Here is a 57,671-nt window from a genome sequence, read left to right as displayed (position 1 = left end):
GTATCTCCTTCTGTGGTCGGTATCATTGGCCGTTCAGCCACGGGAGAGACCGTAGCGGGAGGAGATCGCTACAATCTGGCTCACGGCACGGGTGTCATCATTCGTACAGATGGATGGATTGTGACGAATGCGCATGTTATCGAAGGATTAGGTGATGCCGTGGTTGTAACCTCGGACGGAAAATCTTACGGAATCACCGACAGCTACAGCGATCCGATCAGTGATTTGGCATTAGTCAAAATCAAGGCAAGCGGCCTCAAACCCGCTACCTTGGCAGCTTCAACGAACAGTCTACAGGTAGGTGAGCAGGTAGTGGCTATTGGTACGCCTATATCCTTTTCACTTCGCAATTCGGCAACCTCGGGTGTCGTTAGCGGGCTGAATCGTGGTGTCAACGCTGCTTATCGTTTGATCCAAAGCGATACCGCGATCAATCCTGGTAACAGCGGCGGTCCGCTGGTCAATCTCAAGGGTGAGGTCATCGGGATCAATACGATGAAATTCTCGGCGGTTGGTATTGAAAATATGGGCTTTTCGATTCCGTCGGATACGGTGAAATATGTGATCGGCCAATTTTTCAAATACGGAGAGGTTCGGCGCGCCAGTCTTGGTCTAGGGCTGGAAGAGAGCTGGTCAGCTATCGTCGGATTACCTACCGAGGATCCTTTGAAAGTTACGAAAATTACTTCAGCCAATGCCGTTCAGGCCAAAATCAAGGAAGGCGATGAGCTGTATAGTATTAACGGTAAGCGTGTAGCTTCGGCCATTGACGTCAATGAGCTACTTAAAAACTATCAACCGGGTCAAACGGTGAATGTGCTTATGCAGTCGGACGGTGATATTGTGAAGCGCAAGCTGGTACTGACACAGGATAATGGTGAAATCTATGAGTCCATTCAGTCTGGAGACGATGGTGAAGATTCGAACGGTTCGGAAGCCGCTGAAGATGGTGGCATAGCGCTTTCTAAGGAAACATCGGAGCCAGCTCAAGGGGCAACTACTGGAAAGTGAACAATAAGGGCTCTTGAATCTATAAAATAAAGCTAAAGGGAGATTTACTGTGAAGCATATTCAAAGAAAAATGATGCGTAAGCTGGGGGTCGGCGCTGTCGCATTGTCCCTTCTGCTTTCCGCTTTGCCAGCAGTTGCAGCAGATCAAGATAAAAACATCCTGGAATTGCGTCTGCAAAGCGGCAGCAATACAGCCGTCGTAAACGGTCAAAATGCAAATATCACGAAGCCCTATTCCAAAAGTGGTGCACTGATGGTTCCGGCTGGTGTGTTTAAAAAGGCATTTAACAGCAAAATTCGATTGGCTGAAGATAATGTGGTTAAAATCACCAGCGGAACTCATGTTGTATCGCTGACCATTGGTAGCCGTACAGCATGGGTGAGAGGTCACAAGGTAACACTTCCAGCTCCACCGGAAATGTCAGCAGGTATTCTCATGGTGCCTCTGCGTCAAGTAGCAGAAGGGCTTGGCGGTAAGTTGGAGAAGAATGGTGCCGGAATCATTATTCGGATGGAAGCACAAGAAGAGGCGGGCACGGTAGCTGAAGAGACACCGAACATTGATAATGATGAGGGCAAGACGCAGATCGGGAACAGTTACTATGACTGGTCTATGAACTATCCAACAGGGCTCGTCATCGGTCAGGGAGGTGGAGATGAGAGTATCTCCACTTTTATGGATGAGAACAGTGCATACTATATGGAAGTGCACACAGCGTCACAGCCGGTTCCACTGAATGCGGACGATCTGTTGCAACAATTAGTGCAGGCAGCCAAGGAAACGGGAGAAACTGTGATCGATCGAAAATCCTTCCCGAAAGCGAAGGTACCTTATGCTCGTGTCATTACGAAGGATGGGGACGGCGTATTGTGGGAAAATCGTCAGTACTATGACAACGGACGATTGTATGTAGTTTATTTTTCCGATGCTAAAGCAACGAATTATAAAGATCTGGCCCAGTATGCAGGACTTTTAAATTCCTTCAAGACCTCCTTTAATGCGCAGGATAAAAGTATTAAAGACTTGTCTACTGTTGTAGGAGGCACACGCGAGGCCGGGAATCCAGACTACGGTGTGTCACTCAGCATACCCGCAGGCTGGAAAATGGACGATCAACGGATGCAATATGAAAGTAATGATGGATCGAGCTTCCGCGTGAAAATAACCTCAGCTCCAGCGGATGGAAAGTTGGAGAACTGGGGCCAGCAGCTGCAAAAATGGCTGAGCGATTCCTTTGTGTCCACGGCTTATGAGGCACAGAAGACGTATCCGCTGGAGGTTGCAGGCGTTCAAGGGTTAGTACAGGAGTACCGTTATAATTTTGGCGATGGATGGGTCAAGGAGTACAACGTGCTGATTCAGCAAAATGGATACCGCTATTTGGCTGAATACGCAGTGCCTGAAAAAGTAAGCAAAGGAAATGATCAGTTCAACGCGCTCATTTCCTCGCTTCAAATCGATTTTCAAACCGTAGCGAGTAACTTTGGACAGTTGGAAGAAGACGACTATTTGACGGATAAAACGAAAACGGTCAAAAAGACGTCAAAAGCCTATGAATATACGGTGAATATCCCACGATATTGGACCGCGATTAGCGATCAATTTGAATTGGGCGATGTAGAGTACCAGTTTACTGGAGGACGTTTTTCCGTCAAAATCGACAACGACCAATCATTTGAACTAACGGTATCCCAGCTCAAGGACTTCTACGATAAGCAAGCAAAGAACTACAAAAACCTCAAAGTCGAGGAGGTTAAGGACGTAACGTTTGCTGGTGTTCCGGCAGTTTCCTTTACATTCCATCGTATAGAGGAAGGCATTGGCTACACAGGCCACCAATTGGTTTTGGAACGTGACGGAAAAACGTATACTGTGACAACGACATTGAATGATGCGAACAACACGGCTGTACAGTCTAATGCACTGGATTCGACGTTAAATTCGTTTAATTTTGTGAAGTAGAAGGTGTAAGTAAAAGATTGGCGAGGTATGGTGGGAAGAGGCTACGCGTGCCATTTGATCCTACGATCGCTGTTGACCCGGGATTCTTGGATTGTATAAGTGATTTAATATGTAAGAATCCCAGGTCAAAGGCGAACGCTGACGCTTCTTCGGATTCAAATGGCCCGCTTCGCTGGCGCCCGCCATAAGATTTCCAATCCTTTTAAAGAGTGAGGTAAGCAGGGAAGAGCGAAGGCAGCTATTTACGGTACTTAGACCTGCGAACGCCTTTTCTCGGATTCATGGCTAGTACGCTGGTATCACCACAAGGATGCCTTTTTCTAAAAGGCTTAGGCCTACTAGCGCGTCTAAGTTGCCTAGTCTCCATCTCCATTTGGCTTCCTGCTGAATAGCACTGTTTACTTCGTTGTTCCTCTTGTTTTATATGATTCTTCACCTCCAAAGTACCGTTTGACGGGAATGGGGGTGTTTTTTATGTTTTAGTAAGAGATTTTTACGAGGAATCGCTTGGAAAGTGTAGAAGCTTGGGGCGCAGTCTGGTACACTAGATTAGTTACAAGATAAGAATGATTATGCCGCAAATGTTCGTGATGCGGATTTTTTGAGTTGGATGCCATTTATCCCTCGAGCCAGTGGTTCAGAGTGGGGATGATCGGATAGGATGATAATTCATAGGGCTATAAAATAAGCAGCATCGCTGCTCTGGAAAATAACGTTTAACTCTGGGTTAATTAGTTATTTCTCCATATAGGGAGGACAAAGATGAAATCAGTAGTACGAAGAGAAGATGTTGAGCTTCTGGCACCAGCCGGTGACTGGGATTGTATGCGTGCGGCGGTGGCAAACGGGGCTGATGCGATCTTTTTCGGGGTGGAAAAGTTCAACGCACGGGCACGGGCGAATAATTTCCGCATGGAGGAACTGCCTGAAATTATGGCGTTTTTGCATAGCTATGGGGTTAAAGGTTTTTTAACATTCAATATATTGGTATTTGAAAACGAGTTGAAGGACGCTAAGGAGCTGGTCGATGCCTGTATTGATGCTGGAGTCGATGCCTTAATTGTCCAGGATATGGGCTTGGTGAAAATGATCCGCGACATTTCACCAGATTTCCCGATCCATGGTTCTACCCAAATGACGATTACCTCGCCGGAAGCGGTAGAGTTTACAAAGCCGTACAATATGGAACGGGTCGTGCTTGGACGCGAAAACAACCTGAAACAGATCCAAAAAATAGGCGATCAGGCGAGACTTCCAATGGAGGTATTCGTACATGGAGCGTTATGCGTATCTTATTCTGGCCAATGCCTGACTTCAGAAATGTGGGGCGGCCGCTCTGCTAACCGCGGTGAATGTGCACAGGCATGTCGTTTGCCTTACGATCTGATGGTGGATGGAGAGCAGAAACCAATGGCAGATGTGACGTATCTGCTTTCACCTAAGGATCTAGCAGCGATCGATTTGATGCCTGAACTGATCGACGCGGGTGTTGTTTCTTTTAAAATTGAAGGGCGACTGAAAACACCTGAATATGTGGCGAATGTGGTCAGCAAGTACCGCAAGGCCATTGATAAGTATTTTGATGGCGATACGTCCAAGACCAGCAAAGAAGATATTCGCGAGCTGCAGCAGAGCTTTTCACGCGGCTTTACGCACGGTTTTCTCGAAGGAACCAATAACAAGAAGCTGGTTGACGGTACGTTCCCGAAAAGCCGGGGGGTGTATCTGGGCCGAGTGGAACAAATCCTTCGTGATGGCGTAGTGTGCCGTATTGATGCACCGCTCAAGCGTGGAGATGGTATTGTATTCGATGCGGGAGATCCCACGCAAAAAGAAGAAGGCGGACGCGTATACGATATCCGTCGCAAGGGCGTGAAGATTGAGGGCGAAGCCGGAGAAGGCTGGATCATTGATATCGTAGCGGGACGCAACGATGTGGACCTGCGCCGTGTACACGTGGGCGATCGCATTTGGAAGACCAACGACCCGGCGCTGGACAAGCGTCTGCGCCAATCGTACGACACGGACAAGCCGTACCGGGTCTTCCCAGTACATGTGCGGGTCAGCGGCTCCCCAGGACAACCGCTGTCGACATGGTGGACCGACGTGCAGAAAGGCACAACGGTCCGCGTGGACTCCGAGCTGGAACTCGAAATTGCCCAGAAGCGTCCGATGACGCACGAACTGCTCGAAGAGCAGTTCGGCCGACTGGGCGGAACGGTGTTCCAGCTGGAAGAGCTGGACGTCCATCTGCATGGGGACGTCATCGTGCCGATGCGCGAGCTGAACGGTATCCGCCGTCAGGCGGTGGAACTGCTCGCGGGCGAGCGCCCCAAACCGCCCGTGTACACGAAGCGGGCGGTCGAGGTGTATGACGATGCATCGACTCCGGCATCGTCTGTGGCACGCGGTCAGGCAGAGCTGACCGCGTTGTGCCGCAGCCTCCCTCAGGTGGAGGCTGCGCTCGAGGCCGGCGTGGAGTTCATCTACGCCGACTTCGAGTTCATCAAGCAATTCCCGGCAGCTGTAGAGGCTGTGCATGCTGTAGGCCGCCGAATTGCGCTAGCGACCCCGCGTATTCACATGCCGGGTGAAAATGGCTACCACAACAACATCCTGCGCCTGAAGCCGGATGCTGTGTTAGTACGCAATCCAGGGGCACTGTATTTCTACTTGCGACACCGGTTGGAGAACCCGGACGCACATCACCCGCAATTGATTGGTGACTTCTCGCTGAATATAGCCAATCATAAAGCGGCTGATCTGTTCCTGGATTCCGGCTGCGACTTGGTTACGCCTTCGTACGATCTGAACATTCAGCAAATGGTCGATATGCTCAGACGTACGCGTACCGATAAGCTGGAGATTGTGATCCAGCAGCATATGCCAATGTTCCATACTGAACATTGCGTATACTGTACCTTTATGAGTGAAGGCACCGACTACACCAACTGTGGACGTCCGTGTGAGGACCATCGCGCATCCCTGCGTGATCGAATTGGTATGTCTCATCCGGTCCGTGTGGACGAAGGCTGCCGCAACACGGTATACAACGCGATTGAGCAATCCGGCGCGGAATACCTGTCCAATTTCCTGGAGCTAGGCGTGTCCCGTTACCGCGTGGAATTTTTGGAGGAGACACCGGAGCAAGTGCATGAGGTTATTGATCTCTATAACCGTGCCCTGCGCGGAGAAATCAGCGGAACACAAGTATGGAAGACACTTAAAGCAACGAATCAGTTGGGTGTTACACGTGGGCAGCTGGTGAAGTAAATAACTGTATATTTGTTCGGGAGCCAGAAAGATTCCGGCAGCATAATATATTCATATAGAAACCAAGTGATTAGAAGACATGTTCTCTTTGTGAGAAGATGTCTTCTTCTTTAATCTATCAAATTCACCTATCTTCCTGTTATAATCATAGACAGTATATCTATCCGTTATATTGAAGACAAAGGAGTTTTAACCTATGAAAATCCGTAAAGCGATTATCCCTGCTGCGGGATTAGGAACCCGGTTCCTTCCTGCTACGAAAGCGATGCCTAAAGAGATGCTTCCCATTGTAGACAAACCAACAATTCAATATATTATTGAAGAAGCTGTTGCATCTGGTATTGAGGATATCATTATCGTTACTGGTAAAGGCAAAAGGGCGATTGAGGATCATTTTGACTACTCTTTTGAGCTGGAGCATAATTTGACTGCGAAGGAAAAATGGAACCTGCTAAATGAAGTGCGTAAACCATCGGAAATGGCAGATATCCACTATATTCGTCAAAAGGAACCTAAAGGGTTGGGACATGCGATTTGGTGTGCACGTAAGTTTATCGGTGACGAACCTTTTGCCGTCCTTTTAGGGGATGACATCGTTGAGTCTGAGAATCCATGCCTCAAACAGATGATTGACGTGTTCGATGAGTATCAGCGTTCTGTTGTAGGTGTAAAACAAGTGGATTGGAACGAGGTACATCGTTACGGCATAGTTGAAGGTCATGCACTGACTTCCAAAATCTCTGAGGCGGAACGATTGGTAGAAAAGCCAAAGAAGGAAGAAGCAACCTCCAACTTGGCGATTATGGGACGTTATATCTTGACGCCTGATATTTTTGATATCCTGGGTCAGCAATCTGCGGGAGTAGGCGGGGAGATTCAGTTGACGGACGCATTGTCCAAGCTGGGAGAAAAGAATCCGATCCTGGCTTACGAGTTTGACGGGAATCGCCATGATGTTGGCGAGAAATTGGGATTCATTGAAACTACTATTCATTATGCTCTGCAGCATAACGAAATCAAGGATGAAGTATTGGCTTATATGAGACAGGTTATTGAAAAGATTGATCAACAAAAATAGACATCTCACCCAACCTCACTTTATTAAAATAAGAAAGAGACTACCGGATGATATAACATCATCTGATAGTCTCTTTTTTTCTACTATTTCTCCGATTTTAACTGAGCAATTTGCTCTTTTTCCGTCGGATCAGCTTTTATTAGCTTATCGTACAATGCTTTGTCATCCTGTCCCTGTTGCTGCAGAGCGATAATATAATAGCGAGCAACCTCACGATTTGTAGCGTCGCTCAGGTCGTCTTTCAAGCCGTTTTTGAGGATGCTTGCAGCCTCAGCAGGCTTACCTAACATGAACTCAATTTTTCCAGTACTGAGCGCAATACCTGGAGTTACTTCAAAAGTACGTGTCAACTCAATTTCAGGTGGAACCGTCTTAATATGAGCTACCCCATCCAGAACCTTCTGATAAGCAGCGAGACCTGCTTGGAAATATTTCTGTTCCTTGGCTGTGTCCTTCTGCTTATGTGCCTTATTACCAATAGTGTAAGCTTGGGTAATCAACATATTGTACCAGTCATTGTCCCAGACAAAGTTGGAAATGTTATTTTCCAAAATGCTGAAGGCTTGCTCATGTTCACCTTTTGCTTTTAAAAGGTTAACTTTGGAGTTATACATGATTTTATTATACGGTTCTGCCCTCAGGCCCGTATTAAGTACCTCTATTGCAGCGTTATAAAATTCCTCTTTTTTCGTTTGATCATACACATTCTTGTACAGTGCAGCCAATCTTATAACCGAATCTGGGTGCGTAGGACGAAGTTCAAGATCCTTATTAATGGCACTTTGGATTTCCTCAAAAGATGAGCTGACCGCCATGATCTGTTTGGCAGATGTGGCAGCATTGGCCGATTGCACAAAGCGGAGACCTGCAAAAAGCACCACAATGCTTAGAATGCCGATGACTGCACTATACATGATTCGGAATCCGGAAGCACTCATGGACAGGCGTTTAAGCGGCTTGCTGTCCATAGCAGCGGCCATACCACCGAGACTCACAAATACCAGTATGCCCATGAACACGTAACTCAGATTAAAGTCTAGCAAGCTATGAAGTAAGATTGAGAGTGCCAAAATGAGATACAGGAAGTGAGAATCCCGTTCTTCATCATCTTGTCTCATATAGCTACGGATATATTTATAGAAAATATATAAGATAAATGACATGAAAATTACGAAGCCGAGAATACCAACTTCAACTAGATACTGCATGAAGAAATTATGGGCCTGACGGCTTGTGTAAGGATAATCTTGGTATTTCTCGTATAAAGTAGCCCAGCCGCCGCCGCCGGTGCCAATAACAGGATGATCTTTAATCAATTTGGCAGCATCCTGATAGAATACAAGTCGTTCCAGTACACTATGCTGCCGGAAATTGATATTTTCAAACCGGACCTGGACGTTTTCTGGTAGTACGCTGCGCAGGCCAGTTCCAATAAACAGAAAAGCCATCAAGCCAATCACCACAACAGATCCGACAGGTAGCCACAGGTTGGATAACTTGCGGGAGGCCCATCCTTTGAGGGCATTTTCCAGCTTTGGTGCCAGATAACGTTCAACAAGCCACAGTACGACAGCTACAGCCAGGGAGACCCCAATAAGTAACCCCCAAGCCTTCGCAGCCTCTCCGCCGTTGTAGGTCTTGTTGAGTTGTAAACCCATATTTGTAATTGGCGCCAAGATAGATATTGACGCTACACCAGCAATGGCACAATGCAAAATCCATATAATCTGACGTGCTGGTTTAAAGAAGAGCAAGAGCAGTACGAAAACGACTGGTAACATAACCAGACCGCCCCGTGACAAGGTCAGGAATAACGAGACCAGAATAGGTACCAACATGAAGCCGTGAATAGCCTTGCCATACCATAGTTTTGATTTCATCAGACAGAAAACGGCAGCGAATAGAAAAGCCATTAGAAAGGCCGCATATGTATTCGCATATTGAAACACTGATGTCAGCCGGAGACCATTTGTATCTGTCATAACTGCATTGGTATATCGATACTGGTACACATATTGGGTAAACCAGCCTACCATCTTGCCAGCAAGTACCCACTGTCCAAACCAGTTAATAAAGCCAAAGCCTACAATGACATAAGCAACAGTCATAATCAGGTTGTGAATAATCTTATTGCCTAAGCGATCTTGTAGTAGATAGATTGAGATGATAAACAGGGCGGCATATATGCACTGTACCACCACCATATTCATGGCCAGGTAATGTGAAGCTGCTGAAGTCAGTGAAAGCACATAAGTCAGGGGAAGCAGCAGCACTAATACAGCCAGCCAATCCCTTTGCTCTTCCAGCTTGAATTTTTTATAATAGGTTAGGATTCCTAAAATCAGTAAAATCGTGCTGATGATCAAAGCCCAATAAAGGGGTTTCTCAAAATCAAGCATTTGCCCATTAAAGAGTGCAGCCTGGAAGGGGGCCCAAGCTAAGAACAGAATAATGCCAACAATTAACACCCAAAATATAGCCGGCCTTTTATCGTCACGGGTCGACGTTTGGGCTTGTTTCCCGTATACTGGATTCGACAAGGTTTACAATCTCCTTTGTTTTTATATTCATTTGTATATTAACATATATTCGACCACATAGAAAAAGTCCTTACATGGTTTAAAACACTTGCTTATGAGATAACAAAGGAGGCTTAAAAACTAGAAGAACTATTTTATATGATAGAGTCTATAAAAATGCTGGATTATTATAATTAGGAGACTTTTGGATGAATGAAAATAAATTAAACTTAATGAAAGTTTGTATCTCATCTATAATATTGTATATCTTCATTGTTCTCGCATTTTATGGGCTAGTTGGCGAACAATTGAGATATAGATCTACTGGCTCAAGTATAGAAATGACCGCTGAGAACACACCTATTGGAGAAATTCTGAAAGGCGATGTCATTAAGCAGAACTTTACGATTACTGGAAATGCTATAGATGGCATATCTTTAAAATTTGCAACTTATGACCGAGAAAATACTGGAACTGTTAAAGTTCAGTTGGTTAGTGAAGACAGTCAAAAAGTATTATTTCAACAGATTTTAGATGCTGCTACGATAAAAGACAACTCAAAACTCGCTTTAAATATTAGCGAGCCCATAGAAAATTTGTCATATAAAAAATTAAGTATAAAGATCACCTCTGATACAGGGACTAAAGGGAATTCTGTAACTTTATGGTATAATAATTTCGAAAACAGAAAAGACCAGCAATTATATGTTAATGGTCAACAAAAGAAAGGGATTTTATCTTTTTCTGTATCTGAAAAGAATGTAGTACCGTTTAGGAGTAAATACTTTACTGTCATGGGTGCTATAGGATTAGTACTTGTTCTCTATGCAATTAATCTTATTGCTAGGCAACGTAAGGGCAAGCATAGCTTTGGTTTAAACATTTTTAGGTCTTTCGTGAAATATAACTTTTTACTTCGTCAATTAGTTTCTAGAGATTTTAAAACAAAATATAAACGTTCGGTTCTAGGAGTATTATGGAGCTTTATAAATCCAGTTTTAACAATGATTGTTCAATATGTAGTGTTCTCTACATTATTTAAATCAGATATTCCTAATTTTCCAGTCTATCTTTTGACTGGTATTGTGCTTTTTAATTTTTTCTCTGAGGCAACTGACATGGGGTTGATGTCTATTGTTGGTAACTCATCCCTAATTACTAAAGTATATATCCCTAAATATATTTTTCCAGTATCAAGAGTTCTATCCTCAGGCATTAATTTGTTGATTTCGCTGATTCCACTTTTAGTAGTTCTATTTATAACGAAAACGCACATTACACCATCCATACTATTATTGCTTTTTAGCCTTAGTTGTACAGTTATTTTTTGCATAGGTATGAGCTTTCTTTTATCTTCTGCGATGGTGTTCTTTAGAGACATACGTTTCTTGTGGAATGTCCTTATCATGCTCTGGATGTATTCCACGCCTATTTTTTACCCTGAGAGTATTATTCCAGAACAATTTTTGGGGATTTTTAAATTGAATCCACTCTATCATTTTATTAGGTTTAGCAGAACTGTTATTTTAGAGGGAGTTTCTCCAGAACCACAAGCATATATCTTTTGTCTAATCGCTGCTTTTGTTCCATTATTTGTTGGTGTTATTATTTTCAAAAAAACTCAAAATAAGTTTGTTTTGAATTTATAAGGAGAAGTTATGATAAAAGCGCAAAATGTTTCGATGATGTTTAAGATAAACCATGACTATATTAAGAGTATAAAAGAGCATGCAGTTGCTCTTTTAAAGGGGAAAATCAAGTATGAAGAATTTTGGGCTTTAAGAGAAGTCAGCCTTGAAATTGAAAAAGGTGAGGTTATGGGGATTATTGGTAGGAATGGTGCGGGTAAAAGTACTTTGTTAAAGGTGATATCAGGTATTCTGAAACCTACACATGGAAGTGTAACTATAGAAGGTACTATTGTTCCAATGCTGGAGCTCGGTTCTGGTTTTGATCCTGATCTAACTGGTCGTGAAAATGTTTTTTTAAATGGTTCTATTTTGGGTTACTCAGAGTCGTTTTTAAAATCAAAATTCGAAGAAATCTTGGACTTTAGTGAGTTAGAAAGATTTATTGATGTCCCTATACGAAACTATTCATCGGGGATGCAAATGAGATTAGCTTTCTCTATTGCTGCTCTTGTCAATCCTGAAATTCTTATTGTGGATGAGATACTGGCGGTTGGAGATGAGAACTTTCAAGCTAAGAGTAAAGCAAGAATGCTCGAATTAATGAGTGGGGGAACAACTGTGTTATTTGTTTCGCATAGTTTAGAGCAAATACGCGAAATGTGTGACCGTGTTATTTGGTTAGACGGAGGTAAGGTGGAAATGATCGGTGAGGCTAAGAGTGTATGCGATGCCTATAAAATATAATTAGGAGAATACATGATGAATTCAATTTATAACGGGTATTTTTTCAATGATTTCTATGCGGAAAATGGCGGTGGAAATTATACAGATCGTGAACGTTGGCAGCCTTTTTTTGCAAGAATTGCAGATGAAATTGTTAGAAGATTCGACCCTAAGACAGTACTGGATGCAGGCTGTGCAATGGGTTATTTAGTAGAAGCTTTACGGAAAAGAGGAGTTGAGGCTTATGGCTTTGATATTTCTCAGTATGCCATAAGTAATGTTCACGATGATATAAAACCTTATTGCATCGTGCACTCTATAGAAGAACCACTACCAAGTAGTTTCCCTCAGAAATTTGATTTAGTAGTCACCTTGGAAGTTTTGGAGCATTTGTCTCCTGATTTAGGGGAGAAGGCCATTGAAAATTTGTGTGAATATACAGATATGATAATATTTTCCTCTACTCCAGATGATATTGAGGATCGAACTCATGTCAATGTACAATTAGGAGAATACTGGAGTAAAAAATTTGCGGAGAATGGGTTCTTTCGCAATCTTGTTCAACCAATGGATTTCATTTGTTCGTGGGCTATGATTTTTGAAAGAAAAAAGAATAGCATCCCCGATTTAATATTTAATTATGAAATGAATATGAGAATCAATGAAATTCAATATGATGAAAAAAATAAATCTCTCACTAGCAAAGTATTTTTTGATACTGGAAAAGGATTTAATGAAGAAGAAAGTGTTGAATTAATAGGAAGCTTAGTTCATAACGAGATTCGACAGAAGATTGTTCTACCTCAAAATACTAGAGCAGTTCGCTTTGACCCAGTGGAAAATAAAGCTTGTATTTTAAAGGACATAAATGTTATTTCATCAGAAGGAGTTCTAGAGTTTCATCCAATTAATGGTGTGATTGTTGAGGATTACGTTGTCTTTGACAACTTTGACCCGCAGATAAATGTTATATTACTTAAAGATTCAACAAAGTGGATTGAAGTTAAGGCTGCTATTTTAGTATATGAAGAAATTGAGAATTTTACTTTGCTTTCTAAGTTAAAGGAAATTCCTTTGATAAAAAAAGAATTGCTAAATAAAGAAAGATTGCTGAATGAAATCTCAATACGCAGTGCAGAAGAATTAAAGGAGACTGTTTTACAAAAAGACAAAGAACTAAAGGAGACTCTTTTACAAAAAGACAAAGAACTAAAAGAGGTAAGTGAAGCTAAAGATGAAAAAATATCAGGACTTACAGAGAAAAACGAAAAATTTGAAAAAAAATACAATGATTATCATCAACTTATAAGCAGTCAAATTGATGACTTAAATAATGAACTGTTACAGGTTCGGTCTGCCTATGATAATGTACAAGCCGCATATAATAGTATTAATACCGCCTTTTTTTGGAAAATGACTAAACCATTACGACTAGTTTTGGACTTATTCAAAAAAAAAACTAAAAAATTAACTGAAACTGATACAAGAAATGCTATTGAATTATTTGAATTTGAAAATAATATCTTAACTATTAAAGGTTGGGTATTCTCAGAAAACGATAAGATTGATGATATGTTTTTGAAAATTATTCATGGAAAAAAAGAATATCGGCTAGAATTGATAAGTGGATTAGAAAGGAAGGACGTCGAAGAAGTTTATAACATAGAGCGTGCTCGTTACTCTGGTTTTAATTCGAACGTTTCTATTGATAATTTTTCTTCTTTTAAGGTGTATTTAGAGTTTACTTTAGATGGGACTAAAAAACATATATTCATTGGGAAAGTGCAATCTAATATATTTGAATATTTGTCCTTTATTAAGAAACGGCTTAACAAACAAAATGTCCATAAACTATTAAATTATTTACGAAGTGGAAGATTTGATTTAATTATCTCTGCAATAAAACGACCAAGAATCAGTGCGGTTACTAGTACAAATGTTCCATCTATTAATTTGCCTGATTGGTTGGAGAATAATACTGTGAATTCTCTCGATTTTTCTGCCGAAATATATCAGCATACAATTGATTTAATTGTTCCTGTATATAATGGGTTCACTTATTTTGATACTCTTTTTCAAACTATAAAAAAAACTCAGATGAAATATCGTTTAATTATTATAAATGATGACAGTACAGATATACGAGTTAGTGAATATTTGAGCATTTTGGCTGATCAGGATCCACGAATTATCTTTATAGAAAATCTGACTAATCTGGGTTTTGTTAAAACAGTGAATAAGGGGTTAAGTTTAACTGAAAACCATGTTGTATTACTTAACACAGATATTGAACTGCCTGAATTTTGGCTTGAGAGACTAATGACTCCAATTATTCTTGGAGACAAAATAGCGACTACAACACCTTTCACAAATAGCGGGACTTTGTGTAGTTTTCCTCTAATAGGGAAAGATAACGGTTTGTTTGAAAATATGGATTGTGATGATATTGATAAGGAATTTAGATTAATTAAACCGGTTTATCATACATTGCCAACGGGTGTTGGTTTTTGCATGGGGATAAATAAAAATGCTCTTGGTGATATTGGGAATTTAGATGCTGAAACTTTTTCCAAAGGTTATGGTGAGGAAAATGACTGGTGTCAAAGAGCTATAAAAAATGGCTATAGAAATGTTATAGTAGATAATCTTTTTGTTTATCACAAACATGGTGGAAGTTTCCCGAGTGAAGAGAAACAAAGATTAATAGAAGAAAATGCAAAACTTTTATCAAAGAAACATCCGAATTATAATGCAGATGTAGCGGCATTTTTTGAGTTAGACCCTCTTAGAAGCACACGAGATTTTTTAATAATGAAGCTATCTGCAACTCTGGATAATAAAAAACCACTGGTGTTTTTAGACCATAACATAGGTGGCGGTGCTTCTGCATATTTAGAAAATTTAAAAAAGGAAAAAAATAACAACGATGAAAAAATAATAGTAATAAAATATGATGTAGATAGTAACTTCTTTTTAATGTTATTTAACTATAAACAAATCAATATAAGTTACAGGTTTTCAAAATTCTCTGAACTTGAACAAATTCTTGATGCTATAGGAGTTGAAGCGATATACATTAATGAACTGGTCACGTATCCTGACTTATATCAAACGTTAGAACAAATAAGTACATTTAAAAGACGTTTTGGCTCGAAATTAATTATGCTTCTACATGATTATTTTTCTATTTGCCCTACTGTTAATTTACTAGATGTTAGAGGTTGTTTTTGTGATATACCTGAATCAAGTAAATGTGAGCGCTGCGCATTAAGTAATCCATATAATAATTATTTACAGTATGAGACTATGAGTAAATGGCGTATTGCATGGGGGAGCATTTTACAAGATTGTGATGAGATAATAGCGTTCTCTAATAGCTCTGCTGAGCTTTTACAAAGAACTTATGGGGATTTAAATAGTTTATCTATTATACCTCATCAAGTTAAGTACATGCCTAAGATTAGCAAGAGTAGTCGAACCTCTACTACGCTAAACATTGGTCTAATAGGTGTTTTAAACTTTCATAAAGGTATCGATATTGTTCGCAAAATGTTGAATTTAATAGAGGTTCAAGGACTTGATGTTCGGATTACATTGATCGGTTCTTCTGAGGGGGAAATTCAACATTCTAAATTTACTGAAACGGGAAAGTACTATCCTGAATCTTTGCCTCGATTAGTGTTACAAAATAAAATAGATTTATTTTTCATTTCTTCCATCTGGCCTGAAACGTTTTCATATACATCAGAAGAAGTTATGAAAATGGGGTTACCGATTGCAGTGTTTGATTTGGGGGCTCCGGCTGAGAGAGCAAAGAGGTATGAAAAGGGCTTGGTAATAAGTGAGGTGAACGCACAAGTAGCACTTGATGAAATATTGGAATTTTCTGATAAAGTTGTTCCTCTTATGCAGGATTCGCTTGAGCAGAAAAGAGTGCTCTTTGTTGCTGAATACCTTTCTTTTTCATCACGTTATCGAGTTGAGCACTTTATAGAACAGTTGATTATCCAAGGTGTCGAATCGGATTTTATTGAAACAAAGGACATTGATCTGTATGATATTAAATCCTACAATGCAATAGTTCTTTATAGATGTACCCTTACTCCAACTCTTTCTAAAATGATTAAAGATGCGAAAAACTCATCTATAAAGGTATTCTATGACATTGATGATTATATTTTTAGTTTTGAGAATATTAAAGATTTGGAGTTTTTATCCGGAGATGACTATTCCGATTTCGAAAATTATTCTAAAAAGATATTTAACTGCATGAATATGTGTGATGGTTTCTTTACTTCTACAAATAACATGGCAAAAGCTATTGAAGAATCATTCCAAGACAAGCCGGTGTTTATAAATCGAAATGTTGCCAGTATGGAAATGGTGGCAATCTCCGCAAAAGCTAAGAATATAAAAATGAAAAATAAAAATGAAATTTCTATTGGTTATTTTAGTGGGTCTAAAACACATGATGGAGATTTCGAAGTTATCAGTGAAGTTGTAATAAACGTCCTGGAGAAATACGATAACGTATTTCTGAGAATAGGGGGCTGTTTACAACTCAATCAGAGATTTGAAAAATATAAAGATAGAATTACTCACTTTGATTTTGTTGATTGGAGAAAGCTCCCTGAGCTTGTTGCTTCTGTAGATATTAATTTAATGCCATTGGAAGATACCTTCTTTCATGCGTGCAAGTCGGAAAATAAGTGGATGGAAGCAGCCTTAGTGAATGTTCCCACTGTAGCAAGTAGAAATAGCGAGCTAAAGCTTATAATTGAAAATGAAGTTACTGGGTATCTCTGTTCTGATGAAAGGGAATGGCAAGAAGCTTTGACTTCTTTGATTGAGAGCGAGAAACTTCGATTCCTTGTTGGGCGAAATGCTAATGAAAAAGTATTAAGTGATCATGTGACACTTAATACCGGAAATAACGCTGTTGAAGAGTTATTTGAAGGGGTGAGAGTTCAATAATTTTTTTATAATAAAAATAGATGAATTGTAGTGGCCGTGACCTCCACGTTGTCTATAAAATAACAATTTTGCTCCTAAATATGGTCATTAATTTTTGAATAATTTATAAAAATCTATATAAAAGTAATTCAGTACGTATTTATAGCGAGTAAAAAGCTGATTTAGTCAATGGAGACAGGATCAGCTTTTTACTTATGGAGTCCGAGGAGATATGTTATTAAACAAGTCTTTAACAGAACGTTAGCTAAGGGAAATATAATTGCTAGGTTTAGGAGTGGATTGGATACATTCTTCTGCGATGTATGTTCAAGCTACAAAATAAAGTTAATTCGTGGTAAATCAAAAAGTATGAAGCAACGATACCAAGATGATCTAGTGGGAAAGGATTAAAGACGTGGTGCCACCAGAATGAAAAAAATAAGAAGGTCAAACTGGAACGGACAATCGTGTGATGCTCAAAGCGATGTTGTGGGTCGCCCGGACTGGAGCGACATGGCGCGACATGACAGGCTATTATCCTTCTTGGTCCTCGGTGAACACCCGGTTCCGCCACTGGAAAACCGTTGGAATTTGGAATCGGATTTTGGAGCTTATTTCGATTGAACCTGACTTCGAAAGTGTGATGATTGATGTGACCATTGTTTGCGTTCATCAGCATGGACTGGGGCAAAAGGGCGTAGTATATCCAGGTCATAGGAAGGCCCCGAGGCAGACCAACCACTTTTAGGCAACTCGTTACGTTTAGAGTTGACAGCTGGACAACGGCATGACTCCGTGATGGGTTATGAAATGCTGAAGTCCATGGATTTAACCAAAAACAAGTTCTGGCTGACCTGCATATGACACGAACCGTATTCTCCAACTCTTGAAAGAGCAAGAGGTGACTCCAGTGATTGCCAGCAAAAAAACCATCGAGTATAGCGGAAATGGGACAAAGAAAACTATAAAGAGTGGAATTTAGTGGAGTGCTTTTTCAACAAAACCAATTACTACCGTTGACTAGCGACTCGCCTTGATAAATTGACATGTACCTTCAAGTCTTTTTTGACGTTTGCGTCGATTATGATCTGGCTTGCTTAGGTTTGAATACACGCCCTAGCGTACACTTTAATTTATCGTAGCGAGTCGCTAGACGACGATAACTTTTCACTTTGTTGAAGAACATTCAACTAAATAACGTTCTCTATAGACAACTCGATCGTAATATTGAATCTTTCGACGATTTGTCCTACTTGGAATTACCGAGATAGCCTGTTTTTCATCTAGATGCGCTCGGATTGCATTGGTATCATACGCTCGATCGGCCAATACTTGCTTCATCGTTAATTTCATGGCTTGCAGAAGCTTATAGCCCTGAACGGAGTCATGAGCTTCACCACCCGTTAATTCGAAACGAAGTGGATTTCCTAACGCATCAACTATTGCATGGATTTTGGTGCTCAGTCCACCACGGGAACGTCGGATCGCTTGCTGGCTTCGCCCCTTTTGCGCCCGATCCATGCTGGTGAACGCGCACAATCGTGGCATCAATCATGACACTTTCCTCGTCAACATCCAGAGAGACATGCTTCAGCACTCCATCCCAAATCCCCGATTTCTACCAGCGCCGAAAGCGGGTGTAGACGGATTTTTAATGGGGAAAGTGGATCGGTAGATCGCGCCATGGGGCGCCTGAACGTGCAACCCAAAGCATCGCATTTAACATAATTCTTTTGTCCAATGCGGGACGCCCTCCTTGTGGTTTTCGTTCAGGTGGAAATAAATCTTGGACTCTCTGCCATCGTGTCTCTTTTATTTCGTATCGCATATTCATCTAATATATTTAAACTATGTATTACCATTTAAACAGTTTGAAGACGCGCCCTAGTTTAGTGGTGACAAACTAGCCTATTTTATTTATAACGAGTAGCAAAGAGGCATTTAAGTTTGCGATATCGATTCAAACTAGCTATTTACTCTATGTTTTGGAGGATTTTGTGATGAGGAGTTTAGAAAAGCTATTTTTAAGTAAAACGCAACACATTTTCTTGGGTATATCTATAATAATAGGGTTGGCTTGGTTGTTTATTCTTCCACCTTTTCAAGCACCAGATGAAAATTCACATTTCTATAGAGCGTATGGTGTAACCGAGGGGACAATAATGTGCAAAAATTATAAAGGAAGTAATGCTGGTTCTTTTTTGCCGTCAAATTTATTGGAATTCACCAATACACTAAAAAGTAATCAAATTAGATTTAATTACGATGTTAAACAAAATCCACGGGATGTGTATGATTCGTACGATTTGTTTCCCAACAAAAATAGTTCTTTTCAAGAATACGTGAATTCTTGCGTATACAGTCCTGTTCCGTATATTCCACAGACTTTAGGAATCTTAATTGGAAAGTTACTAGGTGGGCCTTGGATCGTGCTATTCTATCTAGGCAGATTATTCAATTTCGTCTTTTTTGTTGCAATAACTTATCATGCAATTAAGATAATACCAAAATTAAAAGTACTGCTTATGCTTCTAGCCCTAATGCCAATGACTTTGCATCAAAGTGTATCTTTAAGTCCGGATGCTATTACTATAGCTGTATCTTTTATTTTTATGGCATATATTATGAAGATTAAATATTCTTATAACGAAATTATAAGAGGGAAAGATTTATCTATACTAATTACTCTTGCGTGCATCATTGGCGTATCTAAAATAACATATTTTCCTTTAGCACTACTAGTATTACTTATTCCACGCGATAAATATAGTACGTGGAGGAGGTATTTTCTATTCAATTCTTCTGTAATATTAGGAAGCTTTGCTTTTAGCGTAATATGGGTTGGATTTACGAGGATGGTCAAGATGAATTTTCCTGTTGAGCCAGTTAATCAAATAAATAATATAATAGCAGATCCTTTATCTTTTATAAAACTGTTATCCTTAAGTACTTTTAGAAACGATACTCTTTATAGTCAGTTTTTTGGGGTTTTTGGGTGGCTGGATACTCCCTTGCCGCTGATTTTGACGATTTTTTATTTCGTTGTTCTTTTTGTAGTAGCCATCCAAGAAGGCGATTTTAAAAAGGATATAACTATAAAGTCAGAGATTTTTAATTTCATAGTATCTTTTTCACCATTATTTATAGGGAATATTTTAATTGGGCTCTCGTTGTATCTTAATTGGCCACAGCCTACTAATCAAATAATACATGGAGTTCAAGGTAGATATTATATTCCTTTAGCCTTATCATTTTTTTACTCAATGCATTTATTGTTTCCTGTTATATATAGATTAAGAAAGTTAGTTTTAATTATATTTATAATGTCAATATTATTAATATCAAGCTATTTTTTAACAGTCAGATATTATTATTTTGGTCCCAAATATAACCTTCTAGTACCTTTTAATAATAATTATATAGCAGGTGGCATTCAAAAAGATACGAAAGTTAATCAATCTTTTATAAGTAATAAAGATTCATTAAAGGGAGTCAGTATATTTATTTCAACGTTTGGTCAGAAAATAATTACGGATTATGAATTTATATTATATGATCAAAACACACAAAAAATTATTAGGAAAAGTAAAATTAATACGGTTGGGTTGTTGGATAATAGGTTCTATAACGTGTATTTTGACAAAGTTATTGATGCTAAAGGCAAAGAATACTCTTTTACAATAATACCTTTGTCTGATAAGGTACTGACTCCTATCACGTTACAATTAAGCGAGCCAGGTATATATAGTGAAGGAGATCTTTTTATTAATAATAATTTAAGAGCTGAAGATTTAGTATTTAGACTCATATATTAAAATTTACCTTCAAATTTTATATTATTTGGAAAATGGCCCGGTGCTTTTTGAAGAATGAATAGACGAAAAATTTGTGCAAAGGAAAGTGTGGTATGCCTGGGCCACGTGGTCTGGGCAGCGTTAAGCATTCATTGGAGCAGGATACAGACTATTAAAGCAGATTACAGTTATCCATAGACCGCATTTTCTGTTGTACCAAACAACGCAGGAATATTAAGATGCTGTTTAATCCGGCGGGAAACCTATCAATCTGCCACCGAGCCTTGTACATTGTGCTATTGGTCCAGCTGACTTGTATCTAAGTCCATAACAACTTAGTTTTTTCTATCTTTAAAGTCCCGAAAAATCACAACACGGTGGCGTTACTCTGAGGTGTGCCCTAGCAGGTAGATGGTATCTCAAATAACTGGGGGAATCTAACATATTTTGGTGACGTAGAGTGTGATGCTTTTTTCAAGTATGGAGATTTTACTTACGGTATGTATATCCATACATTTCCTGTTCAACAATTTGTTATTTGAATTTTCGGTAGTGGGCAAGATGGATATCTTTTTTTATTTTTAAACAGATTGAAATATGAATTGGGATACCTGCTGGAAAACATTAAAAGGGACATGTGGCTTGATTCGTGTAGAATGAAGTTAGCACACCACTCCTACAAGGAGAATCAGATCATGAGTTATTCACATCTTAGCATAATCAAACGTAACAAGCAGAAATTCTGCATCAGTATGGGGCAAGAGTGCGAACCCATCCATTGCAAATGAATTGAGAAAACAACATACCGTCATCAGCCGGAAAACCCGCCGGAACACTGAGCAAAAACTCTATGGAGCGGAACCCAGTATAGCCGTCAGGCTTGTATGCCGAGGAGGAGATGGAACTGCGGCGATCGAGAAAAAGCTTGACAACATCTAGTCTCCTGAGCGAATCACAGATAGCTTTGAGTAGGGTCTGAAAGAAGTCTGATCCCGGGAGACATTGGGTCACTGGATATTGGAAACTGTGCTGTTCACGGATGAGAAACTTGGACTTGCCCTCCACTTCATAAACAATCGTCCTCGCAAATGTCTAGGATGGAAAACTCTATATATAGCGTACTAACTGAACTAACTATTTCACTCGGATCGGAAAATGGGGTAATGAATGGTAACTCAACCCAAAGTGGCAATGAACATGAAAATGAAAAATCGAGCGATTGAATACAGCCATGAAAGAAATATCATATAAACGCCTTTACGAAAGGTACCTGGTCGTCCGTCTTAGTCTGGAAGGTCATTCGTTTGTGGCGATCTGCGAGGCTGCGTTAGCCAAACCATCGGCATCTATCGGCAGGACTACCAAGAGCATGGTCTTGCTGGGCTGGAAATGGATCACTCCCCCAGACAACAGACGAAGCTCAAGGAGCACCAGCAGCAACCGATCGGTGTGGGCTTTGAAGCGGACGCTCCCGCTGGTGGCAGAGTGGATCAAGCGCGAGTTTAGCATCACGATGAGCGTACGCAAAATCAGCGCGATGCTAAACGAATGAACTTCAGCTTCACCAAAGCGACCGATATACTTCCTAAAGCCGATGAGGATGCCCAAGCATTCAGCAAGGACACCTCCGTACAGTTCAAGAGGCAGGTTGAAGACGAAGACATCGATCATTTGTTGTTTGAAGACGAATCGACGATTCGCTCCTACCAAGCTTTGCAATATAACTGGTTTCTACGCGGGAAGCAACGCAAAGTGCCAACGTATGGCAAGCACGAAGGAGCCAAGTTGTTCGGAGCGATTAATTATGAAACAGGACAGGTGCACCACCGTGAAGAAGAAAAGGCCGATGTGGCCGCCTATATTCGGTTCCTCTAGGATCTTTTGTCGGCGTACCCGAACGGAAAAATCGCCCTGATTTTGGACAACATCCGAATTCATCATGCCACGGGATTGTCGCCTTTTTTGAAGGAGGATTCGCGTCTGCATTTGGTCTTTCTGCCGCCACACAGCCCTAATCTGAATCCGGTTGAAGGACTATGGCTGTGGCTTAAAGCAGATGTGGTCAATAATGTCTTTTTTGATGAATTCTATAATATTAAGCTTCAAGTGGACCAATTTACGAAGCGAATCAACAAGCATTCGATGAAAACGATCGATCGCTTGCTGGTCAGGTTATAATCTTAATTGCAGTTTGTATAACGAATCTTTTACAGAAGAATTGTTGCACTTAGTCTGACAATCCGCTTATAATTTGTCTGGCCTGTTCGTATTTTTTATTGTGCATTTAGTTGAAAAGCTGAGGGCGATTGCACACATTAAAATCCCTGCCTTATATTGATTTCGATTATTTGTAAAATAGTGACGGTTTGAAAAGCCTTATGCAATTATATCGACCTTCTACAGCAGAATTCGTCCAGTTGCAGTAATGATAGTCCACCATTTCTTGTTCTCAGTTTCGCAGGGTTTGAAGAATTCGACGTACTGGATCATGTTGGATATTCTCGCCTTTGCTCACAACACTGCGTGAAGCTCAGTCTAGCTACCACATAGCTTGGAGAGCAGCCATGTCAGGTCGAAAAGGCCTCTTTCCATTCCCATACACTACGAAGTAGGGGGGGGGAGTTCAGTAAGATGTCGAGTCTTTTGGCATCTAAGTTGTCTGACGGTGGATTCAGTAAATGATAGTGGGCTTTCAGGTTGTCCTTGCCCGTGGAGACAAGATTAGCTCTACAGTTATACGGACGTCCTGCATGCTGTCGATGATATATCCGTGAACATGAATCGATCCGCAACTCGCAGGACGCAAGGAAAGTAATCGCTGATCCAGGTGTGGCAGGCTCGAGCTAAATCCATGACCACCTTTCTGGGGTTTTTGAACAGAAAGGTCGAATGTTGTTGAGCATAGGAGTGCAGCAGGGCCTTCAGTTTTCGTCTGGGTAATACATCCAGTAGTGTTTCGCTTTTAAAATAGTGAATACCGCTGTTGTAGACCCAGCGTTTGCTCTACGGCATGGGAGCCAAAATGGAAACTGCAGCGCTGTTTGGGACCGACAAACGGTTCGGCATGAATATCAATTTGATCCGTATCGATGTGTAGGATTCGAATTACGTTTAGTTCTGGCAAGCCAAGCTTGCGTTGAAATAATGAGTAGGCATCTGTCTATTCTTCATTTTTTTCTGGTAATATCGGCAATATTAGTGAATAATTTTCCGTTTATTTCCTTAGTTTTTGTGGAGAATCGGTTTCAGTATCGAGTCTTAAAATTACTCTAGAAGAACAAGAGGGAGCCTGAGAGCATGAGCAATTTGAAGTTGTTTCTTCCTAAATCCTCAATGCACCTTTTAGTATCAAGTGTGCTTGCTGTACTTTTATCTCTAGTTTCAACGATGGCTTTTTTGAAGATTTATGCTAACGGTAAACAAGTCTATCATGACATCATTGCTGGAAATATCGTATGGTCTGATCAATTCAAGAGTTTGGATTACTCAATAATATACTTCTTTATTTTCTGCTTCTGTTTGTTTTTAATTCCTTTAATATATTTTGTGAATAAAAAAAATATAGCGGAAATACAGATGAATCCAGCAGGACTTTTCGTGTCGAAAAATTTATTGGTCTGCTTTTTTTTCTTGTTCTACGCGGTCAGTTTTTATTTTTTTAGTGGGAATAGTTCTTTTATTTATATCTCTATTTTGATGTTTATTACCTATTTTGTTGTTGAATGCAAAAAAACAAATTCCATAGATAAAGAGCAAGTCTTTACAAGTCTTATTGTATCTCTTACGTTTACTTATTTCGCAATTATAACGATACTTTTCATTTTTAGTTTTGTTAACCCGAATTTTTCTGACAAATTAGAACAGTTTTTGCTGGAAGTTCTAACCCTGTTAGTTTGGATGACTCAAGTTGTAATTTACTTTTATAAAGAGCGCGTACTAACCGCTCTGACTAAGAATTTAATGTATTTATCTCAATTAATCCTTCCATTTATAACATTGGTATTAGTGTTTGGTGTATATCAGACGGGGAGTAAAATTGAATTGCATAGAAATAATTATACATTAGCTATTATGGCTTCTATAGCTGTTATACTGTTTATTTACACGTTCCTATTGATTTTAAAACATAGAAAAAGTGAAGTTAGCAATGTGTGGAATTACATATTCTGGCCTTCATTAATACCTTTAACCATCATTATGTTGTATTCAACTCCTGTTTATAGTGGATTTGTTTTGGATGATTTCCATTTAGGGGAAATTTTCATGCCCTTACAACAAATGTTGAATTATGGAATGAGACTTAACGTAGATGTAATGTCAATACAGGGAATAATGGGCCCAATGTATAGTCTTGTTAATCATTATATTTATAATGGAAACCTATCAAGTATCAACTATACGTTTGCTGCATTTCCTATAATTATAGGTGCCTTGGTAGTGTTGCTTATAAAAAAATTATATGGTTCAAAATGGGCTTTTTTATTCATCATATTTTCTTTGCCAATATTATATGAAACGGAGGGCATGAACAGAACTTATTTAATTGTTCCTTATGTGCTAATTCTTTTTCACAAAAAGACGCTGTATAATCCTGTAAAGTGGGTTGTTTTTTATGTTTGGATGTCTTTAATTCATTGCTTATATAATCCATCCATGGGTGCAACTTTGACATTGGCCTTTTTACCTCTATTTGGTGTGATGTTATATAGGACGATAAAACTTAAGTTATGGAGTAAGGTTTTTTTTAAACATAAATTATTATTCTGCAGCTTATTGGTAATTCAACTTTGTATTTTAGTAATGTTGTTCCCAACATTATTGGGAACTGTTCAATTTATTCTTGATAATGCTTCCGCTAATACCCTTGCATACGGGATAAGTCTTTTTTCTGAATCTCAAACTTCTCCAGAATGGTTTCCTAGACCCTTTCCTTACGATAAACTCAATAGACTGCTTTGGGAATCCATTAGAATTGGAGGATGGGTATTTACTCTGTTTCTTTTTGTGGGATTAATGATTTTTAATGTGAAAAAAGCAGTGTCTTTCAATAAAGAAAAGCAAACTCACCTCATGATTTTATATTGTATTGTATCGATTATATTCTTAATATTAATTACCGGATATAGCCTAGGTCGCTTAGATTCTGGTTCAATGCATCGCTCCGGATCAATTACTTTTATATGCTTTGCTTTTTTAATACCAGCTCTGTATGTCTTTTTTCTTAAAAATAAGTTTAATGGTGTAGTTCATCATATATATTTAATCATATTTTCAATATTGTTAGGTTCTGTGGCAACTTTCGGACAGCAGCAGGCTTTTAGAATTACAGAAAAACTAATACAACCAATGGTTGTGCCAGATAATGCTATTTTTGTAAATAGTGCAAAGCAGGGAATTCCTGATGTTGGTGAGGGATTTATTGCTAAGGAAAGATGGAAAGAGATGTTGGATTTTAAAACAGTGCTCTCAAAAATATTAAAAAAAGGAGAGACTTATGCAGATTTAACAAATCGGACACTTTTTTATGTGATAACTAACAAAAAAGTTCCTACTTTCTATTCTGCTGATTATCTTGCTGCCAATGAAGAGATACAAGAAAAAATGATAAAAAATCTTGATAAAGAAGCACCGCCATTAGTTTTTATTGGTCCGGCGATCAGGCATGATGGAGGACCCGTATCAATACGTGCTTACAGATTATATAAGTGGTTTTTAGAAAGAGACTACGTATATTATCAATATAATTCTCTTCAATTTTTGGTGAGCAAGCAGAGAATGTTGGAGACTAAAGCTTATAAAGGTACAGCTGATGCTAGCGAGAATGAATTAAGAGCAGTTTTCCATCAAAAGGATTTACAATCGTTACCCGGTGCTTGGGGGAGAAACTTTAAAGAGATGAAGGAGCGATTTCAGTCTGTACCGGGCAATATGTCATTGTCTGGATCTAATGAGGTTGTCAAAGAAGCGGATGGGAGTATAGTGAGCAACGGTAATGATCCATATGTGAGTTATAAACTTGATCTTCCTGTCAAAGGAAAAGATGCTGACTTTTTATTAATTGACCTCAACATTATGGGATCTCGGGAACCATTTCAAGGCCAAATTTATTGGAATAGTAGTAATAGAAAAAGCGAGAAATATAATGAAGATCATTCGTTCTTATTCAATATGGTTAGTGGACAATTATTAATACCCTTAGGTTCAGCTCCGGACTGGCTTAGAAATAACCACAATGAGCTAAGATTCGACTTTGGAGATAAAGCCAATGTAAAAGTTAAAATTAATTCTATTAAATTGATTAAGCTAGTAAGTTGACTTAGATAGAAGTTGAAATTATCTTATGCTTCTTTTCCTCAACTTGGTTTTATCGTTCCTTATCTGTTTTTTAGTTTGTTTGGGCTTAGCACAGCTATCATAAACTTGATGTATTTTAATTTAATAATTCATTTTATTTGTTCGATTTTGATAGCCATTTTATGCTTACTACTGATAAAAAAGATAACAAATAATAAAAAAATCTGGTTTTATGAAATTAAGGTGAAAGAAAATGAAAACTCCATTTTTAATTTAACTATATCTTTTCAAGATTTAAATATTACGACAGAAAATTTTACCGATTGTAACTGGCATTCAGGAATTCATCGTCATAACTCAACAATTTCACTTGAGAAAATATAGAAACTAATGAGATATTAAAAAAAATAAATTTAATTAATCTACAAGGAAATAAGTATCATATTTTGAGTTTTTCTATTAACGGACCTTGGATTCAACTTAGTCTTAAAGAAAAAGACATACAAGAATTGATGTTTCAAATTTCATTTACTGTGAAATAGTTAGGTCTTTTCATTTTTTTGTTTGGATATTGATAGGTGGAGAACTATTAGTTTGACATAATTCTTCATAATGCAAATTTTTTTTACAAGTGATAGAATAAACAATAAATAAACTGTTAGGGGATTATAATGCTATTATTGTTGCTTTTTTTAGCAATGCTTTTTAACATTGTCGCTCAAATCACTTTAAAGCATGGAATAAATGTATTGAATTTTACAGGAATTAGCTTGCAGTCACTTATAAAGTTGTCTACCTCACCTTACATATGGTTCGGTGCAATTTTATATGGCGTTAGCTTTGTATTCTACATTTTTGCTTTGTCTCGGGGGGAATTGGGGAGAATTTCGCCAGTATCGCAGGCATTGACTACACTAGGTATTGTTGCGGTGTCTGTTTTGATATTTCACGAACCGATAACTGTTTTCAAACTTGTGGGTATTATCTTGCTGATTGTTGGAACTGTTATTATTTTTTATTAGCTAAGAATATACAAAAAAGTGGCACTAACAAAAGGGGAATGACTTTTTTGAATTACGATTATGTTATCTTTGGCGCTGGAATATACGGTCTATATGCTGCTCACTTATTAGCAAAAAAAGATTTGAAAATAGCTGTAATTGAATTTGATGACAAACCTTTACAACGTGCGAGTTTTATTAACCAAGCGAGAGTTCACAACGGGTATCATTACCCAAGAAGTGTTTCTACTGCTGCAAAATCTGCTCATTATTACGAACGTTTTGTCCGTGATTTTTCTTTTGCTATAAACGATAGATTTAAGAAAATATATGCGATTTCGGCGAATGATTCCTTAACAAATGCTGAGCAGTTTCAACATTTCTGCGATTATGTTGAAGTACCTGCGGTAGAGGTTAACAGCAGGGTGTATTTTAATCCAGGGGCAGTGGAAGCAGCATTCGAAACGATGGAATATAGCTATGATGCTAATTTAATTCGTAATTGGTATATGGAGAAGTTACAGGGTTTTAAAAATGTGTCGCTGTTTTTCAATCAACTAATTGATAAAGTGAGCATTGAAGAGGAACGCTATGTACTTCGTTTCACTGATGGATCTGATTGTACAGCTACCAACATACTTAATGCAACCTATGCGAGTATTAACCAGATTTTACGTAAGTTTGACTATGAGTTATTCTCAACAAAATATGAAATATGTGAAGTGATTATGACGGAAGTAACCGAAAACGTTCAAAATGTAGGTATTACTGTAATGGATGGGCCCTTTTTTTCTTTGATGCCTTTTGGAGAAAGTGGGTATCATTCTCTTACATCTGTTGGACATACTCCGCATGAGTCGTCTTTTAACGCTTTACCTGAATTCTCTTGTCAGAAATACAATGATGCTTGTAATGTAAGACAATTAAGTAATTGTAACACTTGTTCGGTTAGACCTTACACAGCTTGGACAAGAATGAGCCAGTTGGCTAAAAAGTATCTTAATCCTGAAATTCAAATAACCTACAAAAAATCTCTATTTGCTGTAAAAGCATTGATTAGTGCTTCAGAACTTGATGATTCTCGACCTACCGTTATTAAGGAATTTTCAGAAAACCCGAGATTTGTATCTGTTTTTTCTGGAAAGTTTAACACCATCTATGATTTGGAGGAAGTGCTATGAAAGAGCAGGTTTTTGTCTCTACTGTTCTGTATGCGCACAATAATGAGCACGAAATTGTGCAGGCATTAACTGAATTAGATCGCACCATGATGACATATTTTCAACACTATGAGATCATACTGGTTAACGATTTTAGCCAAGATAAGACGCTGGAGAACGCACATAGTGCTATGGAAAATATTTATGGGGACACTACGATTATTAATCTGTCCAGAAAACATGGTGTTGAGCATGCCATGATGGCCGGACTTAATAAATCAATGGGTGACTTTGTGTTTGAAATTGAGTCTTTATTTATTGATTTTAATTTGGACCTGCTCTACGAGATGTTTAAAACGGCAACCGGAAAAGGGTTTGATATAGTCGCTGCTACCTCTGGACAAGCTGGCTGGAAATCTCGAATGTTTTATAGAATACTGAATAGGGTGTCTTACTTGAATTTATCTCTTTCTACAGAGACAGCACGCTTAGTAACGCGTCGTGCTTTAAACGCTATGCTAAATTTGAAGGAAAAAGTAAGGTATAGAAAAGCGCTTTATGAGCTTACAGGTTATTCTAAAACTTTGATTAACTACCAGGCCGTAAATAGACTGACGGGTAGGAAAGTAAATCGGGAGAATATTTCATTAGCTGTAGATGCATTGGTCTCCTTTTCTCATTTTGGATTAAGAGCAGCTCATCTTCTTACAGGTGTGTTTTTCCTGTTTTCCTTGTTCATGGGGGGGTACGCTTTATATAATTATTTTTTTAATCAGTCAGTAGTACAAGGTTGGACTACACTTATGATTTTAATCTCTCTTGGTTTTGCTGGTTTGTTTTTTATTGGTGGAATTATTGGGGAGTACACTTCGCGTATATTAATTGAAATCCAAAATCGTCCTTTTTACAGTACCAAGTCTGTAGAAATGTATAAAGAGAAAAAGCCTAGACTAGAATTAATTAAAGAAAAAGAGAGTGCTTCTGGTCAATAAGGAAGGAGAGAGTGTTGTGAAGAAAAATTGTCTTGTAGGGTTTACTGGGTATGTAGGCTCTACTTTACTTGCACAGACCGTATTTGATGAGTTATATAATTCGTCCAATATTGAGTCTATTAAAGGCATGGAATATGATTTAGTGGTATGTGCAGCTGCACCAGCTGTCAAATGGAAGGCTAATCAAGCTCCAGAGGAAGATCTGGCTAATATTAATCAACTTATTTCCTGTTTAAAAGAGGTCAAGGCTCAAAAGTTTGTGCTCATCTCTACAGTTGATATATATAGTACTCCTATCAAAGTTGATGAGTCTACGAATATACAAACAGAAACAGCAGAACCTTACGGAAAACATCGCTTTTATTTAGAACAGTTCGTTACCAAAACTTTTCATGACCATTTGATTATTCGTCTCCCTGGTCTATTCGGCAAAGGACTTAAGAAAAACTTCATTTATGATTTAATTCATGACAATGCTTTACATCTAACTCATCACCTAAGTGAATTTCAATTTTATAATATGAACCATCTGTGGGATGATATTCAAATCGCACTAGCTAATTCGCTAAGCATAGTGAATTTTGCTACAGAGCCTGTGAGTGCAAAAGAAATTGCTCAGGCTGGACTGAATATTAACTTTTCCAATGAGACGGAGAAGAAGCCTGTTTCATATGATATGAGGAGCTTGTATTCACATATTTTCAGTGAACGTGACAATAAAGAATATATGAAATCTAAAGAAGAAGTTCTACAGGAGATTAAAGTATTTATTGAGGAAGAAAAGAGGGCGCTTCAATGAAACTTTCTATTTCCAATATTGCGTGGAATAGTAATGAGGATGAAGAGATCATTGTGTTGCTTAATAAACTTGGCATTCGTGGACTAGAAATTGCTCCTACTAAATTTTGGCAACGTCCATTAGATTGCGAAACTAACGAATTACTACAATTTAAGCAATATTGGGAACAAAGAAATATTCATTTAATTGCTATGCAATCATTATTATTTGGACAGCATGGGTTGGCTTTGTTTTCAGATGTTGAATCTCGTAACAAGCTAAAGGAATATGTACTGGGTATAATGGACTTGGCGGGAAAAATAGGAGTTAAAGCGCTGGTATTTGGATCTCCTAAGAACCGACTTTCCAATGGACTGTCTAAGAGTGAGCAACTGGACATTGCTATTCCATTTTTTGCGGAACTTGCTGAGGCTGCTGTTATAGAAAATATAACCTTATGTATAGAGCCTAATCCACCCCAATATGGTTGTGATTTCATTACGAATAGTGATGAAGGTATACAATTGGTTCAGGAAGTAAACCATGCTGGTTTTCAATTGCATCTGGATGCGGGCGCTCTTACTTTGAATAACGAAAATATTTCTTCTGCTATTGAAAAAAGTATTCCTTATTTGAGTCATTTTCATATTAGCGAACCTTATCTTAATAAGGTCGGTGGCGAGGGAAGTGTGTCACCACATAGGGAAATAGCAGAGGTGCTAAAAGAAAACGAATATAAAAACTGGGTGTCTATTGAAATGAAGAACGGGGACAATTCGAATGCTGGAACAGTTGAGCGGGCCCTAAAATATGCTTCAGAAATTTATGTATAATTAAGGAGAAAATCCTACCAATGAATGCTATACAAAATGAAAATTGGTCAATACCTAATTTTGAGCTTAAAGAGTTCAAGTCAAAAGGTAGTAAATACTGTGTTTGTATTCCTGTTATTAATGAGGGAGCTAAAATTAAAAAGCAGCTTAACAAGTTAAAATCACTTGCAGAAACTGTTGATATTATTATTTTAGATGGCGGGAGCACCGATGGTTCTCTAGAAGAAGCATTTCTTTTAGAGAACCGTGTAAGAGCTATTCTAGTAAAAAAAGATAAGGGTAAGTTGAGTGCACAATTACGAATGGGGTTTGCTTACGCATTACAAGAACAATATGAGGGCATTATTACTGTGGATGGCAATAATAAAGATAGTGTTGAGTCAATTCCTGAATTCATTCAGAAACTTGATGAAGGTTATGATTTTGTGCAAGGTTCAAGGTATATACCAGGAGGTAAGGAAATAAATACTCCTATATCAAGAAAACTTGCTATTAAACTTATTCATGCCCCGTTTATATCATTAGTTGCAGGATATCATTATACAGACACTACCAATGGATTTAGAGCCCATTCTGCTCGATTTTTAAAAGATCCAGAATTACATCCCTTTAGAGATGTTTTTGAGACCTATGAGCTGTTGGGCTATTTGTCAGTTAAAGCACCCAAATTAGGCTATAAAGTTATGGAAATTCCTGTTGAACGTTCATATCCAAAGGGAAAAGTACCTACTAAAATTAGTCCACTTCGAGGTAATCTGTTACTTATTAAAATATTGCTAAACTTATTTTTTCGCAAATATGATACCAAAAATAATTTAAAAGTAATTAAGGAGGAGCAATGAAAGGTATAATTCTTGCAGGAGGTACAGGCTCTCGCCTCTATCCCTTAACTAAAGTAACGAATAAGCATTTATTACCCGTCGGTAAGTATCCAATGATTTTTCATTCGGTAAATAAGCTCAAACAAGCTGACATTCAAGATATCCTTATTGTTACAGGTAAAGAACATATGGGGGATGTCGTTAACCTTCTTGGTAGCGGTCGTGAAATGGGCGTAACATTTACTTATAAAGTTCAGGATGAGGCAGGCGGGATCGCACAAGCCCTTGATTTGGCTGAACAATTTGTAGGTGATGATCAGATGGTTGTTATTTTGGGCGATAATGTATTTGAAGATGACATTGCACCATTTGTGGACAATTTCCGCAATCAAATCACGGGTGCGAAGATCCTTCTTCAGCAGGTACAGGATCCACATCGTTTTGGAGTGGCTGAGCTTCAAGGGGAACGTATCGTGTCTATTGAAGAAAAACCTAAAGATCCAAAAAGCAATTATGCTGTAACAGGAATTTATATGTTCGATTGTAGTGTGTTTGAAATTGTAAAAACACTTGAACCTTCAGTTCGTGGAGAACTTGAGATCACTGACGTCAACAATGCATATATTGCTAATGGAACATTGACATATGATGTTCTCCTAGGATGGTGGACGGATGCGGGAACTCACCCATCTCTTGCACGTGCTAATGAATTAGCCAAGGATATCGTCTTTGGTGAAGAATTTGGGAAATTAAAGCTTTAAATAAAGGGAGGATGCAGACTTATGAAGGTAATCCCTTTGAAACTAGAAGGTGCAAAAGTTATTGAACCCGTGGTTCATGGTGATCATCGTGGTTTTTTTATGGAGAGTTACAATGAACAAGTCATGAAACAAAACGGGATTAATCATGATTTTATTCAGGATAATCAATCATTATCTGTAGAGACTGGAGTTATTCGTGGCTTGCATTATCAGCTTGAGCCAAAAGCACAAACAAAACTCATTCGTGTGCTTTCTGGAGCTATCTACGATGTGATTTTGGATATTCGTAAAAGTTCTCCAACATTCGGTCAATGGGTTGGGGTAATCTTAAGCGAGCATAATAGACGTCAGCTACTGGTGCCTAAGGGGTTTGCTCATGGGTTCTGTACGCTTGTTCCTAATACTCAAGTGCTGTATAAGGTAGACGAGTATTATTCACCTGAAAATGATCGTGGAATTCTGTGGAATGATCCTGCACTAGGGATTGATTGGCCCACTTCTCATGCTATTCTTTCGGAGAAGGATCAGAAGCATCCAGCACTGGCCGATGCAGACATTAATTTTGATTAGACGAATAATAAGATTTAGGAGGTCTGTATGAAACTTCTTGTCACCGGCGGGGCCGGATTTATAGGTAGTAACTTTGTATTGTATATGTTAAAACACCATCCAGATTATGAAATTGTAAATATAGATGCTCTTACCTATGCAGGTAACCTGGAAAATTTGAGATCCATTGAAAATAACCCCAAACATAGCTTCATCAAAGTAGATATTACCGACGCACAAGCGATTGACCAACTGATGCAGCAGGGAATTGATGTGGTGGTTAATTTTGCAGCGGAGTCACATGTGGATCGGAGTATTTTGGAACCGGAAGTGTTTGTGAAAACAAACGTATTGGGTACGCAAGTGCTACTGGACGCAGCCAAGAAATATAACGTGACCAAGTTTGTACAGGTATCAACAGATGAGGTGTACGGTTCTCTGGGAGAAACAGGATTGTTTACGGAGGAAACTCCGTTGCAGCCTAATAGTCCTTATTCTGCTTCCAAGGCAGGTGGCGATCTGCTAGTTCGTGCATATCATGAAACCTTCGGTTTACCAGTGAATATCACGCGCTGTTCTAACAACTATGGTCCATACCAGTTTCCTGAAAAATTGATCCCACTAATGATCTCTCGTGCACTGAGTGATCAACAGCTACCAGTATACGGGGATGGCTTGAACATTCGCGATTGGTTGTATGTAGAGGATCATTGCAGCGCAATTGACCTGGTCATTCATCAGGGTAAACTGGGTGAAGTATACAATATCGGGGGAAATAACGAGCGGACAAATGTGCATATCGTCAAAACGGTATTGGAGGAGCTGGGCAAGCCAGAATCTCTGATTTCGTATGTGCAGGATCGTCCAGGTCATGACCGCCGTTATGGTATTGATCCAACGAAGACGATGAATGAGTTGGGCTGGAAGCCCAAGCACTCTTTTGAAACCGGCATTAAAGAAACGATTCGCTGGTATTTAGACAACGAAGAATGGTGGACTCGCATTCAATCTGGCGAATATCAACAATACTATGCAAAGCAGTACGGTTCCCGCTTGGGGGATGCTTAGGATGAAGGTATTGGTTACTGGAGCATCCGGCCAACTTGGTAAAGACGTAGTAAAGGTTTTTCAGGAGCAAGGACATGATGTCCTTGGTTACGATCGGGAACAATTGGATATCACGGATTTGCAGCAGACCGTGAAGGTTGTAGGACAATATCAACCTGACGCCGTAATCCACTGTGCAGCGTATACGGCTGTGGATGCAGCAGAGACTGATGTAGACGGGGCTTATCAAGTCAACGCGGCAGGTACACGTAATATGGCACTGGCTACGGAAAAGGTTGGAGCCAAGCTGGTTTATATCAGCACAGATTATGTGTTCGATGGAAAGGCAAAAGAGCCATATCATGAGTACGATAATACCAATCCGCAGAGTATCTACGGAAAGTCCAAACGGGCGGGAGAGGTATTGACCCAAACACTCTCCTCCAGGTACTTTATTGTTCGTACATCTTGGGTATATGGATTGTACGGAAACAATTTTGTTAAAACGATGCTGAAGCTTGGTCAGGAGAAGCCGCTCCTGCAGGTGGTGAATGATCAGAAGGGTTCACCTACCTATACGGTGGATTTGGCACGTTTTTTGGCGGAATTGATTCAAACGGAGAAGTATGGCGTATACCATGCATCCAATAGTGGCTCCTGTACCTGGTATGAATTTACGCAAGCTATTTTACAGGATGCGGCGGAAATATTAGATGCCAAGATCACAGCGAAATTGGAGCCGTGTAGCACAGAGCAATTCCCCAGACCGGCAGCGCGGCCACGCAACTCTGTTATGGAGCATATAGCGATCCGAACCAACGGGTTAAATGATTTGCGCGACTGGCGTAAGGGATTGCGTGATTTTTTGCGGGAGTATCTTAGTAAATCCGAGTAATTAAAACCTTATTATAAATATCAACAATCTCCCATCAGTTCATGATTGGGAGATTTTATTATATTAAAGCCTATGTTGATTAAGGACGCTGAGCATTATAATGTATAAGCAGATGGAACCTATTGTCCCTCTATTACACATTTTAAAAGAAGGAGGTCATTACTCTGAACAGACCTAACATACAAATTTTATTGTCTACATATAATGGAGCAGCTTATTTAGATGAGCAAATAGAAAGTCTCATAAATCAAAAAGACGTAGAAGTTCAGATCCTAATTCGTGATGATGGCTCGACAGATGATACGGTTGCCAAGTTGAGAGCGCTGAAGCAACGTTATCCTCAACAGATTATTTTATGCCTCGAGAGCAATGTAGGGGTTATTAAAAGCTTTTTTGATTTGATTCAAAGATCGTCTGAGACATTCGACTATTACGCTTTTTGTGATCAGGATGATGTGTGGATGCCGAACAAACTTGCTCAGGCTGTGGCTTATCTCAGGGATCAGGATGGGAGCCGGCCGCTGATGTACTGTTCTGCTACACAAATGGTCTCTCAAACATTGGAACCACTTAAAGTATGGCCAGCTGACATCCCCCGACCTGTATCCTTCTATAATGCTCTTATTGAGAATGTGTGTGTAGGTTGTACCATGGTGATCAATATAGAAACCCTCCAGCTCGTGAAAAAGAGAACTCCGACTTCTTTGGATAACATTATTATGCATGACTGGTGGATTTACTTATGCACCTCCTCTTTTGGTAAGGTTGTTTTTGACCCCGAGCCGTCCATTTGGTATCGGCAGCATCAAAACAATGTGCTGGGAGGTTCTACCGATGGCTGGGTTAGCAAGTGGAGGAAAAGACTAAGTAGATTTATAAAAGGAAAAAATGGCTATATTTTAAGCAAACAAGCCCAGCAATTTATTCAACTTTATGGACAAGACATGTCTCCTCAAATGTATAAAGATATGGATCAATTCCTGGACAGCTACCAAAAGGGCGTAATTTCTCGTATGAAATATATTTGGCAGTCCCCATTTTATAGGCAGTCACGGTTGGACAACTGGATTTATAAGTTGGTTTTCATAATGAGGAAGTTATAGAGGTATGGAAAGAAAAAATATTGAAACTTTTTTTCATATATGAGCGTCAAATAGTCAAAGGTGCAAATGAATACTAGATAAAATACCATCGAATGCGTGTTCCTTTATGGAAAAATATAGTATAATTGAAACGTGCAACCGATAGAGCTGGCAAGGGCGGCCGGCTAACTCTCCCGAGGAGGGGGGTGAAGCCTGTGACAGTGTTTGAGGCGCTCAGTTTAATGCTGACGTTCGGGGCGTTGATCGTCACACTGTTAGAGTTTAACAAACGAAAATAGACCGCCCCCGCAAGGAAGGGTCTATTTTCGGCCTGATTGTTCCAAAACCGTCCGCTCTTGGAGCGTTGGTTGCGCAGGGGCTGGCTGGCACCAGCCCTTTTTCCATGTATATCTTACCACGATGAATTTTAGACCTCAACCGAGGATTTTACAAAAATCCAATAACCGACTTCCAATGAACAATATATAGATCGAAATGGTTTCGTTTGTCTATATTTGCACTTTGGAGCGACAGGAATCGAATTTTGTGAAATTCTACTAACTATGTAAGGTTACAAGTTGTGTGCTTTTTTGCGCCCCGTGGTCTGTGCGGTATGCTATAATAGGCGATAGTAGAATAGATTACTGAATTTGTCAGGAGCGTTTTAAATATGGATGTAAGCATACTGGTCGTCAACTATAATACGTGTCAATTGACGCTGGATTGTTTGCAGTCGGTGTATGCGTCAAAGTCGCAGTACCGATATGAAGTGATTGTTATTGATAATCACTCCAGTGACGGATCTGTTGAGGCTATTCGTGCTGCATACCCGGAGATTACGTTGATAGCCAACAAGGATAATACAGGTTTTGCCAAGGCAAACAACCAGGGGATGGAAGTAGCTAGCGGGCGTTATGTATTGTTATTGAATTCCGATACGTTGGTGCAACCGGACACGCTGGATACAATGGTTCAGTTTATGGATACGCATCCGGAGATGGGGGCATCGGGCTGCAAGGTCATCTTGCCGGATGGATCATTAGACAAGGCTTGTAAGCGAGGATTTCCAACGCCGTCAGCTTCTTTTTACTACGCTTTCGGCTGGTCGAAGCGTTACCCGGATAACCCGAAGTACAATCAATATCAGCTTGGGCATCTAAGCCCGGACGATGAGTATCCTGTAGATGTACTGGTAGGTGCTTTTATGCTGGTGCGCCGGGAGACGATTGACCAGGTTGGGGGTTTGGACGAAACCTTTTTTATGTATGGTGAGGATATTGACTGGTGTTACCGGATTAAGCAAGCCGGGTGGGGCATTTACTACTACCCGCGCACATATATTATTCATATCAAAGGGGGCAGCGCTCGCCGTCGTCCTTTGAAAATTATTTATGAGTTTCATAGAGCAATGTGGGTATTTCATCGTAAGCATTATAAACAGCAATACAGTTGGATCACCAATATGGCTGTATATGCGGGAATTACCGTGAAATTTGGAATGGCCTTTCTAAAAAATAAGTTGTCCACACCGGTCAAGCCAGACGGCGGGGAACAATCTCGTACTGAGGTGAAAGCATGATACGCAGAAATCAGCGTTTTTTAACCCAATTATATATTGTGGCGGATTTCGCGGTCATTCAGTTGTCCTTTCTGATCGCTTGGTTTTTCAAATTTGAAAGTGAATGGATCACCTATAAAGAACCGCTTCCTATTCAAGTATATGGAGGCTGGAGCTTAATCTACGGCCTGATTGCTGTAGTGTTGGGGATGTTATTCTCGCTCTATTCGCCCAAACGCAAAAAACGGTTTGCAGATGACGTATTCCGCGTCACCCAGATTCATATCGTTGGCCTGTTTGTGCTGTTGAGTGTGATGTTCTTCGTGAAGCAAATCGACATTTCGCGGTCCTATCTGGCAATCTATATGCTTGGAAACGTGCTGCTTATTTTGTTTTACCGATTTTTTTTGAAGCAAGTTCTTAAAGCTCTCCGTCAAAAAGGATACAACAAGCAGTTCATGCTTATTCTCGGGGCTGGTACTCTAGGCCAACGATTTTATCATAATCTTGGACAGTATCCTGATTTAGGATATGAAGTAGTAGGATTTCTGGATGATAAGCGGCATTGGAGTGAAGAGGAAGAGGCACATTTCCGCCCGATTCTTGGAGGCTTAGATCAATTGGAGGCTACGCTGTCGCGTCTGATGATTGACGAGGTCATTCTGGCGCTCCCGCTGGATGCTCATGATAAGTACCCCAAGATTATCAACATGTGTGAAAAAGCTGGAGTGCGCACGCTTATAATCCCCGACTTTTTCGATTATTTGCCGGCTCGCCCGTACTTTGATAACTTTGCAGGTATGCCGATGATCAATGTACGGGATATTCCACTGGATGTAGCGGGGAATCGACTGTTTAAGCGTCTATTCGATATTTTATTCTCTTTATTCGCGATTCTCCTGACCTCTCCGATCATGCTGGCAGTGGCGATTGGTGTGATGATTACATCCAGAGGGCCCATCATTTTTAAGCAGGAGCGGGTAGGCTTGAACCGTCGCACCTTCCGAATGTACAAATTCCGTTCGATGAAGGTGCTGCCTCTTGGAACTGAAGATACGGGCTGGACGACTGCTAATGACCCAAGACGCACACGTTTTGGTACTTTTATTCGTAAAACGAGTCTCGACGAGCTGCCGCAATTTTTCAACGTTCTGCTGGGTGATATGAGTGTCGTTGGTCCACGTCCAGAACGACCCTATTATGTGGATCAGTTCCGTGAGGAAATTCCAAAATACATGGTGAAGCATCATGTTCGTCCCGGAATCACAGGCTGGGCACAGAGCAACGGGTTGCGTGGAGATACATCTATTGAGGAACGGATTAAGCATGACATTTTCTATATTGAGAACTGGTCGCTCTTATTCGATATTAAAATTATTTTCCGTACGATTCGCAATGGTTTCAAGAACGCGTATTAATCCAGAGTCACCCTTCGGTTAGCCGGAGGGTGTTTTTGCGTCTGGCAGTTGTTTTGAGTATGCGTATGTGGGGTATTGACCTGTACGAAAAGGATGTGACACCCTATGAAACGATTGATTGCTACGGTCATTCTTTTAATGTTAATCGGCACATTTTTACTGGCTTACAAAGGGCAATCTACAGAAGAACATACTGGCTTTACCACGCACCGCGTGATTTCGCATGCCATGGGAGCTGTTGATGGTTTGGCCTATACTAATGCGCGTGAAGCGTTTGTGGAAAATTATAAAAAAGGCAGCCGCGTATTCGAGGTCGACCTGATGTTTACTTCGGATGGACAATTGGTGGCGCGCCATGAATGGACAGAATCTTTTACAGAGCAAATGCAACAGGAACACGCAGTTGCTACAGAACAGGGCGGAAAACCTTGGAGCTATCACCAATTTAAGAACACACCCATACACGGTTCCTATACCCCAGTAGATTGGAAGGATGTATTGGATTTATTGGAAACATACCCGGATGCTTATATTGTGACCGATACGAAAGAACAGGACCCTGCCCAAATCAAACAGTTGTTTGCACAACTGACCCGTCAGGCACAGGAGAAAAACCCCAAGCTTTTGTCCCGTATTGTTCCTCAAATTTACAATGAAGAAATGCTGCAAACGTTGCGGAGTATTTATCCCTATCCATCCGTTATTTATACGCTCTATGCCACAGAGGATAAAGATGACCAGATCGTTCGATTTGTACAACAAAATGATATAACGGCAGTAACTTTACCAGAGAGTCGGGTGAGTGGTACTTTAGTGGAAAGTTTACGCCAGGCAGGAGCAGTGTGCTACGTAAATACCATTAATGAGTTGAAGGATGCGGCTGAGTATGAACAGATGGGTGTGCGAGGTTTCTATACAGATATTTTAACGGAAAAAGAACTTAGTAAACGCAGTTGGTTGTATGCGCTACGACCATGAGTAGTCTGAACGGGGTGTTCCCATTTGATACGAACATTGACACCTTTTAAGCACTGTCATAGACTTAGCATAGAACGCTTTTGGATATTGGAATTCGGCTCGACTGGATCATGACAAAAGCAATGGATGCTGGAGGAATGTGTGTTGGCAGATTCAATTCAATCATGGAAGCATGTGTTTAAGCTTGATCCTGACAAGGAACTGGATGATGAGGCACTTGACGCCGTGTGTATGTCTGGTACGGACGCCATTATGGTAGGAGGTTCATCGGGCGTAACCTATGAAAATACGGTGGATTTGCTGTCACGGGTTCGGCGTTATGAGGTGCCGTGTGTGCTTGAGGTGTCCGATCTGGAGGCTGTAGTGCCAGGGTTTGATCTATATATGATTCCCATGGTACTGAATACCGCTGACAGTAATTGGATTCTAGGGCAGCACCAACGTGCGATTGATCAGTTTGGTTATATGATCCCGTGGGATTTGCTTGTGGCGGAAGGATATATTGTTTTGAACGGTGATTCTACGGTCGCTAAGCTTACCGGAGCAGATACTTCGCTGGGTGCTTCATCTGCGGCCTCGTATGCACAGATTGCTGACAAGCTCATGCATCTGCCGATTGTATATGTGGAATATAGCGGTGCTTTTGGGGATATGGAGCTGGTGCAAAAAATACATCGCAGTACGGAGCGCTCTCGTGTCCTATACGGGGGAGGAATCGTGGATAAATCTACCGCGTTACAAGCGGCTGCGGTTTGTGACACCATTGTAGTAGGTAACATCATTTATCGTGACTTGGCGAAGGCGCTGGAGACGATAGCTGTGAAATTGGAAGTATAGAACGTGAATTTATGGAAGCTCAGGGAAAGGAGCATGCACGCATGCAATCAATAGATATACACGAGGCGGTAGCTCGCCTTAATCCGCCTCAGCGTCAGGCTGTGGAGGCGGTAGATGGTCCGCTGCTGATTATGGCTGGCGCAGGCAGTGGTAAAACACGGGTGCTCACGCACCGAATAGCTTACCTCATCGCGACCCGCAAGACGGCTCCATGGGGCATTTTGGCGATTACCTTTACGAACAAGGCTGCGCGTGAAATGCAGGATCGCGTATCCAAGCTGATTGGCCCGCAGGGGAGAGATGTATGGGTATCCACCTTCCACTCGATGTGTGTGCGTATTTTACGTCGGGATATCGAGCGGATTGGCTTCACCTCCAATTTCAGCATTTTGGATTCTACGGATCAATTGTCTGTCATTCGGAGCTGCATGAAGGATCTGAATATAGACACCAAAAAGTTTGAACCCAAAGCGGTTCAGTCTATGATGAGTACGGCTAAAAATGAACTGGTCACTCCCGAAATGTATGAGCGCAAGATTGGCGACTATTTTGAGGGGATTGTGGCGAAGGTATATACCAAGTACCAACAACGGCTCAAAAACAACAACTCTCTTGATTTTGATGATTTGATCATGGCAACGATTCAGCTATTTAAAGAAGTACCTGAGGTACTGGATTTCTACCAGAAGAAATTTCAATACATTCATGTTGATGAATATCAGGATACGAACCGTGCGCAGTACATGCTGTGCAAAATGCTGGCCGACAAGCATCACCGGATTTGCGTAGTAGGTGACAGTGACCAATCCATCTATCGGTGGCGGGGGGCGGATATTAGCAACATTTTGAATTTTGAAGAGGACTACCCGGAAGCGCGCACCATTTTGCTGGAGCAGAACTACCGGTCCACCTCAAATATTCTCAATGCTGCCAACGAAGTTATTGGTCAAAATACAGGCCGCAAGCCGAAGAAACTATGGACTGACAAAGAAGGCGGAGCCAAGATTAAAGTTTACCGTGCTGACTCCGAGCATGATGAGGGCTACTTTATCGCCTCAGAAATTCATAAGAATATTAATGCGGGCAAAACCTATAGCCATCATGCCATTTTGTACCGTACGAATGCTCAGTCTCGGGTTGTCGAGGAAATTTTGATTAAATCGGATATTCCTTACCAGATCGTGGGCGGTATCAAGTTCTATGATCGTAAAGAAATTAAGGATTTGCTGGCGTATCTTCGCCTACTCTCCAATCCTGACGACGACATCAGCTTGATCCGAATCATTAATGTGCCAAAACGAAGCATCGGAGACACGACCGTCGGTAAATTGCAGGCAGCTGCAGCGGAACGTGGAGTTTCGATTTTCCGTGTCCTTCAAGTTGTAGACGATTTGGGCTTTGCAGGACGTACGCGCAATGCGTTGGTAGAGTTTTACGATATGATCGAAGGTTTAAGTCGGATGGTAGACTACCTGTCGGTTACCGAGTTAACAGAAAAAATGTTGGAAACCACCCAATATCGATTGGAACTGCAAAACGAGAATACACTTGAGTCACGCTCGCGTTTGGAGAATATTGATGAGTTCCTGTCGGTAACCATGGAATTTGAAAAAGGAGCGGAAGACAAGTCACTCGTCTCCTTCCTGACCGACCTTGCTCTGATTGCCGATATTGATTCCATGAATGACGATGAAGAAGAGCAAAGCGATGCGGTTGTATTGATGACCATGCATAGCGCCAAAGGACTGGAGTTTCCTATCGTATTTATTGTCGGTATGGAGGAGGGAGTATTCCCTCATAGTCGTGCTTTTCTGGATAACGAAGAGCTGGAGGAAGAGCGCAGATTGGCGTATGTCGGGATTACCCGTGCAGAGGAGCAACTGTTCCTTACATGCGCACAGATGCGCACTCTGTTTGGCCGCACCACAGCTAACCCGCCTTCCCGCTTTCTCGAAGAGATTCCGGACGAGTTAAAAGAGGATACGATCATTAAACGTGACCGCTACCGCCGTTCAGGCAATGTAGGCGGATCTTATGGTGGGCGCGGACTGAATAAAGGTAGTGGCAGCAACTTTGGTGGAGAACGCTCGTTTGATACGATGAGCCGCAGTGGTTCGTCCGCTTCCGCGTCACCCCGCGTAACAGTAACGACATCTTCATCTGCGAAAGCAACTCCGGCTGCTTCGGCAGGAGGCCCCTCCATTTTTGCGGCTGGAGACAAGGTACAGCATGGCAAATGGGGGATTGGAACCATTGTCGCTGTAAAAGGGACGGGTAATGATATGGAGCTTCAAATTGCTTTCCCGGCTCCAGTAGGGGTTAAACGACTGCTGGCTGGCTTTGCACCAATTACAAAAGTAGAATAAATCTCAAACATCATTAAATCTCGAACCTCATGAGTGGCAGCTTGGCTTAGGCCTCTGCCCTGATGAAGTTCCCGGAGGGATACGCCTGCATGAACCCAATGCACAGGATGGAGCAGCTTGTTGCTGAACTGAACACATATAACTATCATTACTACACACTGGATGAACCCAAGATCAGCGACAAAGAATATGATGTGCTTTATGACGAGCTGGTAGCGCTTGAACAGACGAGCGGTCTTGTGCTGCCGGATTCGCCGACACAGCGTGTGGGTGGGGAGTTACTCAAAGGTTTCACACCGCATCGCCACCTTGCCCCATTATGGAGCCTTGATAAAGCTCAGAATATGGAACAGCTGCGTGCATGGAACGCGCGTGTTGTTAAACTGGTCAATGATTACAATACCAAGAACCCGGAGCAACCTTTGCCATCTCCAGGCTATGCAATAGAACTTAAATTTGATGGACTGACGCTGAACCTGACGTATACAGATGGACAGCTGGTACAGGCTTCCACCCGCGGTAATGGCGTTGTGGGTGAGGGAATACTGGCACAGGTGAAGACGATTAAATCCGTACCACTTACAATTCCTTTTCGAAATGGAACAATTGAAGTACAGGGAGAAGGGATAATGAATCTCTCTGTATTGTCCAAATATAATGAGACTGCCGTGGACCCTCTTAAAAATGCACGCAACGCCGCAGCTGGCGCTTTGCGTAACTTGAATCCCAAAGTGACAGCTGAACGACGATTGAATGCATTTTTCTACAATGTGGGATATGCAGACCGTATCCAATTTGACAGCCACCAGGAAATGATGACTTTCCTGCGTGAAAATCATTTTAAGGTAAACCCTTACCTGACTTACTTTGATAATTTTGAAGATGTAATGGAGCAACTGATTGAGATTGAAGAATCTCGTGCCGGATTGGATTATCTCATTGATGGGGCAGTATTGAAAATTACAGATATGCGCACACGTGAGGCTCTCGGGTATACCGATAAATTCCCACGCTGGGCGGTGGCATATAAGTTCGAAGCTGAGGAAACGACAACGGTGCTTAACTCGGTTGAGTGGAATGTAGGACGAACCGGTAAAATCACCCCACTTGCAAGGGTAGAGCCGGTAGAGCTGGCGGGAGTCACTGTACAAAATTGTACACTGAACAATGCTGGTGACATTGAGCGCAAAAACCTGAAGTTTGCTTTGGGGGCACGTGTGTTTATCCGTCGCTCAAACGATGTCATTCCGGAGATATTAGGAAAGGTAACGTCTGAGAACGACGGGGAGGAAATTGTCGTACCAGATCATTGTCCAGCCTGCGGGTTTCCGTTGCAGCAGCGAGGTGCCCATTTGTTTTGCGACAATAAGCTGGGGTGTAAACCACAAATTGTGGCTCGTATTTCCCATTTTGCTTCACGTGATGCTATGGATATTGAGACATTCAGTGACAAAACGGCCATACAGCTACATGACGAACTGGAAGTGCGCGAGCCTGCGGATCTGTATACACTCCAATATGATGATCTTGTGAAGCTGGAGCGGTTTGGTGAGAAAAAGGCCAGTAACCTCTTGGCGGCACTAGAAAAGAGTAAAGAGAGAGATTTGGCTTCTTTCCTTTATGCTCTGGGTATACCGAATACCGGTAAAGCGACAACACGTATGTTGGCTGAACATTACCGTGATTTGCACAAGACGATGTCCGCTACGGTGGAAGAACTGATAGAACTACCGGATGTAGGCGGGATTGTAGCCGAAAGCATTGTGGCTTTCTTTGCCGATCCATTTACTCAGGCGGGAATTGAAAAGATGCTGTCTCTAGGGGTGAAAGCTCAAGCCCCTGAAGCTCCACAGGAGAAGAAGACAGACAGCTTTTTCAGTAGCAAAACGGTCGTGCTTACAGGTACCTTGCATCAGCTTACGCGTGAAGAAGCTGTATCCAAGCTGGAGGCGCTTGGAGCCAAAGTTGCGGGGTCTGTATCGAAAAAGACGGATCTAGTCATAGCTGGTGAAAAGGCTGGGAGTAAGCTGGCTAAGGCCCAACAGCTCGGAATTGACACCATAGAAGATGAGGATGAATTTATCAGACTGCTGGAACAAGAATAAATAGTTTTGCAATGAGTGCAGTCATTCCGCTCTGGGGCGGGGTGGCTGCCTTATTATCTGTTGTATCGTAGGAAATAAAATAGATATAAATAAATGCTTGCTAAATAACTTTAGGCATGATATATTATTAGACGTTGCTTTGAGAATAACATTTCTTGAAGCGAGGTTGCTGAAAAGATAATCAAAAAAAGATTTGACAAGAAAGCAACTCACATGGTATGATCTAATTCCTGACTCGTTGAACGAACGAGAACAGACAAGTTCTTTGAAAACTGAACAAATGGATGATGAAATAAAGATTTCTTCTTTTATAAAGAAGGATCGCTAGCATTAAAAATGAGCTTATCGCTCTTTCTATAAACCAACTTCGGTTGGTCTTTAATGGAGAGTTTGATCCTGGCTCAGGACGAACGCTGGCGGCGTGCCTAATACATGCAAGTCGAGCGGGGTTGATTAGAAGCTTGCTTCTAATCAACCTAGCGGCGGACGGGTGAGTAACACGTAGGCAACCTGCCCACAAGACAGGGATAACTACCGGAAACGGTAGCTAATACCCGATACATCCTTTTCCTGCATGGGAGAAGGAGGAAAGACGGAGCAATCTGTCACTTGTGGATGGGCCTGCGGCGCATTAGCTAGTTGGTGGGGTAAAGGCCTACCAAGGCGACGATGCGTAGCCGACCTGAGAGGGTGATCGGCCACACTGGGACTGAGACACGGCCCAGACTCCTACGGGAGGCAGCAGTAGGGAATCTTCCGCAATGGGCGAAAGCCTGACGGAGCAACGCCGCGTGAGTGATGAAGGTTTTCGGATCGTAAAGCTCTGTTGCCAGGGAAGAACGTCTTGTAGAGTAACTGCTACAAGAGTGACGGTACCTGAGAAGAAAGCCCCGGCTAACTACGTGCCAGCAGCCGCGGTAATACGTAGGGGGCAAGCGTTGTCCGGAATTATTGGGCGTAAAGCGCGCGCAGGCGGCTCTTTAAGTCTGGTGTTTAATCCCGAGGCTCAACTTCGGGTCGCACTGGAAACTGGGGAGCTTGAGTGCAGAAGAGGAGAGTGGAATTCCACGTGTAGCGGTGAAATGCGTAGATATGTGGAGGAACACCAGTGGCGAAGGCGACTCTCTGGGCTGTAACTGACGCTGAGGCGCGAAAGCGTGGGGAGCAAACAGGATTAGATACCCTGGTAGTCCACGCCGTAAACGATGAATGCTAGGTGTTAGGGGTTTCGATACCCTTGGTGCCGAAGTTAACACATTAAGCATTCCGCCTGGGGAGTACGGTCGCAAGACTGAAACTCAAAGGAATTGACGGGGACCCGCACAAGCAGTGGAGTATGTGGTTTAATTCGAAGCAACGCGAAGAACCTTACCAGGTCTTGACATCCCTCTGACCAGTCTAGAGATAGGCCTTTCCTTCGGGACAGAGGAGACAGGTGGTGCATGGTTGTCGTCAGCTCGTGTCGTGAGATGTTGGGTTAAGTCCCGCAACGAGCGCAACCCTTATGCTTAGTTGCCAGCAGGTCAAGCTGGGCACTCTAAGCAGACTGCCGGTGACAAACCGGAGGAAGGTGGGGATGACGTCAAATCATCATGCCCCTTATGACCTGGGCTACACACGTACTACAATGGCCGGTACAACGGGAAGCGAAATCGCGAGGTGGAGCCAATCCTAGAAAAGCCGGTCTCAGTTCGGATTGTAGGCTGCAACTCGCCTACATGAAGTCGGAATTGCTAGTAATCGCGGATCAGCATGCCGCGGTGAATACGTTCCCGGGTCTTGTACACACCGCCCGTCACACCACGAGAGTTTACAACACCCGAAGTCGGTGGGGTAACCCGCAAGGGAGCCAGCCGCCGAAGGTGGGGTAGATGATTGGGGTGAAGTCGTAACAAGGTAGCCGTATCGGAAGGTGCGGCTGGATCACCTCCTTTCTATGGAGAATCGTTTCCTGCAACGGAAACATTCAAATATGAAGCGTAAGCTTCAAAAAAATCATCATTCCATTTGTTCAGTTTTGATGGAACTTGTGAGGGGCCATAGCTCAGCTGGGAGAGCGCCTGCCTTGCACGCAGGAGGTCAGCGGTTCGATCCCGCTTGGCTCCACCAATTACAATTTCATCTTAAACTGTATGAGAATCGTTAACTCTTTGGAGATTGACTGATAATCAAACAGCTTTGCACCTTGAAAACTGGATACCGAAACGAAATTGCGTTTTAGAATATTCCTTTAAGCTGATCTTGTGTAAACAAGTGAAATAAAGGTAGCAGGTAAGGAAAAATCTTTTGCCTTTGGCAAAAATCATTCTTTATCGAACATCGACATTTTCTTTCTTTGAAAGAAAAGTCTAGGTTAAGCTACAAAGAGCACACGGAGGATGCCTAGGCGCCAGGAGCCGACGAAGGACGTGGCGAACAACGATAAAGCCTCGGGGAGCTGTAAGCAAGCTTTGATCCGGGGATGTCCGAATGGGGAAACCCGGCTGTCTTCATCGACAGTCACTTTCTGCTGAATACATAGGCAGAATAGAGGCAGACCAGGGGAACTGAAACATCTAAGTACCCTGAGGAAGAGAAAACAATAGTGATTCCGTCAGTAGCGGCGAGCGAACGCGGATTAGCCCAAACCAAGGAGCTTGCTTCTTGGGGTTGTGGGACGTCTCACATGGAGTTACAAAGGAACCGGTTAGATGAAGAGGTCTGGAAAGGCCCGCCAGAGAAGGTAAAAGCCCTGTAGTTCAAAACTTGTTCTCTCCGAGACGGATCCCGAGTAGTGCGGGGCACGTGAAACCCCGTATGAATCCGGCAGGACCATCTGCCAAGGCTAAATACTCCCTGGCGACCGATAGTGAAGCAGTACCGTGAGGGAAAGGTGAAAAGCACCCCGGAAGGGGAGTGAAATAGATCCTGAAACCGTGTGCTTACAAGAAGTCAGAGCCCGATCTATGGGTGATGGCGTGCCTTTTGTAGAATGAACCGGCGAGTTACGTTCCCGTGCAAGGTTAAGGTGAAGAGCTGAAGCCGCAGCGAAAGCGAGTCTGAATAGGGCGAATGAGTACGTGGACGTAGACCCGAAACCGGGTGATCTACCCCTGTCCAGGGTGAAGGTGCGGTAACACGCACTGGAGGCCCGAACCCACGCATGTTGAAAAATGCGGGGATGAGGTGGGGGTAGCGGAGAAATTCCAATCGAACCCGGAGATAGCTGGTTCTCCCCGAAATAGCTTTAGGGCTAGCCTCGGAAAAAAGAATCGTGGAGGTAGAGCACTGATTGGGTGCGGGGCCCGCAAGGGTTACCAAGCTCAGTCAAACTCCGAATGCCATAGATTTAGTTCCGGGAGTCAGACAGTGAGTGCTAAGATCCATTGTCGAAAGGGAAACAGCCCAGACCATCAGCTAAGGTCCCCAAGTGTGTGTTAAGTGGGAAAGGATGTGGAGTTGCACAGACAACCAGGATGTTGGCTTAGAAGCAGCCACCATTGAAAGAGTGCGTAATAGCTCACTGGTCGAGTGACTCTGCGCCGAAAATGTAACGGGGCTAAACACACCACCGAAGCTATGGCTTGATGCTTGCATCAGGGGTAGGGGAGCGTTGAATGCGGGTTGAAGGTGTACCGTAAGGAGCGCTGGACTGCATTCAAGTGAGAATGCCGGTATGAGTAACGAAAAGATCTGTGAGAATCAGATCCGCCGAAAGCCTAAGGGTTCCTGAGGAAGGTTCGTCCGCTCAGGGTAAGTCGGGACCTAAGGCGAGGCCGATAGGCGTAGTCGAAGGACAACAGGTCGAAATTCCTGTACCACCGTAATCCGTTATGAGCAATGGGGTGACGCAGTAGGGTAGTGACGCGGACTGATGGATGTCCGTCTAAGCAGTGAGGCTGGTGTGTAGGCAAATCCGCACATCGTAAGGCTGGGCTGTGATGGGGAGCGAAAATTATAGTAGCGAAGGTCATGATCTCAGACTGCCAAGAAAAGCCTCTAGCCAGGAGAAGGTGCCCGTACCGCAAACCGACACAGGTAGGCGAGAAGAGAATTCTAAGGCGCGCGGAAGAACTCTCGTTAAGGAACTCGGCAAAATGACCCCGTAACTTCGGGAGAAGGGGTGCCTCGGTAGGGTGAATAGCCCGAGGGGGCCGCAGTGAAAAGGCCCAAGCGACTGTTTAGCAAAAACACAGGTCTGTGCGAAGCCGCAAGGCGAAGTATACGGGCTGACGCCTGCCCGGTGCTGGAAGGTTAAGGGGAGTGGTAAGCCTTCGGGCGAAGCTATGAACCGAAGCCCCAGTAAACGGCGGCCGTAACTATAACGGTCCTAAGGTAGCGAAATTCCTTGTCAGGTAAATTCTGACCCGCACGAATGGCGTAACGACTTGGGCGCTGTCTCAACGAGAGATCCGGTGAAATTTTAATACCTGTGAAGATGCAGGTTACCCGCGACAAGACGGAAAGACCCCATGGAGCTTTACTGCAGCTTGATATTGAATTTGGGTACGATCTGTACAGGATAGGTGGGAGCCGTTGAATCTTGAGCGCCAGCTTGAGAGGAGGCATCCTTGGGATACCACCCTGATCGTATCTAGGTTCTAACTTGGTACCGTAATCCGGTGCGAGGACAGTGTCAGGTGGGCAGTTTGACTGGGGCGGTCGCCTCCTAAAGAGTAACGGAGGCGCCCCAAGGTTCCCTCAGAATGGTTGGAAATCATTCGAAGAGTGCAAAGGCAGAAGGGAGCTTGACTGCGAGACCTACAAGTCGAGCAGGGACGAAAGTCGGGCTTAGTGATCCGGTGGTACCGCATGGAAGGGCCATCGCTCAACGGATAAAAGCTACCCTGGGGATAACAGGCTTATCTCCCCCAAGAGTCCACATCGACGGGGAGGTTTGGCACCTCGATGTCGGCTCATCGCATCCTGGGGCTGAAGTAGGTCCCAAGGGTTGGGCTGTTCGCCCATTAAAGCGGTACGCGAGCTGGGTTCAGAACGTCGTGAGACAGTTCGGTCCCTATCTGTCGTGGGCGTAGGAAATTTGAGAGGAGCTGTCCTTAGTACGAGAGGACCGGGATGGACGTACCGCTGGTGTACCAGTTGTTCCGCCAGGAGCACCGCTGGGTAGCTATGTACGGAAGGGATAAGCGCTGAAAGCATCTAAGCGTGAAGCCCCCCTCAAGATGAGATTTCCCAGTATGTAAGACCCCTTGAAGACGACGAGGTAGATAGGTTGGGGGTGGAAGTGCAGTAATGCATGGAGCTGACCAATACTAATCGGTCGAGGGCTTATCCTAAATAAAACGCAAATAAGTTTCGGATCCAGTTTTCAGGGTGTAACCTTGAAAGTATGTACAAGTGACATACAATAAGCGCATGGCTATTCATTCACACGATAAGTGATGAACCGAATAACCGTACGGAAGAATTTACAGTGTAAATTCATGTTTGGTGGCGATAGCGGAGGGGTTCCACACGTACCCATCCCGAACACGACCGTTAAGCCCTCCAGCGCCGATGGTACTTGGACCGCAGGGTCCTGGGAGAGTAGGACGTCGCCAAGCAAAAGTGAAAAGGATGATAATCTCATTGAGATTATCATCCTTTTTTATGCGTTTTAGATGGCCACCTGCTTCTAAGGTTGACAGAGGGAAGAGGCTTTGCCACACTCTAAGTGTATAATCTTTTTTATGGATGCCCAAGTATACGAGCGAGGTGACGAAGTTATGGAGATCAGACAATTACAACGTGAGGAATTTGAAGCGGCTATTGAATTATCTCAATATGCTTTTCAGTTTACAATGTCCCTGGAGGATATGGAAAAATCCAAGAAGAAATTCAAACCAGAGCAAACATGGGGAATATTCGACGGACATGACTTGAATGCTAAACTGACTTTGTTACCGCTACAGGTATACATAAACGGTCAGGTTTTTGATATGGGAGGCATTGCTGGTGTGGCAACTTGGCCAGAAAAGCGTCGCGGAGGCATGGTGTCACGTTTGTTGACGCATGCGCTTGAAGAGATGAAGTCTGCGGGACAAAGCCTTTCTTTTCTGCATCCATTCTCCTTTGCCTTCTATCGTAAATTTGGATGGGAAACGTATATTGAATACAAAAAGTACGTCATTCCCATTGAAAAATTCCCTGCAAAACTTAAAACAGAAGGTACAGTCAAACGCGATGTCAAAGATATTTTAGAATTGGACCAAGTGTATCAAGCGTATGCATCTCGTTATAATGGCACGCTGGTACGAGATAAGGAATGGTGGCAAGAGCGGATTTTAAATGAGAACTATCGAACTGCGGTATATTACTCAGAAACAGGCGATCCTCAGGGATATGCACTATACAAAATTGAAGATAAACAGTTGAATTGTGATGAGTTGGTATATGAAAATGAGACGGCTCGTCGGGCTTTATGGACTTATTTTGCAAATCATGACTCAATGATAGCCCAAGGTAAATTTAATTACGTTCCAGCAGATGACAATCTGCCATTTTTACTCGATGATCCACGAATTCAACAGGAAACGGTGCCTTATTTTATGGGTCGTATTGTGGATGCAGCTGCTTTTATAGAAAGATACCCTTTTGAACAGATTGGAGAAGAAACAAGTTTAACCTTAAATCTGACTGATCGGTATGCTCCATGGAATGATGGATTATGGAGATTAACGATTACTACGGAGGGGCAAGGACATCTGGAGAGAGTGGATATAAGCAATTCATCTGAAAACGCCATAGTAGCTGACTTGAAACTTGGGATTCAGTCACTGACGACTCTGATACTTGGCTACCAGCAGGCTGATGATCTGTATAAATGGGGGCGTATTGAAGGCAGCAGTGAGTCTGTGTCTGCCCTTAAACGTGTAATACCGGTAAAACAAACGTTCTTATTGGATTTTTTCTGATAAAGGCCCATTTAGTTCTTCTTAGGCCCCATCTTTCAGGGAACATAACTTGTGTGGTTATCATAATTTTCAAAACTCTTTCTGTAATGGGAAGAGTTTTTTTATGGTATTGTATAAAACATAATTAGATTGCGAAAAATGGTATTGACCCCTTGGCAAAAATGAATAATGTGCTATAATATGAATATAGTCAAAGAAAGTCAAAGTCAATCAAGCCAAGTGTGATTCTGTAGAAGTACTATGCTGATGGATTAGCTGTATAAGGTAATTTTGATAGCAAAGAAGTAAATGAGGATCGAAATGATTTGCGTATAGTTAGGAGCTGACTCTTATGAACATAAGAGAAGTGTATGATTAATCGCAAATAAAGGCCACACTAGAGACAAGAAGGTACAATTCCAATGGATGTAGATCAGGCAATAGCCTGAATACAGCTTAGATTCGTGACTTTACCGTTTGGTTAAGTTCAATATACGGCGGACTCTGTGGAGCGTGAAATGTACTTGAATACTTGCGTTTCCGTTAGTGGAGGATGATGAAATGCGCAATGTTTCCGATATTATTGAACAATATTTGAAGAGTATATTGCTGGAAAGTCCCCAAGGTTTAGTGGAGATTCAGCGCAACGATCTGGCTGACCGCTTTTCCTGCGTGCCGTCGCAAATTAATTATGTAATTAGCACCCGGTTTACGCTGGAAAAAGGCTATGTGGTGGAAAGTAAACGCGGTGGCGGGGGCTACATTCGTATTCAGCGAATTCAGCTGCCTGCACAGCATGCCATCCATACACATCTTCATCAGAGCATCGGGGAGGAAATAAGCCAATCGGCAGCAGAAGGTCTAATTTATCAGTTAGAGGAAGCCCATTTTTTAAGCAAAAGGGAAGCTAATTTAATGAAGGCTGCTTTATCAAGGGATACATTATTACTGAAGCTTCCCTATCGTGATCAACTGCGAGCAAGATTGCTTAAGGCTATGCTGATTTCGTTGCTGGCGACCAAATAGTGTGTGGAAAGAGACTAACGTTTGGATGTAGGGATTGGTATAAATCCTGACATTGAAGGAGGTGCTTTTATGCTGTGCCAAGAATGTAATATGCGGCCGGCAACTTTGCATTTCACCAAAATTGTGAATGGCGAAAAGACAGAGTTTCATATTTGTGAGACATGTGCCAAGGAAAAAGGGGAGATGATCCCTGGAACACCTAACGGCTTTTCGATTCATAGCTTGTTGTCGGGGATGCTGGATTTTGACTCCAGTACAAAGAGCCAGTCTCCAGGCCACAGTGGCCCGCAGAACCTGCAATGCAAGGATTGTGGCATGACCTATGCACAGTTTAGTAAGCTGGGACGTTTCGGATGCCCATCGTGCTATCAATATTTTGATAGTCGTCTGGACCCTCTGTTCAAGCGTGTGCATGGCAGTACGAATCATGTTGGTAAAGTTCCGGTTCGCACTGGAGGCCGACTGAAGGTTAAACGGCAAATTGACGATTTGAAAAAAGAGATGCAACAGCATATTGTACAGGAAGAATTTGAATCAGCTGCTGAGCTTAGGGATCAAATCAGAGAGCTTGAAAAAGAAATGACTGAAGAGTAAAGTTTGTGAAGAGTAGGAGGGATGCGTAATGCCCAATATTCGATTTACGGAGAAGCCGCTAAGTGACTGGATGCGTGGTGATGCTGCGGATTCGGAGATTGTCATTAGCAGCCGGGTGAGAATTGCGCGTAACTTGCAGCATCTGCCTTTTCCCATGCTTGCTACCAATCAGCAGTCGGAAGAAGCACTTCAACGCTTGACGGATATCCTTCAGTATGATGATTTAGGCGGTTTTGGTACTTTTCATACGTTGAAAATATCCGAGTTGGATGAGATCGACAAGCAGGTGCTGGTTGAGAAGCATTTGATTAGTCCAAATTTGGCGAACGAATCTCGTAACGGTGCTGTTTTAATTAGCGATGATGAATCGGTTAGTGTTATGATAAACGAAGAGGATCATCTGCGTATCCAGTGCTTATATCCGGGATGTCAGGTTAGGGAAGCTTGGGAACGCGCTATGATTATTGATGATGCATTTGAAGCGCATGTTGATTATGCATTTGATGATCGGAGAGGTTTTCTGACCAGTTGTCCGACGAATGTCGGCACAGGTATGAGAGCTTCGGTGATGATGCATTTGCCTGCATTAGTTATGACTCATCAAATCAATCGTATATTGTCTGCTGTTTCACAGGTAGGTCTTACAGTTCGTGGCATTTACGGTGAAGGCAGCGAAGCGGTCGGAAATTTGTTTCAGGTATCTAATCAGATTACACTGGGACAAACCGAAGCGGAGATTATTGAGAATCTACATGGCGTGGTGCTACAAATTATTGAGCACGAGCGTTCTGCCAGAGAAAGGCTAATGAATGAATCTATGCTGCGAATTACAGATCGGGTGATGCGTTCATTCGGTATTTTGTCATATGCAGCAGTATTGGATTCCAAGGAGGCTGCACAGCGGCTATCCGATGTACGTCTTGGCGTAGATTTAGGGATTTTGGAGCGTCCTTCCACCGCAGCGATGAATGAGCTGAATGTGATGACACAACCCGGGTTCCTGCAAAAAAGCTTTGGGGATAAAATGAATACCGAAGAGCGCGATATGTACCGGGCGAAGCTGATCCGGCAAAAATTAGGCACAACCCTTTAATATATAGAATGATCTGAAATACACACTGTGGAGGTGCAGGATATATGATGTTTGGAAGATTTACGGAACGTGCACAGAAAGTGCTTGCTTTGGCTCAGGAAGAAGCTGTTCGATTGGGACACAACAACATTGGCACAGAGCACATTTTGCTAGGCCTCATTCGTGAAGGTGAAGGAATAGCCGCGAAAGCCTTAATCGGTTTAGGGCTGGGACTGGAAAAAATCCAGGATGAAGTGGAAACGCTGATTGGACGCGGTCAAGAGCAACCGACGAACATTGCCTATACTCCACGCGCCAAAAAAGTCATCGAACTGTCTATGGATGAAGCCCGCAAACTGGGCCATACCTATGTAGGTACAGAACATATTTTGCTTGGTCTTATTCGTGAAGGTGAAGGCGTAGCAGCGCGTGTACTGAACAACTTGGGCATCAGTCTGAACAAAGCGCGTCAGCAAGTGCTTCAATTGCTCGGCAGCAGCGAGGCTGTTTCCAGCCATCACGGTGCTCCAGCTAATGTCAGCACGCCAACTCTGGACAGTCTGGCACGCGATCTGACGGCATCTGCGAAGGAAAACAACCTGGACCCTGTTATTGGGCGTAGCAAGGAAATTGAACGCGTAATTCAGGTGCTCAGCCGCCGTACAAAGAACAATCCGGTTCTGATCGGTGAGCCTGGGGTAGGTAAAACAGCGATTGCCGAAGGATTGGCCCAAAAAATTATAGCAAATGAGATTCCTGAAACGTTGCGCGACAAGCGCGTAATGACACTGGATATGGGTTCTGTGGTAGCAGGCACCAAGTATCGTGGTGAATTCGAGGATCGTTTGAAAAAAATTATGGACGAGATTCGTCAAGCGGGTAATATCGTATTGTTCATTGATGAGCTGCATACGCTGATTGGTGCTGGTGGAGCGGAAGGCGCAATTGATGCGTCCAACATCCTTAAGCCTGCTCTGGCACGTGGCGAGCTGCAATGCATCGGTGCGACCACGCTGGATGAATACCGCAAATATATTGAGAAAGATGCTGCTTTGGAGCGTCGTTTTCAACCAATTACAGTGGATCAGCCTTCTCCAGAAGAGGCGATTCAAATCTTGTACGGCCTGCGTGACCGTTACGAAGCGCATCACCGTGTAAAGATCACAGATGAGGCTATTGAAGCGGCTGTAAAATTGTCAGATCGTTATATCACCGACCGCTTCCTGCCAGATAAGGCTATTGACCTTATTGATGAAGCGGGCTCCAAAGTAAGGCTGAATTCTTACACTGTACCGCCAAACCTGAAACAGCTGGAAAACCGTCTGGAAGATATCCGTAAGGAAAAGGATTCAGCGGTACAAAGTCAGGAGTTTGAAAAAGCGGCAGCGTTGCGTGATACAGAGCAAAAAATCCGTGAAGAGCTAGACGTGACGAAAAACCAATGGAAAGAACAACAGGGTCGTACAGATTCTGAAGTTACACCAGAGGATATCGCTCAGGTCGTTGCAATCTGGACAGGTGTTCCAGTCAGCAAGCTGAAAGAGGAAGAAACACACCGCTTGTTGAATATGGAAGAGTTGCTGCATGAGCGGGTAATTGGACAGGATGAAGCAGTTAAGGCAGTAAGCCGGGCGATTCGCCGGGCACGTGCCGGACTGAAAGATCCGAAGCGTCCAATTGGTTCCTT

General features: G+C 42.0%; 34 protein-coding genes, 1 tRNA gene, 3 rRNA genes and 3 pseudogenes (2 of these 41 cut by a window edge). 38 read left to right on the top strand and 3 right to left on the bottom strand.

What is annotated here, in order from left to right; genetic code table 11:
• The 4 genes from ACM1ND_RS24205 to galU all read left to right on the top strand — a co-directional run.
• A protein-coding gene (locus tag ACM1ND_RS24205) for a S1C family serine protease (RefSeq protein WP_071643227.1) crosses the window boundary here: on the top strand, positions 1–1,011 show its 3' portion. Its footprint begins 234 nt before the window's first position; the window shows 1,011 of its 1,245 coding nt (coding positions 235–1,245); its start codon lies beyond the left edge, outside the window; its stop codon occupies positions 1,009–1,011.
• Between the two features lie 49 nt (positions 1,012–1,060).
• The gene (locus ACM1ND_RS24200; RefSeq protein WP_418026668.1) at positions 1,061–2,974 is read left to right on the top strand and encodes a stalk domain-containing protein; all 1,914 of its coding nucleotides are present in this window, start codon (positions 1,061–1,063) and stop codon (positions 2,972–2,974) included.
• 762 nt (positions 2,975–3,736) lie between these two features.
• Complete coding sequence (locus ACM1ND_RS24195) at positions 3,737–6,247, top strand: DUF3656 domain-containing U32 family peptidase (protein WP_418026666.1); 2,511 nt, start codon at positions 3,737–3,739, stop codon at positions 6,245–6,247.
• A gap of 196 nt (positions 6,248–6,443) precedes the next feature.
• On the top strand, positions 6,444–7,325 hold the full coding sequence (gene galU / locus ACM1ND_RS24190; protein WP_025723431.1) for a UTP--glucose-1-phosphate uridylyltransferase GalU: 882 nt from the start codon (positions 6,444–6,446) through the stop codon (positions 7,323–7,325).
• Positions 7,326–7,408: 83 nt separating this feature from the next.
• On the opposite strand, the gene ACM1ND_RS24185 is transcribed toward galU, so the two are convergent.
• On the bottom strand, positions 7,409–9,865 hold the full coding sequence (locus ACM1ND_RS24185) for an O-antigen ligase family protein (RefSeq protein ID WP_254348547.1): 2,457 nt from the start codon (positions 9,863–9,865) through the stop codon (positions 7,409–7,411).
• 188 nt (positions 9,866–10,053) lie between these two features.
• On the opposite strand from ACM1ND_RS24185, the gene ACM1ND_RS24180 reads away from it, so the two are divergent.
• The 4 genes and pseudogenes from ACM1ND_RS24180 to ACM1ND_RS24165 all read left to right on the top strand — a co-directional run.
• Positions 10,054–11,493 carry an ABC transporter permease gene (locus tag ACM1ND_RS24180; RefSeq protein WP_254348548.1) on the top strand — a complete coding sequence of 480 codons (1,440 nt, stop codon included), beginning with the start codon at positions 10,054–10,056 and terminating at the stop codon, positions 11,491–11,493.
• Between the two features lie 9 nt (positions 11,494–11,502).
• Positions 11,503–12,219 carry an ABC transporter ATP-binding protein gene (locus ACM1ND_RS24175; RefSeq protein ID WP_254348549.1) on the top strand — a complete coding sequence of 239 codons (717 nt, stop codon included), beginning with the start codon at positions 11,503–11,505 and terminating at the stop codon, positions 12,217–12,219.
• A 12-nt stretch (positions 12,220–12,231) separates the two neighbouring features.
• The gene (locus ACM1ND_RS24170) at positions 12,232–17,172 is read left to right on the top strand and encodes a glycosyltransferase (RefSeq protein WP_418026664.1); all 4,941 of its coding nucleotides are present in this window, start codon (positions 12,232–12,234) and stop codon (positions 17,170–17,172) included.
• A 439-nt stretch (positions 17,173–17,611) separates the two neighbouring features.
• Positions 17,612–17,899, top strand: a pseudogene (locus ACM1ND_RS24165) (transposase); the annotation flags it as partial.
• Between the two features lie 333 nt (positions 17,900–18,232).
• Here the strand turns inward: ACM1ND_RS24165 and ACM1ND_RS24160 are convergent.
• Positions 18,233–18,985: pseudogene (locus ACM1ND_RS24160) on the bottom strand (IS5 family transposase).
• 166 nt (positions 18,986–19,151) lie between these two features.
• On the opposite strand from ACM1ND_RS24160, the gene ACM1ND_RS24155 reads away from it, so the two are divergent.
• Both ACM1ND_RS24155 and ACM1ND_RS24150 read left to right on the top strand, forming a co-directional pair.
• Positions 19,152–20,966 (top strand): DUF2142 domain-containing protein, encoded by a 1,815-nt coding sequence (locus tag ACM1ND_RS24155; protein ID WP_254348551.1) that lies wholly within the window; start codon positions 19,152–19,154, stop codon positions 20,964–20,966.
• A gap of 1,527 nt (positions 20,967–22,493) precedes the next feature.
• A pseudogene (locus ACM1ND_RS24150) lies at positions 22,494–23,123 on the top strand (IS630 family transposase).
• A gap of 555 nt (positions 23,124–23,678) precedes the next feature.
• On the opposite strand, the gene ACM1ND_RS24145 reads toward ACM1ND_RS24150, so the two are convergent.
• On the bottom strand, positions 23,679–23,921 hold the full coding sequence (locus ACM1ND_RS24145; protein WP_367995886.1) for a transposase: 243 nt from the start codon (positions 23,919–23,921) through the stop codon (positions 23,679–23,681).
• A 321-nt stretch (positions 23,922–24,242) separates the two neighbouring features.
• Here ACM1ND_RS24145 and ACM1ND_RS24140 point away from each other — a divergent pair, with 321 nt between their 5' ends.
• The 28 genes from ACM1ND_RS24140 to clpC all read left to right on the top strand — a co-directional run.
• On the top strand, positions 24,243–27,260 hold the full coding sequence (locus tag ACM1ND_RS24140; RefSeq protein WP_254348552.1) for a hypothetical protein: 3,018 nt from the start codon (positions 24,243–24,245) through the stop codon (positions 27,258–27,260).
• A gap of 650 nt (positions 27,261–27,910) precedes the next feature.
• Complete coding sequence (locus ACM1ND_RS24135; RefSeq protein ID WP_025723444.1) at positions 27,911–28,261, top strand: hypothetical protein; 351 nt, start codon at positions 27,911–27,913, stop codon at positions 28,259–28,261.
• A 47-nt stretch (positions 28,262–28,308) separates the two neighbouring features.
• Positions 28,309–29,421, top strand: a complete 1,113-nt coding sequence (locus tag ACM1ND_RS24130) for an FAD-dependent oxidoreductase (protein ID WP_418026662.1) — start codon at positions 28,309–28,311, stop codon at positions 29,419–29,421.
• A complete protein-coding gene (locus ACM1ND_RS24125) occupies positions 29,418–30,392 on the top strand; it encodes a glycosyltransferase (protein ID WP_418026660.1) in 975 nt (324 codons plus the stop codon). Before ACM1ND_RS24130 ends, ACM1ND_RS24125 begins: the two co-directional genes overlap by 4 nt.
• A 16-nt stretch (positions 30,393–30,408) precedes the next feature.
• Positions 30,409–31,191: an NAD-dependent epimerase/dehydratase family protein gene (locus ACM1ND_RS24120; RefSeq protein ID WP_418026658.1), complete on the top strand. Its 783-nt coding sequence runs from the start codon at positions 30,409–30,411 to the stop codon at positions 31,189–31,191.
• On the top strand, positions 31,188–32,003 hold the full coding sequence (locus ACM1ND_RS24115; protein WP_418026657.1) for a sugar phosphate isomerase/epimerase family protein: 816 nt from the start codon (positions 31,188–31,190) through the stop codon (positions 32,001–32,003). The genes ACM1ND_RS24120 and ACM1ND_RS24115 overlap by 4 nt, the downstream gene beginning before the upstream one ends.
• Positions 32,004–32,023: 20 nt before the next feature.
• A complete protein-coding gene (locus tag ACM1ND_RS24110) occupies positions 32,024–32,845 on the top strand; it encodes a glycosyltransferase family 2 protein (RefSeq protein WP_418026655.1) in 822 nt (273 codons plus the stop codon).
• On the top strand, positions 32,842–33,585 hold the full coding sequence (locus ACM1ND_RS24105) for a sugar phosphate nucleotidyltransferase (protein ID WP_418026653.1): 744 nt from the start codon (positions 32,842–32,844) through the stop codon (positions 33,583–33,585). The genes ACM1ND_RS24110 and ACM1ND_RS24105 overlap by 4 nt, the downstream gene beginning before the upstream one ends.
• Positions 33,586–33,606: 21 nt before the next feature.
• Positions 33,607–34,155: a dTDP-4-dehydrorhamnose 3,5-epimerase gene (rfbC, locus tag ACM1ND_RS24100; RefSeq protein WP_418026651.1), complete on the top strand. Its 549-nt coding sequence runs from the start codon at positions 33,607–33,609 to the stop codon at positions 34,153–34,155.
• 27 nt (positions 34,156–34,182) lie between these two features.
• Positions 34,183–35,202: a dTDP-glucose 4,6-dehydratase gene (rfbB, locus tag ACM1ND_RS24095; protein WP_076294085.1), complete on the top strand. Its 1,020-nt coding sequence runs from the start codon at positions 34,183–34,185 to the stop codon at positions 35,200–35,202.
• 1 nt (position 35,203) lies between these two features.
• Complete coding sequence (rfbD, locus tag ACM1ND_RS24090) at positions 35,204–36,076, top strand: dTDP-4-dehydrorhamnose reductase (RefSeq protein WP_418026649.1); 873 nt, start codon at positions 35,204–35,206, stop codon at positions 36,074–36,076.
• Positions 36,077–36,267: 191 nt separating this feature from the next.
• On the top strand, positions 36,268–37,179 hold the full coding sequence (locus ACM1ND_RS24085) for a glycosyltransferase family 2 protein (RefSeq protein WP_418026647.1): 912 nt from the start codon (positions 36,268–36,270) through the stop codon (positions 37,177–37,179).
• A gap of 185 nt (positions 37,180–37,364) precedes the next feature.
• Positions 37,365–37,457: a putative holin-like toxin gene (locus tag ACM1ND_RS24080; protein WP_219727884.1), complete on the top strand. Its 93-nt coding sequence runs from the start codon at positions 37,365–37,367 to the stop codon at positions 37,455–37,457.
• Positions 37,458–37,828: 371 nt separating this feature from the next.
• Positions 37,829–38,737: a glycosyltransferase family 2 protein gene (locus ACM1ND_RS24075; RefSeq protein WP_103744787.1), complete on the top strand. Its 909-nt coding sequence runs from the start codon at positions 37,829–37,831 to the stop codon at positions 38,735–38,737.
• Complete coding sequence (locus ACM1ND_RS24070; protein WP_418026645.1) at positions 38,734–40,134, top strand: undecaprenyl-phosphate glucose phosphotransferase; 1,401 nt, start codon at positions 38,734–38,736, stop codon at positions 40,132–40,134. The genes ACM1ND_RS24075 and ACM1ND_RS24070 overlap by 4 nt, the downstream gene beginning before the upstream one ends.
• 105 nt (positions 40,135–40,239) lie before the next feature.
• Positions 40,240–41,112: a phosphatidylinositol-specific phospholipase C/glycerophosphodiester phosphodiesterase family protein gene (locus ACM1ND_RS24065; protein ID WP_418026643.1), complete on the top strand. Its 873-nt coding sequence runs from the start codon at positions 40,240–40,242 to the stop codon at positions 41,110–41,112.
• Positions 41,113–41,238: 126 nt separating this feature from the next.
• Positions 41,239–41,949: a heptaprenylglyceryl phosphate synthase gene (locus ACM1ND_RS24060; protein WP_418026641.1), complete on the top strand. Its 711-nt coding sequence runs from the start codon at positions 41,239–41,241 to the stop codon at positions 41,947–41,949.
• Between the two features lie 41 nt (positions 41,950–41,990).
• Complete coding sequence (gene pcrA / locus ACM1ND_RS24055) at positions 41,991–44,315, top strand: DNA helicase PcrA (protein WP_023990577.1); 2,325 nt, start codon at positions 41,991–41,993, stop codon at positions 44,313–44,315.
• Positions 44,316–44,404: 89 nt separating this feature from the next.
• A complete protein-coding gene (ligA, locus tag ACM1ND_RS24050; RefSeq protein WP_279835315.1) occupies positions 44,405–46,420 on the top strand; it encodes an NAD-dependent DNA ligase LigA in 2,016 nt (671 codons plus the stop codon).
• A 378-nt stretch (positions 46,421–46,798) separates the two neighbouring features.
• Positions 46,799–48,354: ribosomal RNA gene (locus ACM1ND_RS24045) — 16S ribosomal RNA — on the top strand.
• Positions 48,355–48,453: 99 nt separating this feature from the next.
• Positions 48,454–48,529 (top strand) — tRNA-Ala (locus ACM1ND_RS24040).
• Between the two features lie 242 nt (positions 48,530–48,771).
• A 23S ribosomal RNA gene (locus tag ACM1ND_RS24035) occupies positions 48,772–51,696 on the top strand.
• A gap of 150 nt (positions 51,697–51,846) precedes the next feature.
• Positions 51,847–51,963 (top strand): 5S ribosomal RNA (gene rrf, locus ACM1ND_RS24030).
• Together the 16S, 23S and 5S rRNA genes with 1 tRNA gene alongside form the textbook arrangement of a ribosomal RNA operon.
• Before the next feature lie 162 nt (positions 51,964–52,125).
• Positions 52,126–53,313: a GNAT family N-acetyltransferase gene (locus ACM1ND_RS24025; RefSeq protein WP_418026639.1), complete on the top strand. Its 1,188-nt coding sequence runs from the start codon at positions 52,126–52,128 to the stop codon at positions 53,311–53,313.
• A gap of 540 nt (positions 53,314–53,853) precedes the next feature.
• Positions 53,854–54,318 carry a CtsR family transcriptional regulator gene (locus ACM1ND_RS24020; RefSeq protein WP_013312188.1) on the top strand — a complete coding sequence of 155 codons (465 nt, stop codon included), beginning with the start codon at positions 53,854–53,856 and terminating at the stop codon, positions 54,316–54,318.
• A gap of 69 nt (positions 54,319–54,387) precedes the next feature.
• Positions 54,388–54,912, top strand: coding sequence for a UvrB/UvrC motif-containing protein (locus ACM1ND_RS24015; RefSeq protein ID WP_023990574.1), 525 nt, complete (start codon positions 54,388–54,390; stop codon positions 54,910–54,912).
• Positions 54,913–54,940: 28 nt separating this feature from the next.
• Entirely contained in the window at positions 54,941–56,005 is a 1,065-nt protein-coding gene (locus ACM1ND_RS24010; RefSeq protein ID WP_071558181.1) for a protein arginine kinase, read from the top strand.
• Between the two features lie 44 nt (positions 56,006–56,049).
• A protein-coding gene (gene clpC, locus ACM1ND_RS24005) for an ATP-dependent protease ATP-binding subunit ClpC (protein ID WP_023990572.1) crosses the window boundary here: on the top strand, positions 56,050–57,671 show its 5' portion. The gene runs 823 nt beyond the window's last position; only the first 1,622 of its 2,445 coding nucleotides appear in the window; the start codon lies at positions 56,050–56,052; its stop codon lies beyond the right edge, outside the window.

The organism is Paenibacillus sp. JJ1722, assembly GCF_048282685.1.
Classification (GTDB): Bacteria; Bacillota; Bacilli; order Paenibacillales; family Paenibacillaceae; genus Paenibacillus; species Paenibacillus polymyxa_B.
This window is presented reverse-complemented; position numbering and strand designations above follow the sequence as displayed.

What these genes read in the sequence shown, in the direction of transcription:
- ACM1ND_RS24105 (WP_418026653.1), top strand. Translation starts at nt 32,842, where the DNA reads ATGAAAGGTATAATTCTTGCAGGAGGTACAGGCTCTCGCCTCTATCCC.
- rfbD (WP_418026649.1), top strand. Translation starts at nt 35,204, where the DNA reads ATGAAGGTATTGGTTACTGGAGCATCCGGCCAACTTGGTAAAGACGTA.
- ACM1ND_RS24140 (WP_254348552.1), top strand. Translation starts at nt 24,243, where the DNA reads ATGAGCAATTTGAAGTTGTTTCTTCCTAAATCCTCAATGCACCTTTTA.
- ACM1ND_RS24075 (WP_103744787.1), top strand. Translation starts at nt 37,829, where the DNA reads ATGGATGTAAGCATACTGGTCGTCAACTATAATACGTGTCAATTGACG.
- ACM1ND_RS24175 (WP_254348549.1), top strand. Translation starts at nt 11,503, where the DNA reads ATGATAAAAGCGCAAAATGTTTCGATGATGTTTAAGATAAACCATGAC.
- ACM1ND_RS24170 (WP_418026664.1), top strand. Translation starts at nt 12,232, where the DNA reads ATGATGAATTCAATTTATAACGGGTATTTTTTCAATGATTTCTATGCG.
- ACM1ND_RS24010 (WP_071558181.1), top strand. Translation starts at nt 54,941, where the DNA reads ATGCCCAATATTCGATTTACGGAGAAGCCGCTAAGTGACTGGATGCGT.
- pcrA (WP_023990577.1), top strand. Translation starts at nt 41,991, where the DNA reads ATGCAATCAATAGATATACACGAGGCGGTAGCTCGCCTTAATCCGCCT.
- ACM1ND_RS24015 (WP_023990574.1), top strand. Translation starts at nt 54,388, where the DNA reads ATGCTGTGCCAAGAATGTAATATGCGGCCGGCAACTTTGCATTTCACC.
- ACM1ND_RS24070 (WP_418026645.1), top strand. Translation starts at nt 38,734, where the DNA reads ATGATACGCAGAAATCAGCGTTTTTTAACCCAATTATATATTGTGGCG.
- ACM1ND_RS24115 (WP_418026657.1), top strand. Translation starts at nt 31,188, where the DNA reads ATGAAACTTTCTATTTCCAATATTGCGTGGAATAGTAATGAGGATGAA.
- ACM1ND_RS24025 (WP_418026639.1), top strand. Translation starts at nt 52,126, where the DNA reads ATGGAGATCAGACAATTACAACGTGAGGAATTTGAAGCGGCTATTGAA.
- ACM1ND_RS24060 (WP_418026641.1), top strand. Translation starts at nt 41,239, where the DNA reads ATGCTGGAGGAATGTGTGTTGGCAGATTCAATTCAATCATGGAAGCAT.
- rfbC (WP_418026651.1), top strand. Translation starts at nt 33,607, where the DNA reads ATGAAGGTAATCCCTTTGAAACTAGAAGGTGCAAAAGTTATTGAACCC.
- ACM1ND_RS24155 (WP_254348551.1), top strand. Translation starts at nt 19,152, where the DNA reads ATGAGGAGTTTAGAAAAGCTATTTTTAAGTAAAACGCAACACATTTTC.
- galU (WP_025723431.1), top strand. Translation starts at nt 6,444, where the DNA reads ATGAAAATCCGTAAAGCGATTATCCCTGCTGCGGGATTAGGAACCCGG.
- ACM1ND_RS24110 (WP_418026655.1), top strand. Translation starts at nt 32,024, where the DNA reads ATGAATGCTATACAAAATGAAAATTGGTCAATACCTAATTTTGAGCTT.
- ligA (WP_279835315.1), top strand. Translation starts at nt 44,405, where the DNA reads ATGAACCCAATGCACAGGATGGAGCAGCTTGTTGCTGAACTGAACACA.
- ACM1ND_RS24125 (WP_418026660.1), top strand. Translation starts at nt 29,418, where the DNA reads ATGAAAGAGCAGGTTTTTGTCTCTACTGTTCTGTATGCGCACAATAAT.
- ACM1ND_RS24135 (WP_025723444.1), top strand. Translation starts at nt 27,911, where the DNA reads ATGCTATTATTGTTGCTTTTTTTAGCAATGCTTTTTAACATTGTCGCT.
- ACM1ND_RS24020 (WP_013312188.1), top strand. Translation starts at nt 53,854, where the DNA reads ATGCGCAATGTTTCCGATATTATTGAACAATATTTGAAGAGTATATTG.
- ACM1ND_RS24065 (WP_418026643.1), top strand. Translation starts at nt 40,240, where the DNA reads ATGAAACGATTGATTGCTACGGTCATTCTTTTAATGTTAATCGGCACA.
- ACM1ND_RS24195 (WP_418026666.1), top strand. Translation starts at nt 3,737, where the DNA reads ATGAAATCAGTAGTACGAAGAGAAGATGTTGAGCTTCTGGCACCAGCC.
- ACM1ND_RS24180 (WP_254348548.1), top strand. Translation starts at nt 10,054, where the DNA reads ATGAATGAAAATAAATTAAACTTAATGAAAGTTTGTATCTCATCTATA.
- rfbB (WP_076294085.1), top strand. Translation starts at nt 34,183, where the DNA reads ATGAAACTTCTTGTCACCGGCGGGGCCGGATTTATAGGTAGTAACTTT.